This is a genomic window from Streptomyces sp. NPDC004051, assembly GCF_053604275.1.
Map to the genome: position 1 here is coordinate 1 of NZ_JBSGHG010000041.1, position 57671 is coordinate 57671.

General features: G+C 70.9%; 47 protein-coding genes and 1 pseudogene (1 of these 48 running past the window's edge). 21 read left to right on the forward strand and 27 right to left on the reverse strand.

What is annotated here, in order from left to right:
• Positions 1-270 precede the first annotated feature (270 nt).
• The 3 genes from ACWEQO_RS29560 to thyX form a co-directional block, all read right to left on the reverse strand.
• Positions 271-1956: a ribonuclease J gene (locus ACWEQO_RS29560; RefSeq protein WP_361459965.1), complete on the reverse strand. Its 1686-nt coding sequence runs from the start codon at positions 1954-1956 to the stop codon at positions 271-273.
• A 158-nt stretch (positions 1957-2114) separates the two neighbouring features.
• The gene (gene dapA / locus ACWEQO_RS29565) at positions 2115-3014 is read right to left on the reverse strand and encodes a 4-hydroxy-tetrahydrodipicolinate synthase (protein WP_361459964.1); all 900 of its coding nucleotides are present in this window, start codon (positions 3012-3014) and stop codon (positions 2115-2117) included.
• A 234-nt stretch (positions 3015-3248) separates the two neighbouring features.
• Positions 3249-4001 (reverse strand): FAD-dependent thymidylate synthase, encoded by a 753-nt coding sequence (gene thyX / locus ACWEQO_RS29570; RefSeq protein WP_361459963.1) that lies wholly within the window; start codon positions 3999-4001, stop codon positions 3249-3251.
• Positions 4002-4180: 179 nt separating this feature from the next.
• Between thyX and ACWEQO_RS29575 the strand changes: the two genes are divergently transcribed.
• Both ACWEQO_RS29575 and ACWEQO_RS29580 read left to right on the forward strand, forming a co-directional pair.
• On the forward strand, positions 4181-4420 hold the full coding sequence (locus ACWEQO_RS29575; protein ID WP_361459962.1) for a hypothetical protein: 240 nt from the start codon (positions 4181-4183) through the stop codon (positions 4418-4420).
• 162 nt (positions 4421-4582) lie between these two features.
• Complete coding sequence (locus ACWEQO_RS29580; protein WP_361459961.1) at positions 4583-5137, forward strand: PH domain-containing protein; 555 nt, start codon at positions 4583-4585, stop codon at positions 5135-5137.
• A 110-nt stretch (positions 5138-5247) separates the two neighbouring features.
• Here ACWEQO_RS29580 and ACWEQO_RS29585 read toward each other — a convergent pair whose 3' ends face one another.
• From ACWEQO_RS29585 to rpsO, 5 genes are all read right to left on the reverse strand, one after another.
• Positions 5248-5691, reverse strand: coding sequence for a tetratricopeptide repeat protein (locus ACWEQO_RS29585; RefSeq protein ID WP_361459960.1), 444 nt, complete (start codon positions 5689-5691; stop codon positions 5248-5250).
• Positions 5692-5705: 14 nt separating this feature from the next.
• Positions 5706-6458: a 4-hydroxy-tetrahydrodipicolinate reductase gene (dapB, locus tag ACWEQO_RS29590; protein WP_361459959.1), complete on the reverse strand. Its 753-nt coding sequence runs from the start codon at positions 6456-6458 to the stop codon at positions 5706-5708.
• Positions 6459-6539: 81 nt separating this feature from the next.
• Complete coding sequence (locus tag ACWEQO_RS29595) at positions 6540-7919, reverse strand: M16 family metallopeptidase (RefSeq protein WP_361459958.1); 1380 nt, start codon at positions 7917-7919, stop codon at positions 6540-6542.
• On the reverse strand, positions 7916-10129 hold the full coding sequence (locus ACWEQO_RS29600; protein ID WP_361459957.1) for a polyribonucleotide nucleotidyltransferase: 2214 nt from the start codon (positions 10127-10129) through the stop codon (positions 7916-7918). The genes ACWEQO_RS29595 and ACWEQO_RS29600 overlap by 4 nt, the downstream gene beginning before the upstream one ends.
• Before the next feature lie 383 nt (positions 10130-10512).
• The gene (gene rpsO, locus ACWEQO_RS29605; RefSeq protein WP_109377366.1) at positions 10513-10800 is read right to left on the reverse strand and encodes a 30S ribosomal protein S15; all 288 of its coding nucleotides are present in this window, start codon (positions 10798-10800) and stop codon (positions 10513-10515) included.
• A 294-nt stretch (positions 10801-11094) separates the two neighbouring features.
• Here rpsO and ACWEQO_RS29610 point away from each other — a divergent pair, with 294 nt between their 5' ends.
• Positions 11095-11376 (forward strand): DUF397 domain-containing protein, encoded by a 282-nt coding sequence (locus ACWEQO_RS29610; RefSeq protein WP_361459956.1) that lies wholly within the window; start codon positions 11095-11097, stop codon positions 11374-11376.
• A 57-nt stretch (positions 11377-11433) separates the two neighbouring features.
• On the opposite strand, the gene eccD is transcribed toward ACWEQO_RS29610, so the two are convergent.
• A complete protein-coding gene (gene eccD / locus ACWEQO_RS29615) occupies positions 11434-12939 on the reverse strand; it encodes a type VII secretion integral membrane protein EccD (RefSeq protein WP_452985894.1) in 1506 nt (501 codons plus the stop codon).
• 338 nt (positions 12940-13277) lie between these two features.
• Here eccD and eccCa point away from each other — a divergent pair, with 338 nt between their 5' ends.
• Positions 13278-17255 (forward strand): type VII secretion protein EccCa, encoded by a 3978-nt coding sequence (gene eccCa, locus ACWEQO_RS29620; RefSeq protein ID WP_452985870.1) that lies wholly within the window; start codon positions 13278-13280, stop codon positions 17253-17255.
• A gap of 28 nt (positions 17256-17283) precedes the next feature.
• Here the strand turns inward: eccCa and ACWEQO_RS29625 are convergent.
• Both ACWEQO_RS29625 and ACWEQO_RS29630 read right to left on the reverse strand, forming a co-directional pair.
• Positions 17284-17604 (reverse strand): annotated as a pseudogene (locus tag ACWEQO_RS29625) (ATP-binding protein); the annotation flags it as partial.
• A gap of 335 nt (positions 17605-17939) precedes the next feature.
• The gene (locus tag ACWEQO_RS29630; protein WP_452985871.1) at positions 17940-18359 is read right to left on the reverse strand and encodes a hypothetical protein; all 420 of its coding nucleotides are present in this window, start codon (positions 18357-18359) and stop codon (positions 17940-17942) included.
• Positions 18360-18810: 451 nt separating this feature from the next.
• Here ACWEQO_RS29630 and ACWEQO_RS29635 point away from each other — a divergent pair, with 451 nt between their 5' ends.
• The 6 genes from ACWEQO_RS29635 to ACWEQO_RS29660 all read left to right on the forward strand — a co-directional run bounded on the left by ACWEQO_RS29635 (position 18811) and on the right by ACWEQO_RS29660 (position 23987).
• Positions 18811-19653 carry a helix-turn-helix domain-containing protein gene (locus tag ACWEQO_RS29635; protein ID WP_361459951.1) on the forward strand — a complete coding sequence of 281 codons (843 nt, stop codon included), beginning with the start codon at positions 18811-18813 and terminating at the stop codon, positions 19651-19653.
• A complete protein-coding gene (locus ACWEQO_RS29640) occupies positions 19650-19856 on the forward strand; it encodes a DUF397 domain-containing protein (RefSeq protein WP_361459950.1) in 207 nt (68 codons plus the stop codon). Before ACWEQO_RS29635 ends, ACWEQO_RS29640 begins: the two co-directional genes overlap by 4 nt.
• Positions 19857-20202: 346 nt before the next feature.
• Positions 20203-20649, forward strand: coding sequence for a hypothetical protein (locus ACWEQO_RS29645; RefSeq protein ID WP_452985872.1), 447 nt, complete (start codon positions 20203-20205; stop codon positions 20647-20649).
• Positions 20649-22721 (forward strand): hypothetical protein, encoded by a 2073-nt coding sequence (locus tag ACWEQO_RS29650; protein ID WP_452985873.1) that lies wholly within the window; start codon positions 20649-20651, stop codon positions 22719-22721. Before ACWEQO_RS29645 ends, ACWEQO_RS29650 begins: the two co-directional genes overlap by 1 nt.
• Positions 22718-23296: a hypothetical protein gene (locus ACWEQO_RS29655; protein ID WP_361459947.1), complete on the forward strand. Its 579-nt coding sequence runs from the start codon at positions 22718-22720 to the stop codon at positions 23294-23296. The genes ACWEQO_RS29650 and ACWEQO_RS29655 overlap by 4 nt, the downstream gene beginning before the upstream one ends.
• Positions 23297-23366: 70 nt before the next feature.
• A complete protein-coding gene (locus ACWEQO_RS29660) occupies positions 23367-23987 on the forward strand; it encodes a hypothetical protein (RefSeq protein ID WP_452985874.1) in 621 nt (206 codons plus the stop codon).
• Between the two features lie 111 nt (positions 23988-24098).
• Here ACWEQO_RS29660 and ACWEQO_RS29665 read toward each other — a convergent pair whose 3' ends face one another.
• The 7 genes from ACWEQO_RS29665 to eccB all read right to left on the reverse strand — a co-directional run bounded on the left by ACWEQO_RS29665 (position 24099) and on the right by eccB (position 31480).
• Positions 24099-24401 (reverse strand): WXG100 family type VII secretion target, encoded by a 303-nt coding sequence (locus ACWEQO_RS29665; RefSeq protein WP_361459945.1) that lies wholly within the window; start codon positions 24399-24401, stop codon positions 24099-24101.
• A 48-nt stretch (positions 24402-24449) separates the two neighbouring features.
• Positions 24450-24791 (reverse strand): WXG100 family type VII secretion target, encoded by a 342-nt coding sequence (locus ACWEQO_RS29670; RefSeq protein WP_202281526.1) that lies wholly within the window; start codon positions 24789-24791, stop codon positions 24450-24452.
• A gap of 102 nt (positions 24792-24893) precedes the next feature.
• Positions 24894-26009: a S8 family serine peptidase gene (locus ACWEQO_RS29675; protein WP_452985875.1), complete on the reverse strand. Its 1116-nt coding sequence runs from the start codon at positions 26007-26009 to the stop codon at positions 24894-24896.
• Between the two features lie 201 nt (positions 26010-26210).
• Complete coding sequence (locus tag ACWEQO_RS29680; RefSeq protein WP_452985876.1) at positions 26211-27971, reverse strand: hypothetical protein; 1761 nt, start codon at positions 27969-27971, stop codon at positions 26211-26213.
• Entirely contained in the window at positions 27968-28396 is a 429-nt protein-coding gene (locus tag ACWEQO_RS29685; protein ID WP_452985877.1) for a hypothetical protein, read from the reverse strand. Before ACWEQO_RS29685 ends, ACWEQO_RS29680 begins: the two co-directional genes overlap by 4 nt.
• A 255-nt stretch (positions 28397-28651) precedes the next feature.
• Complete coding sequence (gene mycP / locus ACWEQO_RS29690) at positions 28652-29926, reverse strand: type VII secretion-associated serine protease mycosin (protein WP_452985878.1); 1275 nt, start codon at positions 29924-29926, stop codon at positions 28652-28654.
• A gap of 18 nt (positions 29927-29944) precedes the next feature.
• The gene (gene eccB / locus ACWEQO_RS29695; RefSeq protein ID WP_452985879.1) at positions 29945-31480 is read right to left on the reverse strand and encodes a type VII secretion protein EccB; all 1536 of its coding nucleotides are present in this window, start codon (positions 31478-31480) and stop codon (positions 29945-29947) included.
• Positions 31481-31717: 237 nt separating this feature from the next.
• Here eccB and eccE point away from each other — a divergent pair, with 237 nt between their 5' ends.
• The 8 genes from eccE (at position 31718) to ACWEQO_RS29735 (ending at position 43468) form a co-directional block, all read left to right on the forward strand.
• Complete coding sequence (gene eccE / locus ACWEQO_RS29700) at positions 31718-33034, forward strand: type VII secretion protein EccE (protein ID WP_452985880.1); 1317 nt, start codon at positions 31718-31720, stop codon at positions 33032-33034.
• 5 nt (positions 33035-33039) lie between these two features.
• Positions 33040-33861, forward strand: coding sequence for a hypothetical protein (locus ACWEQO_RS29705; RefSeq protein WP_452985881.1), 822 nt, complete (start codon positions 33040-33042; stop codon positions 33859-33861).
• A gap of 249 nt (positions 33862-34110) precedes the next feature.
• A complete protein-coding gene (locus tag ACWEQO_RS29710) occupies positions 34111-37026 on the forward strand; it encodes an SCO5717 family growth-regulating ATPase (protein ID WP_452985882.1) in 2916 nt (971 codons plus the stop codon).
• A gap of 295 nt (positions 37027-37321) precedes the next feature.
• Positions 37322-39247: an ABC transporter substrate-binding protein gene (locus tag ACWEQO_RS29715; protein WP_452985883.1), complete on the forward strand. Its 1926-nt coding sequence runs from the start codon at positions 37322-37324 to the stop codon at positions 39245-39247.
• Between the two features lie 18 nt (positions 39248-39265).
• Positions 39266-40339, forward strand: a complete 1074-nt coding sequence (locus ACWEQO_RS29720; protein ID WP_361459935.1) for an ABC transporter permease — start codon at positions 39266-39268, stop codon at positions 40337-40339.
• The gene (locus ACWEQO_RS29725) at positions 40336-41364 is read left to right on the forward strand and encodes an ABC transporter permease (RefSeq protein ID WP_452985884.1); all 1029 of its coding nucleotides are present in this window, start codon (positions 40336-40338) and stop codon (positions 41362-41364) included. The genes ACWEQO_RS29720 and ACWEQO_RS29725 overlap by 4 nt, the downstream gene beginning before the upstream one ends.
• Complete coding sequence (locus ACWEQO_RS29730) at positions 41361-42428, forward strand: ABC transporter ATP-binding protein (protein ID WP_452985885.1); 1068 nt, start codon at positions 41361-41363, stop codon at positions 42426-42428. Before ACWEQO_RS29725 ends, ACWEQO_RS29730 begins: the two co-directional genes overlap by 4 nt.
• On the forward strand, positions 42425-43468 hold the full coding sequence (locus tag ACWEQO_RS29735; RefSeq protein ID WP_452985886.1) for an ABC transporter ATP-binding protein: 1044 nt from the start codon (positions 42425-42427) through the stop codon (positions 43466-43468). The genes ACWEQO_RS29730 and ACWEQO_RS29735 overlap by 4 nt, the downstream gene beginning before the upstream one ends.
• Positions 43469-43489: 21 nt before the next feature.
• Here the strand turns inward: ACWEQO_RS29735 and ACWEQO_RS29740 are convergent, their stop codons facing one another.
• From ACWEQO_RS29740 to rimP, 9 genes are all read right to left on the reverse strand, one after another.
• Positions 43490-44443, reverse strand: a complete 954-nt coding sequence (locus ACWEQO_RS29740; RefSeq protein ID WP_361459931.1) for a bifunctional riboflavin kinase/FAD synthetase — start codon at positions 44441-44443, stop codon at positions 43490-43492.
• Positions 44444-44592: 149 nt separating this feature from the next.
• Positions 44593-48147: a serine protease gene (locus tag ACWEQO_RS29745; RefSeq protein WP_452985887.1), complete on the reverse strand. Its 3555-nt coding sequence runs from the start codon at positions 48145-48147 to the stop codon at positions 44593-44595.
• 349 nt (positions 48148-48496) lie between these two features.
• The gene (gene truB / locus ACWEQO_RS29750) at positions 48497-49402 is read right to left on the reverse strand and encodes a tRNA pseudouridine(55) synthase TruB (protein ID WP_361459929.1); all 906 of its coding nucleotides are present in this window, start codon (positions 49400-49402) and stop codon (positions 48497-48499) included.
• Entirely contained in the window at positions 49399-49845 is a 447-nt protein-coding gene (gene rbfA, locus ACWEQO_RS29755) for a 30S ribosome-binding factor RbfA (protein WP_361459928.1), read from the reverse strand. The genes truB and rbfA overlap by 4 nt, the downstream gene beginning before the upstream one ends.
• Positions 49846-49910: 65 nt before the next feature.
• Positions 49911-50204 (reverse strand): DUF503 domain-containing protein, encoded by a 294-nt coding sequence (locus tag ACWEQO_RS29760; protein ID WP_452985895.1) that lies wholly within the window; start codon positions 50202-50204, stop codon positions 49911-49913.
• A gap of 211 nt (positions 50205-50415) precedes the next feature.
• Positions 50416-53487, reverse strand: a complete 3072-nt coding sequence (gene infB, locus ACWEQO_RS29765) for a translation initiation factor IF-2 (RefSeq protein WP_452985888.1) — start codon at positions 53485-53487, stop codon at positions 50416-50418.
• Between the two features lie 150 nt (positions 53488-53637).
• Positions 53638-53931, reverse strand: coding sequence for a YlxR family protein (locus tag ACWEQO_RS29770; protein ID WP_452985889.1), 294 nt, complete (start codon positions 53929-53931; stop codon positions 53638-53640).
• Positions 53932-54033: 102 nt separating this feature from the next.
• Positions 54034-55020, reverse strand: a complete 987-nt coding sequence (nusA, locus tag ACWEQO_RS29775) for a transcription termination factor NusA (RefSeq protein WP_361459925.1) — start codon at positions 55018-55020, stop codon at positions 54034-54036.
• Between the two features lie 2 nt (positions 55021-55022).
• Positions 55023-55568, reverse strand: coding sequence for a ribosome maturation factor RimP (rimP, locus tag ACWEQO_RS29780; protein WP_361459924.1), 546 nt, complete (start codon positions 55566-55568; stop codon positions 55023-55025).
• A 230-nt stretch (positions 55569-55798) separates the two neighbouring features.
• Between rimP and ACWEQO_RS29785 the strand changes: the two genes are divergently transcribed.
• From ACWEQO_RS29785 to ACWEQO_RS29795, 3 genes are all read left to right on the forward strand, one after another.
• Complete coding sequence (locus ACWEQO_RS29785; protein WP_452985890.1) at positions 55799-56377, forward strand: hypothetical protein; 579 nt, start codon at positions 55799-55801, stop codon at positions 56375-56377.
• Between the two features lie 3 nt (positions 56378-56380).
• Positions 56381-56845 carry a ferritin-like domain-containing protein gene (locus tag ACWEQO_RS29790; RefSeq protein ID WP_361459922.1) on the forward strand — a complete coding sequence of 155 codons (465 nt, stop codon included), beginning with the start codon at positions 56381-56383 and terminating at the stop codon, positions 56843-56845.
• Between the two features lie 62 nt (positions 56846-56907).
• Positions 56908-57671: the 5' portion of an aminoglycoside phosphotransferase family protein gene (locus tag ACWEQO_RS29795; protein WP_452985891.1), read on the forward strand. Its footprint extends 148 nt past the window's final position; the window shows 764 of its 912 coding nt (coding positions 1-764); its start codon is at positions 56908-56910; its stop codon lies off the right edge, out of view.

The window sequence follows — 57671 nt, forward strand, 5'->3', positions numbered from 1 at the left end:
TTCCGACTCTATCAGATCTTTCCGATCCGATTTCCTCGGGGTTTTCGCTTTCCGGGGGAACGTTTGGTGCGTTTCCCTTTCCGGCGGACCCGACTTTATCAGAAGTTCTGAGTCGGATTTTCTCGCCCCTCCACAGGAACTGGTTCCGACGCTCGAAGCGATCGGGTTCCCGGTCGGGGTGAGCCGTAAACGTACTGGAGCGGGGCGGCTCGATGCAAATCGAGGCCGCCCCGCTCCCAGTTCACTCGTGCGTGCTGCCCTGCGGGTCCGTCAGACCTCCACGACCACGGGAAGGATCATCGGCCGACGCCGGTACGTGTCGGAGACCCATTTGCCCAGCGTGCGGCGGATCAGCTGCTGCATCTGGTGCGGCTCGACGACGCCGTCCTGGGCCGAGCGCTCCAGGACTTCCGTGATCTTCGGCAGTACGGCGCTGAAGGCGGAGTCCTCGATACCGGAACCGCGGGCCTGGACGTGCGGGCCGCCGGTGATCTTCCCGGTGGACGAGTCGATCACCACGAAGAGCGAGATGATGCCCTCGTCGCCGAGGATCTTGCGGTCCTTCAGTGCGGGCTCGCCGACATCGCCGACGGAGAGGCCGTCGACGTAGACGTACCCGGCCTGGACCTTGCCGGAGATCTTCGCCCTGCCGTCGACCAGGTCGACGACGACCCCGTCCTCCGCGATGACGATGCGGTCGTGCGGGACACCGGTCAGGGCGCCCAGTTCGGCGTTGGCCCGCAGGTGGCGCCATTCGCCGTGCACCGGCATCAGGTTCTTCGGGCGGCAGATGTTGTAGAAGTACAGCAGTTCGCCGGCGGAGGCGTGGCCCGAGACGTGCACCTTGGCGTTGCCCTTGTGGACGACGTTGGCGCCCCAGCGGGTCAGGCCGTTGATGACCCGGTACACCGCGTTCTCGTTGCCGGGGATGAGCGACGACGCGAGGATCACCGTGTCGCCCTGGACGATGCGGATCTGGTGGTCGCGGTTGGCCATCCGGGACAGGGCGGCCATGGGTTCGCCCTGCGAGCCCGTGCACACCAGGACCACTTCGCTGTCCGGCAGGTCGTCCAGCGTCTTGACGTCGACGACCAGGCCCGGCGGGACCTTCAGGTAGCCGAGATCGCGGGCGATGCCCATGTTGCGGACCATGGAGCGGCCGACGAAGGCCACCCGGCGGCCGTACTCGTGCGCCGCGTCCAGGATCTGCTGGATGCGGTGGATGTGGCTGGCGAAGCTGGCCACGATGATCCGCTTGCGGGCGCCGGCGAAGACCTGCCGGAGGACGTTGGAGATTTCACGCTCGGGCGGGACGAAGCCCGGGACCTCGGCGTTCGTCGAGTCGGAGAGGAGGAGGTCGATGCCCTCCTCGCTGAGCCGGGCGAAGGCGTGCAGGTCCGTGAGGCGGCTGTCCAGCGGAAGCTGGTCCATTTTGAAGTCGCCGGTGTGGACCACCATGCCGGCGGGGGTGCGGATGGCCACGGCGAGCGCGTCGGGGATCGAGTGGTTGACCGCGACGAACTCGCAGTCGAACGGGCCGATGCGCTCGCGGTGCCCCTCGGCGACCTCCAGGGTGTAGGGGCGGATGCGGTGCTCCTGGAGCTTCGCCTCGATGAGGGCGAGGGTCAGCTTGGAGCCGATCAGCGGGATGTCCGGCTTCTCGCGGAGAAGGAACGGGACACCGCCGATGTGGTCCTCGTGGCCATGGGTGAGGACGATGCCCTCGATGTCGTCGAGGCGGTCCCGGATGGACGTGAAGTCCGGCAGGATCAGGTCGATCCCGGGCTGCTCCTCCTCGGGGAACAGCACTCCGCAGTCGACGATGAGCAGGCGGCCGCCGTACTCGAAGACCGTCATGTTGCGGCCGATCTCGCCGAGACCGCCGAGCGGGGTGACGCGCAGCCCGCTCGCGGGAAGCGGCGGGGGCGGACCGAGTTCAGGGTGCGGATGACTCAAAAGACTCTCCTCACCACACGCGCCACGTACCGGTGGGGCACGTGGCGCGCGTGACGTTCGTGCAGAAGCAGTTGTCGTTGTGGTGCGCGGGCACCGGTGGCCCGCCGCTTATTCAGTTGTGGAGTCGGGTTGCGCGAGCGGTCGCGCGAAGTCTGTTGTCAGAGCTGTACCCCGCCGGCGGCAAGATCGATCTTGAGCTGCTCGACCTCTTCCGGCGTGCACTCGGCCATGGGGGCGCGCAGCGGCCCGGCGGGCAGGCCCTGGAGCGTGAGCGCCGCCTTGGTGGTCATCACGCCCTGGGTGCGGAACATCCCCGTGTAGACGGGGAGCAGCCTCTGGTGGATCTCGGTGGCCTTCTGGACGTCTCCCGAGATGTACGACTCCACCAGGGAGCGCAGCTCGGGGGTGACGAGGTGGCCGACGACCGAGACGAAGCCGACCGCGCCCACGGAGAGCAGCGGCAGGTTCAGCATGTCGTCGCCGGAGTACCAGGCGAGGCGGGAGCGCGCGATGGCCCAGCTGGCGCGGCCGAGGTCGCCCTTGGCGTCCTTGTTGGCGACGATCCGCGGGTGCTCGGCCAGGCGGACGAGCGTCTCGGTGTTGATCGGGACGCCGCTGCGGCCGGGGATGTCGTAGAGCATGACCGGCAGCTCGGCGGCGTCGGCGACGGCCGTGAAGTGCCGGTAGAGGCCCTCCTGCGGGGGCTTGTTGTAGTACGGGGTGACGACCAGCAGGCCGTGTGCGCCAACGCGCTCCGCGGTGCGGGCCAGTTCGATGCTGTGGCGGGTGTCGTTGGTGCCGACCCCGGCCACCACGTGGGCGCGGTCTCCGACCGCCTCCAGGACCGCCCGTACGAGGTCCGCTTTCTCCGCGTCGCTGGTGGTGGGGGACTCGCCGGTGGTGCCGTTGATGATCAGGCCGTCGTTGCCTGCGTCCACCAGGTGGGTGGCGAGCCGTTGTGCGCCGTCGAGGTCGAGTGCGCCGTCCGCCGTGAAGGGCGTGACCATGGCGGTGAGGACCCGCCCGAAGGGGGTCTGCGGAGTGGAGGTCGGAGCCATGGGTTACACGCTACTCGCTGCTTGAGCCGGGGTCTGCCCTCGGGGAGGCGACAGGACGGGACAAAGATGGAGCCCGGCACTGCCTGCTCGGGGGTTCAGGCAGTGCCGGGCCCGTTCGATCAGGCTAAGCGAAATACCGCAAACGCCGCAATACGGACAACTCGCAGGGCTGATCGTCCATGCGCGATCAGCCCTGCGGGCACCCCGCGGACCGCGCCGGCCCGTCCGCACGGGCTACGGCGCCACGCGTCCGTTGGCGTTGAAGGCGGCGTGGGTGAGCGGCATGAGCCGGGCCCACTCGGCCTCCATCTTCTCGCCGACCATCTCGATCTCCCGCTGCGGGAAGGACGGGACCTTCGCCATCTCGTGCTGGGTGCGCAGGCCGAGGAAGTGCATCAGCGAGCGGGCGTTGCAGGTGGCGTACATCGAGGAGTACAGGCCGACCGGGAGCACCGCGCGGGCGACCTCGCGGGCCACGCCCTCGGCCAGCAGCTTCTGGTAGGCCTCGTAGGCATGGCGGTAGGAGTCGCCCAGCACGTCCTGGACGGTCTCGTGCTGGCCCGGGGTGCCTTCGACGAAGACGTACTTGCCCGGGCGCCCTTCCTGGACCAGCTTGCGCGACGCGTCGGGGACGTAGAAGACGGGCTGCAACTCACGGTAGCGCCCGGATTCCTCGTTGTAGGACCAGCCGACCCTGTGGCGCATGAACTCGCGGAACACGAAGATCGGCGCACTGATGAGGAACGTCAGGGAGTTGTGCTCGAACGGGCTGCCGTGCCGGTCCCGCATCAGGTAGTTGATCAGGCCCTTGGAGCGCTCCGGGTCCTTCTGCAGTTCCCCGATGGACTGCTCGCCGAGGGTCGAGACGCGGGCGGCGAACAGCACGTCCGAGTCCGAGGCGCTGGACTTCACCAGTTCGACGGTGACGTCACTCCGCAGGGTGACGCCATCGCGTGTTGACGGCTGGAGGTCGTCGGCGGAGGTCAAGAGAGCACTTCCCGTCACATCGCATCTGCAGTTCGGCGCCCACTCTACGGGGCGCCCTCCACGGCGGGCAGGGGGACCGTGCCGCGACGATTTTCCCCATCTGGGCACTTTTTGAGCGTGTCGCTCGTTTGTGTCGGTGAGAGTGATTCGTTCGAGACTCGATGGGAGAAGCACCACTGATGTTCGGTCGACGGGAATCCGTGCCGTTCGCCTTCATTGCCACTGCCGACAGGTTCCGCAGCAATGTCACGCCCCCGCCGCGCGAGCGGGCTTCCGCCGGTGAGCTGGCCGGACGCTGGCTGCTGGGCCTCTGCATCGTCGCCGGTCTGGTGGGGGCCCTGGTGCTCGGAATGCCCGCGCTGTCCATCGACCAGTCGGCCACGGGGACCGAGCAGTCACAGGCGTCCGACGGACGCTGATCCCGGAACCCGGACCGGGCGACGCCCCGCGCCAAACCGGGCGCGGGGCGTCGTCCGGGGCGAGGGCTCCGGCTCCAACCGGGCCCCGAGGGTGGTGAGGGGTAAGACGGATCGGTAGCCTCACCGAGCACAGCCCATGCATGGATCAAGTGAGGACCAGCCGTGCCCCTGCCCTTCTTGACGGCCGATCGCGCTTTCGACACGGCGGACGACGTCGCACTGCCGCACGACGACCGTGACCGCTGGCGGCGCCCGTACCGTCCGGGGCCGTGGCGGGTGGGAACGGCGGCCGTACTGCTGCTGCTCGCCTCGTTCGTGCTGTTCGCGGCGGTGATCATCGCCGCGACGGCCTCGGTGTCGTCGGCCGGTGTGGTCTTCGCCCTCGCCCTGGTCGTCATCGTCTGCGCGCTGCGTCTGCTGCGCATGGGCACGTGGGTGAGCGCCCACGGGCTGCGGCAGGTGGGGCTCTTCAGCACCCGTACGACGCCGTGGGCCCAGGTGGCCGCGGTGCGCACGGTGCAGCAGCCGGTGCGCTGGCTGGGACTGCCGCGGACGGTGCAGGGGCAGGCGCTGCTGCTGACCCGGCGGGGGCGGTCCCCGGAGACCCTGCCGCCACTGCTGACCTCGCACAACGCGGACTTCCTGGGACGGGACCCGGCCTTCGACCGGGCTGCCGACTCGGTGGAGGTCTGGGCCGACGAGTACCGGCGGGACTGATCCCGCCCGTCGGCACCGGACTGCACGTCGTCACGGGCCGGGGCCCGGCCCGCAGATGCGGACCGGGCCCCGGCCCTTTTGCGACTCTCTGTGGCTCTTCTGCCCCGCTCTCAGGGGGCTGCCTTGCGCAGGGCGATCGCCCGTTGCATCGCCTTGCGGGCGCGCGCGGTGTCGCGGGCGTCGTGGTAGGCGACGGCGAGCCGGAACCAGCTGCGCCAGTCGTCGGGGGCGTCCTCCGTCTCGGCCCTGCGCCGGGCGAAGACCTCGTCGGCCGAGTCCCGGTCGATACGGCCGCTGGGCAGACGCTTCAGGTCGTCCACGGGCAGGCCGCCCTCGGCGTCGAGTTCGGCGGCGAGGCGGTTGGCGTCGCGGACGAACTCGGTGTTCTTCCACAGGAACCACACGCCGATGACCGGCAGGACGAGCACCGCCACGCCGAGGGTGACGGTGAGGGGCGTGCCGGCCTGGATGAGCAGCACGCCGCGGCTGCCGACCAGGACGAAGTAGACGACCAGGACGGCGGCCGTGACGGCGTAGGAGATCTTCGCGCGCATGGGTCGGCTCGTGCTCAGTTCAGGTCGAGGAAGTGTTCCAGGCCGAAGGTCAGGCCGGGAGTGGTCACCACGCGGCGGACGCCGAGCAGGATGCCCGGCATGAAGCTGCTGTGGTGCAGGGAGTCGTGCCGGACGGTGAGGGTCTCGCCCTCGCCGCCGAGCAGGACCTCCTGGTGGGCCAGCAGGCCGCGCAGCCGGACGGCGTGCACCGGCACCCCGTCCACGTCGGCGCCGCGGGCGCCGTCCAGGGCGGTGACCGTGGCGTCCGGGGCGGGGGCGCTGCCGGCTCGGCGGCGGGCCTCGGCGATGAGCTGGGCGGTGCGGGTGGCGGTGCCGCTGGGGGCGTCCACCTTGTCGGGGTGGTGCAGTTCGACGACCTCGACGGACTCGAAGTACGGGGCGGCGATCTGCGCGAACTTCATGGTCAGCACGGCACCGATGGAGAAGTTCGGTGCGATGAGCACGCCCGTCTCCGGGAACTGCTCGAGCCAGCCCGTCAGCTGTGCGAGGCGGTCGTCGGTCCAGCCGGTGGTGCCGACGACCGCGTGGATGCCGTGGCGTACGCAGAAGTCCAGGTTGCCCATGACCGAGGCCGGGGTGGTCAGTTCGACGGCGACCTGGGCGCCGGTCTCGGCGAGGGTCTCCAGCCGGTCGTCCCGGCTGAGTGCGGCCACCAGTTCCATGTCGTCGGCGGCCTCGACGGCCCGTACCGCTTCGGACCCGATCCGGCCCTTGGCGCCGAGGACCGCCACGCGCAGCTTGCTCATCTTCCTTGCTTCCTTACCGGAGGGGTCGGGGAGGACCGGGGGACCGTGAAGGGTCGGGAGCCGTCGGGCCCGGTGGGCCCGCTAGGCGACGGTGTCGTGCAGCCGGGAGGCCTGTCTGTCCTTGAGCGGGCCGATGACCGACAGCGAGGGCCGCTGCCCCAGGATGTCGCGGGCGACCGCGCGGACGTCGTCCGGCGTGACCGAGGCTATCCGGGCCAGCATGTCGTCGACCGACATCTGCTCGCCCCAGCACAGTTCGCTCTTGCCGATACGGTTCATCAGCGCGCCGGTGTCCTCCAGACCGAGGACGGTGGAGCCCTGGAGCTGACCGATGGCGTTGCGTATCTCGTCGTCGGACAGGCTGTGTTCGGCGACCTGGTCGAGTTCGTCGCGGCAGATCTTCAGCACGTCGTGCACCTGGGAGGGCCTGCACCCGGCGTACACGCCGAACAGGCCGCAGTCGGCGAAGCCGGAGGTGTACGAGTACACGCTGTAGGCCAGGCCGCGCTTCTCCCGGACCTCCTGGAACAGACGGGAGGACATGCCGCCGCCCAGGGCGGTGTTGAGCACCCCGAGGGCCCACCGGCGCTCGTCGGTGCGGGACAGGCCCGGCATGCCGAGGATGACGTGTGCCTGCTCGGTGCTGCGGTCGATCAGTTCGACCCGGCCGGCGGTGCGCAGCGCGCGCCGTCCGCCGCGCGGGGCGATCGGCTCGGCCTCGAGGTCCCTGACGGCGCCGGCCTCCTCGAAGGCCGCGCGGACCTGGCGTACGACCTGGTCGTGGTCGATGTTGCCGGCGCAGGCGACCACCAGGTGGGTGGGGTCGTAGTGCTTCTTGTAGAAGCGGCGGATGCGGTCGGCGGTGAGGGCGTTGACCGTGTCGACCGTGCCGAGGACCGGGCGGCCCAGCGGGTTGTCGCCGAACATGGTGTGCGCGAACAGGTCGTGCACGCAGTCGCCGGGGTCGTCCTCGGTCATCGCGATCTCCTCGAGGATCGCGCCGCGCTCGACGTCGACGTCCTCCTCGAGGATGCGCGAGCCGGTCAGCATGTCGCAGACCACGTCGATGGCGAGCGGCAGGTCGGTGTCGAGCACACGCGCGTAGTAGCACGTGTACTCCTTGGCCGTGAAGGCGTTCATCTCGCCGCCGACGGCGTCGATGGCGGAGGAGATGTCCAGGGCGGACCTGCGGTGCGTGCCCTTGAAGAGCAGGTGCTCCAGGTAGTGGGTGGCGCCGTTCAGGGCCGGGGTCTCGTCACGGGAGCCGACGTGCGCCCAGATGCCGAAGGTCGCCGAGCGGACCGAGGGCAGGGTCTCGGTGACGATGCGCAGGCCCCAGGGGAGGGTGGTCTTGCGGACGGTGCCGATGCCGTTCTCGCCCTGGATGAGGGTTTGGGTACGGGCGACGGCCCGCGCCTCCGGAGAGGTGCGGGCCGTCGCCTCGGAGCCGTGGGACGTCACTGGTCGGCGTCGGCCTTCTTCTCGTCGTCCTCGCCCTCGATCACGGGGATGAGGGAGAGCTTGCCGCGGGAGTCGATCTCGGCGATCTCGACCTGGACCTTGGCGCCCACGCCGAGCACGTCCTCGACGTTCTCCACGCGCTTGCCGCCGGCCAGCTTGCGGATCTGCGAGATGTGCAGCAGACCGTCCTTGCCGGGCAGCAGGGAGACGAACGCGCCGAAGGTGGTCGTCTTCACGACCGTGCCCAGGTAGCGCTCGCCGACCTCGGGCATCGTCGGGTTGGCGATGCCGTTGATCGTGGTGCGGGCGGCCTCGGCGGCGGGGCCGTCGGCGGCACCGATGTAGATGGTGCCGTCGTCCTCGATGGTGATCTCGGCGCCGGTGTCCTCCTGGATCTGGTTGATCATCTTGCCCTTGGGGCCGATGACCTCACCGATCTTGTCGACCGGGATCTTCACGGTGATGATCCGCGGCGCGTTCGGGGACATCTCGTCCGGCGTGTCGATCGCTTCCATCATCACGTCGAGGATGTGGAGGCGGGCGTCACGGGCCTGCTTGAGGGCGGCGGCCAGGACGGAGGCCGGGATGCCGTCCAGCTTGGTGTCGAGCTGGAGGGCGGTCACGAACTCCTTGGTGCCGGCGACCTTGAAGTCCATGTCGCCGAAGGCGTCCTCCGCACCGAGGATGTCGGTGAGGGCGACGTAGTGCGTCTCGCCGTTGATCTCCTGGGAGATCAGGCCCATGGCGATACCGGCGACGGGGGCCTTGAGCGGCACACCGGCGTTCAGCAGCGACATGGTGGAGGCGCAGACCGAGCCCATGGACGTCGAGCCGTTGGAGCCGAGGGCCTCGGACACCTGACGGATCGCGTACGGGAACTCCTCGCGCGTCGGCAGCACCGGCACGATGGCGCGCTCGGCGAGGGCGCCGTGGCCGATCTCGCGGCGCTTGGGGGAGCCCACGCGGCCGGTCTCACCGACGGAGTAGGGCGGGAAGTTGTAGTTGTGCATGTAGCGCTTGCGGGTCACCGGGGAGAGGGTGTCCAGCTGCTGCTCCATGCGGAGCATGTTGAGGGTGGTGACGCCCAGGATCTGGGTCTCGCCACGCTCGAACAGCGCGGAGCCGTGCACCCGCGGGATGGCCTCGACCTCGGCGGCCAGGGTGCGGATGTCGGTGACCCCGCGGCCGTCGATGCGCTTCTTCTCCTTGATGATGCGCTCACGGACCAGGGACTTGGTCAGCGAGCGGTACGCGGCGGAGATCTCCTTCTCGCGGCCCTCGAACTCCGGCAGGAGCTTCTCGGCGGCGAGCTGCTTGACGCGGTCCAGCTCGGCCTCGCGCTCCTGCTTGCCGGCGATGGTGAGCGCCTGGGCGAGCTCGGGGCGGACGGCGCCGGTCAGCGCCTCCAGGACGTCGTCCTGGTGGTCCAGGAAGATCGGGAACTCACCGGTCGGCTTGGCGGCCTTCGCGGCGAGGTCGGCCTGTGCCTTGCAGAGGACCTTGATGAAGGGCTTCGCGGCCTCCAGGCCGGCCGCGACGATCTCCTCGGTGGGGGCCTCGGCACCGCCCTCGACCAGCTTGACGGTCTGCTCGGTGGCCTCGGCCTCGACCATCATGATCGCGACGTCGCCGTCCTCCAGGGCGCGGCCCGCGACGACCATGTCGAAGACGGCGTCCTCGAGCTCGGTGTGCGTCGGGAACGCCACCCACTGGCCGCGGATCAGCGCGACGCGGACGCCGCCGATCGGACCGGAGAAGGGCAGACCGGCCAGCTGCGTGGACGCGGAGGCGGCGTTGATCGCCACGACGTCGTACAGGTGGTCGGGGTTGAGCGCCATGACCGTGGCGACGACCTGGATCTCGTTGCGCAGGCCCTTCTTGAAGGACGGGCGCAGCGGGCGGTCGATGAGGCGGCAGGTGAGGATCGCGTCCTCGGAGGGGCGGCCTTCCCGGCGGAAGAAGGAGCCGGGGATCTTGCCGGCCGCGTACATCCGCTCCTCGACGTCCACCGTGAGGGGGAAGAAGTCGAGCTGGTCCTTCGGGTTCTTGGAGGCGGTGGTGGCCGACAGCACCATGGTGTCGTCGTCCAGGTACGCCACGGCGGAACCGGCGGCCTGACGGGCGAGGCGGCCCGTCTCGAAGCGGATGGTGCGGGTGCCGAAGGAGCCGTTGTCGATGACGGCCTCGGCGTAGTGGGTCTCGTTCTCCACCAGTGTTCTCTCCGTTACTTGTCGTCTTTGGTCCCTCCTCGCCCGTGTGGCGGGAGGGACGTGGTGGAGAAGCACGCCTTCTGGTGCGGGCCGGTCTTCGATCGAAGCTCCCGGGCTGACTCTCCCGGGGGCCACTACCGAGGACCGGCGGCGGCGAGGTGCGCTTCTCCTCGTACGTCATGACGTCCTGGGACGTCGGGGGTGGTGCCCGGGACGACGGTCACCTGGTGCGGTACCGGTCGTCACGGCGGTTCGGTGTTCTCGGTTCTCTGGCTTTTGGCCCTTGCGTTGCGCTACCACACTACAAAGAGGGGGTGACACTCCGCACGTACAGCAAAGGGAGCGGTCCCCTTTTCGCAGGGAACCGCTCCCGTCACAGCGTCTTACCGGGCGCCCGCCGCACCGCGGCGGATGCCGAGGCGGTCGACCAGCGCACGGAAGCGCTGGATGTCCTTCTTGGCGAGGTACTGCAGCAGCCGGCGGCGCTGACCGACCAGGATGAGCAGACCACGACGGGAGTGGTGGTCGTGCTTGTGGGTCTTGAGGTGCTCCGTCAGGTCGGAGATCCGACGCGACAGGAGGGCGACCTGGACCTCGGGGGAGCCGGTGTCGCCTTCCTTGGTGCGGAATTCGGAGATGATCTGGTTCTTCGTGGCGGCGTCGAGCGACACGCTTACTCCTCATGGTCTGTGAACGGCCACCGAGCGCCCCCGGTCTTCGTCTCGGGGGATCTTCCATGACTCGGAAGGCGGGATCCGCCGGACGCGGCCCATGGAGCGGGACTCCGAGGCGCGCACGCGGCACACATACGTCCGTCGCTCAGCGTACCAGCCGGTGACGGGCCCCTTTACCACGGTCCGCGGAACCGCCCAGGTGGGACGTGGGGTGCCACTAGGGTGAGCGCTCGTACCGGTCATCGGGCCGGCCATCGGACCATCCATACGTCGGGAAGGGGTCGCTGCGACATGGCGGAGACGGCTGAGGAGATCAGGGCACGCAAGGAGCGGGAGAAGGACGAGCTCTACGCCCTCGACATCTCCGGCGTCGAATGGCACAGCGCGCCGGGCACCGAGGAGCACGAGGAGCGGGTCGAGATCGCCTACCTGCCCGAGGGCGCGGTGGCCATGCGGTCCTCCCTCGACCCGGACACCGTGCTCCGCTACACGGAGGCGGAGTGGCGGGCGTTCGTGCTGGGTGCGCGGGACGGGGAGTTCGACCTGGAGCCTGCGGGTCCCGAGTCGGAGTGACCGCCGTACGCGTCCGGGGGCGCGCATTCGCGTGTGCGCGCCCCCGGACGTCGTGCGTCAACCGGTCATCGACCGCACCGTCGTGTACACGTCGAAGACGGCGAGCGCCAGCGGCACCAATGTCAGCAGGACGAAGCCCTCGGCGATCTCCAGGAAGCGGCCCCAGAAGGGCGTGAGCCCGCTGCGGGAGGCCACCAGACCGATCGCGGTGACCAGCGCCGACACCGCCGCGATGGCCGCGATCAGCCAGATCGTACGGATGTCGAGACCGGTCCGGTCCCCCGTCAGCGCCTCGCGGACCAGGGTGTCCGGCGGATTGAGCGCCAGACCGAGGCCGAGCGCGACCAGGGAACCGAGTCCCGCGGCCAGCAGGGTGGCGACCTGCGCGGTGTAGCGGAACAGCTGTGCGCGCATGAGCAGGGCGATTCCGGTGGCCAGGGCGAGCAGCAGCGCCCAGAGGCCGCCGGAGAAGCTGAGCACGAGGGCGGAGCCGGCCGCGAGCAGCGAGCAGCCGCCGACCAGGCCGACCAGGAGTTCGTGGCCGCGGCGGGCCTGGGCCTCGATGCGTTCGGCGTCCACCGGCTCGTGGGGTTCGGGATCGGTGCCGTAGGCGCGCGAGGTGGTGTGCGGCGCCTCGAAGCCGATGGGCAGCCGGGCGAAGCGCATGGACAGGCCCGGCAGGAAGGCCAGGGCGCCGACGGCGACGGGAGCGCACAGAGCGGCGATCTCGGCCGGTGTCCAGTCCCTCAGGAGCGCCACGAAGGTGGCGGCCAGGGCGAGGCCCGAGGCGGCCACGAAGGCCACGAACGGGCCGTCGCCCTGCGGGGAGACCAGGGCGAGGATCACCGAGGCCACCAGCACGGCCGCGCAGGCGAGCAGGAACTGGAGCTTTCCGACGCCCTGCCCCTCGGAGAGCGACAGCAGGCCGGAGCCGGCCACCCCCATGTTGGGGAGCGCGCCGAGACCCAGCGCGACGGCGGCGGCCCGGTCGTCGTAGACGCGGGCGCGGACACAGCCCAGTACGACGAGGAGGACACCGGCGATGCCCGCGAGGATGCCGGGCAGGCCGTGCATGTCGTGCCGCGGATCGGCGTTCCAGGCGACGAACGCGAGCAGGGCGGGCAGCACGCCGCCGCCGACGAGGCCCGCGGCGCGGGTGAGGTCGCCGTGCCACAGGGACCGGTCCCGGGTGACCGCGGAGGCGACCGCTTCGGAGACGTCGTCGACGACGGCGGGGGGAAGCGACTCGGCGAAGGGACGCAGGGTGAGGAGTTCGCCGTCGAGGATGCGCTGGGCCGCGAAGGAACGGGAACTGTCGAGGACGGTGCCGTCCCGCCGGACCAGGTGGTAGCCGACCGGGGCGCCCTCGGTGGCCGTCTGCCGGGAGAGCCTGAGGATCTCGGGGTAGACGTCGGCCACCGGTACGTCGTCGGGCAGCGCCACGTCGATCCGGCTGTCGGGCGCGACGATGGTGACCCGGCAGAAGCCGAGCCCCGGCAACGCCCCGGACGGGGCTGCCCGGCCGGGTCCGCCCGTACGGGTGGCCGCCGTGGAGGCCGTCATGCTCACGTGCTGCTCCCCCTCAGTGCTGCTGTGTCTGCGGTGTGGTGGTCCTGCGCCTCGTTCCCGGCGTCCGCCGCAGGACGGGGCTGTACGGGGTGGTACACGGAGCTGTACGGGGCGGACGGGAAACCGTCGGGCGGACCCTGGAGTCGCCATACCGCGCACATCACCCGGAATACCCGTGCATCCGGCGGATTCACGTGTGCTCACGGGAACATCCGGCACCCTACCGCCCGCCGGTGTGTGATGGGATCAGTAGGATCGCGCGGCGGCCCTCGTCCGCCAGACACGGGGTGGCGGGCGGCAATCCGGCGGGCCGGCAAGGGGATTGGTGAGCAGTGAGCCAGATCGTCGTCAAACGTCCGCCCAGGGCGCTGCCGCCGGAGGTTCCCACGGGCGAGGTGGTCGTGCAGCCGCCGCCCGAGTTGCCTCGGGGGCATCAGGAAAGCGTGCTGATGCAGCTGTTGCCGACACTCGGCATGGGCGGCTCGGTCGTCTTCTTCTTCACCAGCGGACAGCCGTTCATGCGCATCATGGGCATGGTGATGATCGCGTCGACGATCGCCATGTCGATCGCGATGGTGGTCCGCTTCCGCCGCGGTTCCCAGGGCCAGATCGCCGATCTGCGCCGTGACTACCTGAGTTACCTGTCGCGGACCCGACGGACCACCTTGGAGACGGCGAAGGCGCAGCGTGACGCCCAGTACTACCTCCATCCCTCCCCGGAGCAGCTGTGGGCGCTGGTCGCCGAGGGCAGCCGGGTGTGGGAACGGCGGCCGGGCGACGAGGACTTCGCCCAGGTCCGCATCGGCCTCGGTCCGCAGTCCCTGTCCACCCCGCTGGTCGCCCCCGAGACGGCCCCGGTCGATCAGCTGGAGCCGCTGACGGCGGGCGCGATGCAGCGGTTCGTCGCGGTCCACAGCACCTTGGAAGACCTGCCGATGGCGGTCTCCCTGCGCGCCTTCTACCACGTCGTACTCGGTGGCGAACCGGATTCCGTACGGTCCTCCGCCCGCGCCCTGACCGGTTCGCTGGCCTCGTTGCACTCCCCCGAGGACCTGATCGTCGCGATCGCGACGGGCCGGGAGGCGGCGCGGCACTGGGAGTGGGCCAAGTGGCTGCCGCACGCGCAGCTGCCCGGTGTCGCGGACGGCGCCGGCTCCCGCCGCCTGATCAGCGGCGATCCCCAGGAGCTCGAGGACCTCCTGGCCGCACGGCTGAGCGGCCGTCCCCGCTTCCACCCGAACGCCGCCCCCCTGCCGGACACCCCGCACCTCGTCGTCGTCCTCGACGGCGTGTCCCTCCCGCCGGACTCCATGCTGGCGAACCCCGAGGGGCTGCAGGGCGTGACGGTCGTCGAGGTGGTCGAGGGCGAGCCGACCGGTGCCCACGGTGACCTCTCCGTCCTCGTACGGCCGCGTTCGCTGCGCCTGGAGTCGGCGCACGGCCTCGTCTACGAGGGAACGCCCGACGTCCTGTCGTACGAGTCCGCGGAGGCGCTGGCCCGGCAGTTGGCGCCGCTGCGCATGGTCTCGGGCGGGGACGACGACGAACCGCTGCTGGCGAACCTGGAGTTCACGGATCTGCTGAACCTGGGCGACGCCGCCTCCGTCGACACCCGGCGCACCTGGCGGCCGCGGTCCCAGGCGGAACGGCTGCGGGTGCCGATCGGCGTCGGCGAGGACGGCCGCCCGGTGATGCTCGACATCAAGGAGGCGGCCCAGGAGGGCATGGGCCCGCACGGCCTGTGCGTGGGTGCCACGGGTTCCGGCAAGTCGGAACTGCTGCGCACGCTGGTGCTGGGGCTCGCGGTCACCCACTCCTCCGAGACCCTGAACTTCGTCCTCGCGGACTTCAAGGGCGGCGCGACCTTCGCGGGCATGGCGCAGATGCCGCACGTGGCGGCCGTGATCACCAACCTGGCGGACGACCTCACGCTCGTCGACCGCATGGGCGACTCCATTCGCGGCGAACTCAACCGCCGCCAGGAGATGCTGCGCGACGCGGGCAACTACGCCAACATCCACGACTACGAGAAGGCGCGCGCGGCGGGCGCGCCGCTCCAGCCCATCCCCTCGCTGCTGCTGGTCATCGACGAGTTCAGCGAACTGCTGACGGCGAAGCCGGACTTCATCGACATGTTCGTGCAGATCGGCCGCATCGGCCGGTCGCTGGGCGTGCACCTGCTGCTGGCCTCGCAGCGGCTGGAGGAGGGCCGGCTGCGCGGCCTGGAGACGTACCTGTCGTACCGCATCGGCCTGCGCACCTTCTCCGCCGCGGAGTCGCGGGCGGCGCTGGGTGTGCCGGACGCGTACGAACTGCCGAACGTGCCGGGTTCCGGCTTCCTGAAGTTCGGCACCGACGAGATGGTCCGCTTCAAGGCGGCGTACGTCTCCGGTGTCTACCGTTCCGGCGCGCAGGGCGCCGGGTCCGCGGACGGCCCGTTGCCGGTGGACCGGCGGCCGGTGCTGTTCACGGCGGCCGAGGTCCCGGTGCGGTACGCGCCGGTGCCGCGGCAGCGCACGGACTCGACGGACGGCGCCGGCGAGGTGGACGACGCGCTGGCGGACACCGTGCTGGACGTCGTCGTCCGCCGGCTGGAGGCCCAGGGGCCGGCGGCCCACCAGGTGTGGCTCCCGCCGCTGGACAGCCCGCCGTCGCTGGACGCGCTGCTGCCCGGCCTCACCGCCGTGGAGGGCCGGGGTCTCACCCGGCCCGGCTACGAGGGTGCCGGACGGCTCGTGGTCCCCGTCGGCATCGTCGACAAGCCGTACGAGCAGCGCCGTGACCCGCTGTGGGTGGACTTCTCGGGCGCCGCGGGCCACATGCAGGTCCTGGGCGGTCCGCAGTCCGGCAAGTCGACGCTGCTGCGCTCACTGATCTGCTCCTTCGCGCTCACCCACACTCCCCACGAAGTGCAGTTCTACGGACTGGACTTCGGCGGTGGCGGCATGGCCGCGGTGGCCGGGCTGCCGCACGTCGGCGGTATCGCCTCGCGACTGGACCCGGAGAAGGTGCGGCGTACGGTGGCGGAGGTCTACGGCATCCTGGCCCGCCGCGAGGAGTACTTCCGGGCCTCGGGCATCTCCTCCATCGCCGAGTTCCGCACCCGGCGGGCCCGCGGCGACATCTCGGTCACCGACCAGCCGTGGGGCGACGTCTTCCTGGTCGTCGACGGCTGGGCCAGCTTCCGCACCGAGTACGAGGCGCTGGACCCGGTGATCCTCGACATCGCCGCCCGCGGCCTCGGCTACGGCGTCCATCTGGTCCTGTCGGCCTCCCGCTCGATGGAGGTGCGCTCCGCGCTCAAGGACAGCCTGCTGAACCGGCTGGAGCTGCGGCTCGGCGACACGATGGACTCCGAACTGGACCGCAAGGTGGCCGCGAACGTCCCCACCGGGGTGCCCGGCCGCGGTCTGTCCCCGCAGAAGCTGCACTTCATGGCGGCGGTGCCGCGCATCGACGGCCTGACCTCCGACACGGACCTGGCGGACGCCACCGCCGCGCTGTCGGCCGAGGTCTCCCGGCACTGGCAGGCCCCGGGCGCGCCCCAGGTCCGTCTCCTGCCGCGTGAGTTCCCGGTGGAACAGCTGCCCCCGGGCGACCGTTTCCCGGAGCGCGGCATCGCCTTCGCGCTCGACGAGGACAACCTGGAACCCGTCTTCGTCGACTTCGACCAGGACCCGTTCTTCCTCGTCTTCGGCGAGAGCGAGTCCGGCAAGTCGAACCTGCTCCGCCTGTTGATCAAGCAGTTGACGACGCGTTATCCCGGCGACGAGTGCAAGCTGTTCGTCGTGGACAACCGGCGCTCCCTGCTGGGCGTCACGCCGGACTCCCACCTCGCCGAGTACATCCCGATGTCCAACGCCATGGAACACCACATGGCGGCCCTGGCCGATCTGATGAAGCGCCGTACTCCCACCGCCGACGTGACCGCACGGCAGCTCCGGGAGCGCAGTTGGTGGCAGGGGCCGACGGTGTACGTGGTCATCGACGACTTCGACCTCGTCTCCACGTCGAGCGGCAACCCGCTCAGCGGTCTGACGGAACTGCTGCCGTTCGCCCGGGACGTGGGCGTGCGCTTCATCATCGCGCGCTCGACGGCCGGCGCGAGCCGCGCCTCGTACGAGGCCTTCATGCAGCGCATCAAGGAGCTGGGGGCCCAGGGCGTCGTGCTGGCGGGCGACCCGACCGAGGGCGACGTCCTGGGCGGCGTCCGGCCGCGGCCGATGCCCACGGGACGGGGTGTCTTCGTGTCCCGGCGTCGGGGAAGGCCGCTGGTGCAGACGGGACTGGTGGCGGAGGAGATCCTCTGAGGTTCACCGGCAGGGGAGCGGTGCAGGGGACGACGGCCCAGACGGTCTTGCCCGGGCCTCCCGACCGTTCGGTGACACCCCACTCCCCGGCCAGCGCCTCGACCAGAGCCAGCCCACGCCCACTGTCGAGGTCGAGCCGCTCGCCCTGTGGCATGACCGGACGTCGTTCCCCCCGCGCGTCACTCACCTCGACCCGTACGAGCCCGCCGCCGGGTTCGTACGTCAGCCGCAGCTCGGCGTCCCGGCCGGGGACCCGGCCGTGGGTGACGGCGTTCGCGGCCAGCTCCGCGACGACCAGCTCGACGGCGTCGTGGGCCGGGCTGCCGTAGGGCCACCCCCAGGCGTCCATCTGCTGGGAGGCTAGGCGCCGGGCGAGCCGGGCGCCGCGTGGGGTGGCGGAGAAGCGGAGGATGAAGGCCCTCTGCTCGGCAAAGGGGAGGGTGGAAGCTGCGGGTCGCTGCCGCTGGGGGAACTCGTCATGCCCCCAAAGATCTCGTGGCAGCAGCCCGTTCACCAGGCCCGACGCCCCCACGGCAGCGCTCTGTAAGGACGCCGGACGATGGCGTCGGACGTGTCGGGGCGGCTCGCGGAACCTGGTGGTGGACCTCGCGGTGGTCGCCCACGGTCAGGGCCCACACGATGAGCTGCCCATCCTCGACGGTGCGGTCTCGATGCCCCCGGGCGTCACCGCGCGCGGGCGGCCCGCGCCTCGCGCTCGTCGGCGATCCGGTCCAGTTCGCGCATCGCCTCGGCGTGGGCGCTCATCCGCCGGCTGACGCTGCCGCTGGTGAACAGGACCGCTCCGGCCACGGACACCGGCACGGACAGTCCCAGCACGGCCACGGCCTCCGGCCAGTCACGCTCGTTCTGACAGTGGTCGCCGCGGATCAGGCCCCTGTTGGCCGTGCCGCGCTCCGTCAGCAGCCGCGACTCGCATTCCACGGGGTACCGGTCATCGGGCTCGCGGTCCACCTCGTACGGGGTGAGGAGCAGCAGCGCGCACCAGGTCCACAGCAGCCCGGCCACGACCAGCAGACCGATGCCCCAGGCTCGGGTCCGGCCGGCCCGGTGACGGAAGTCGAGGTCGTACTCACTTGATCGCACGACGGGTAAACCTATCAACGGCTTCCACTGTCCTAGCCAGGACGTTCTCTCGGTTCCCCGGCATGGGGCTTGACCAGGACCTCGCCACCCTCGGCCTGTAGCAACCGCGAGTTGGTGGCTCGGACGGACCCACGGGATGCCGCATGGTCAGCAGCCCGTCGACCACTGCGGCAACCTTCTTCGCCTCCTTCCACAACCAGGGAAGGGCTTTGAGCTTGGCGTCGTTCGGCGCTTCAGGGCCCCGGTGAGCGGCTGCAATCGTCACGGGGGCCGGCTTACGTCGACAACGCCACACACAGCATCTGCACGTGAACACTTTGAGTGAATATGATTTTCACGTGGGACATTCACCCTCAGGGATCAATACGCGTCCTCCTGCCCTCGATCGGCACCCGCCCGCCCTACGCTGCGAAAACAGTACAGTTGGCCGGTCAAGAGGAGGTGCGGAGCGATGGACACGGGCGCGGACTCCGGAGCGGGCGGAGCGGAACCGGACTCGAGCACCGACTTCCTGCGCTGCTTCGGCCGCCAGATGAAGCTCCTACGCGAGGCCGTCGGCCTCACCCAGACCCAGCTGGGGAGCCAGGTCGGCTACGGCGAGGCTCAGATCGCGGCAGTGGAGCAGGGGCGGCGCATCCCGAAGCCCGAGCTGATCGACGCCGTGGACCGGGCGGTGGACGCGCGGGGTGTGCTGATGGCCATGAAGGAAGAGGTGGCGAAGGCTCGGTATCCAGGGTTCTTCCGGCGGTACGCGGAGCTGGAGGCCGAGGCCGTCGAGCTGCATGCCTACATCAACCACGCCGTCAAGGGTCTTCTGCAGACTGAGGAGTACGCGCGGGCGGTGTTCCAGATGTGGCGGCCACTCCTGGACGAAGAAGCGATCGAGCAGGGTGTGGCAGCACGCTTGGAACGACAGAAGCTGTTCGCCCGGCGTCCTGCCCCACTTCTGAGCTTCGTCTTTGAAGAGCAGGCACTCAGACGGCCCTTGGGCGGTCGCGAGGTCTGGCGCGGCCAGCTGGAACAGCTCCTGGTCTTCGGGCATCAGCGCAACGTCGAGATGCAGGTCATGCCCATGGAACGCGATGAACATGCCGGGTTGGCAGGGCCGTTCACGTTGATCCACTCAAAGAAACAGCGCAGGATGGCGTACATGGAAGTGCAGGACGTGAGCGCTCTGTACGCGGAACCGAAGAAGGTCAGCCCGCTCGAAGCGACGTACGGTGTTCTTCGGGCACAAGCATTGACTCCGAAGGAGTCGCTGACCTTCATCGAGAAGCTGTTGGGGGATCTATGAAGACAGGCAGCCCCGCGCCGGCCGCGACTGAACTGCGGTGGTTCAAGAGCAGCTACAGCGCGGGCAACGGCGGCGACTGCGTCGAGGTCGCGGACGCCGGTACGGCCGTGCTGGTCCGCGACTCCAAGCGGCCCGACGATGCGGTTCTCACTGTCGGTTCCGACCAGTGGACGGCGTTCGTACGGATGGCAGCGCGCGATTGACCTGAAGAGGAGGGGCGGTCGGAAGCCAGGGCTTGGCTTCCGACCGCCCCTCTTTCATGAGCGCAAGGCGGGCTGCCCTATCGCTCCTCGGCATACTTTCCTCACTCCTACCGGACCGATGCCGCGGCCTCAGTGAGGACATCGGCCCGGGGCGCGCCCACGGCCACGGTTTCCGAACGCCGGTCCTGTGGAGCACTGGTGTGCGACCAGGGGCAGTTCAGTCGTAGTGTTGCGTCCACCGGAGCGGGCTGATCCATTTGGTACGTCCTTGCGGTACAGATCACAGCACAACGCAAGCTGGCGAACACTGAAGGTGTGCCGGTCATCAACGGGGAGGGACTCCGGCATGGTCTGGGAGGAATGGGAACAGCTGAAGCGTGAGGTGGCGGAACGCTCGGCCACGGGCATGCAGTTGAATCAGCTTCCCGCTGACGGAGGCGGCGCCGCACCGGCCGGTGACCTAGTAGCGAATCAGCAGGACCTCGCCTCCATCGGCGACAAGGCGTTCGACCTCTGGGACTCCCTCGGCAACCACGGCCGTGATGCCTGGTCCAGCAGCCAGTCCGCAGCCACCGACCTCAAGAGCCAGGGGTTCAGCCTGGGCGGTGGCCTCCATCACGTCCAGGAGCGTTGGGAGGAACAACTGACATCGCTCCTCGACGCTTGCGCGCATATCTCCAACCACCTGGACTTCACCAAGAAGATCCATCGGGGAGACGAGCACTACATCTCGGGCATGCTGAGCAGCATCTCGACCCTCGATGAAGGATTCAGTGAGGAGGCGGGCCGCTGATGGACCTGGAGACGCTGCGGTTCGGTCGTTTCACGACGCTGGACACCGCCATCGCGGACTGGTCCGGGGTGGTCAGCCACCTGGAGAAGTTGGAGAAGGACGCACGCGAGGGCCTCAAGAGCGCGGCTGCCAAGGCCAACTGGGCTGGTGTGAACGCCGCGGTGTCGCGTGAGTTCATCGCCAAGACCGCAGGTGAGTTCGCCGACGCCCACACTGAGGCCACCAGCATCCACAACATCCTCAAGGACACCCGCGACGAACTCGCCGGCTACCGGGATCAGCTCAACGACGCGATCTCGGACGGGCTGAAGAAGAACCTGACGGTGATGGACACCGGCAACGGGTCCTTCACCGTCACCATGAACATTCACCCCGACCGGGCCGCCAAGGGCACTTCCGTGCCCGACCACAGTCAGCAGGATGTGAACCGCCTCAGGGACGAGGTCCAGCGCATCCTGAAAGCGGCCACCGAGAGCGACAACTCGGCCGACCAGGCGCTGCGGGCCCTGGTCGACCAAGTCGAGTACGGCTTCTCTGGTGCCTCCTACGAGGACCGGGACTCCGCCGCCCGGGCCCTGCGGGAAAAGGAAGCCGAAAGGCTTGCGAACCTCATCAAGGACAAGGGCGACTCGATGTCGCCCGCGGAGTTCGACCAGCTCACCCGCGCTCTGGCCACGCACCGCAACGACCCTTTCTTTCAGGAGAAGTTCGCCACGACGCTCGGCCCGCGGGGAACGCTGGACTTCTGGGCAGATCTGTCCGACCCCTCCGACGGCGGCGATCTGCAACGGTCACGCCACGACCAGCTGGGCGACCTGCAGAAGAACCTCGGCCTCGTGCTGGCCGGTGCCACCCGTTCCGATTCTCCCGCAATGCGCCAGTGGGAGGAGCAGATGGTCCAGCTCGGCGACGACCGTATCCAGACCCGCGGGACTCAGGTGTACGGCTTCCAGCTGATGAGCAACCTCATGCGTACCGGGGACTACGACGACACGTTCCTGAACAAGTACGGCAACGCGTTGGTGGAAACCGAGAAGAAGATGCGGCTGCCGGACCGTTACTGGAATGGTGGTTTGCCGCCGATGCCGAAGATGAACTTCATCGGAGAGGACTTCGGCCGGGACCCGATGACGGGCTTCATGACCGCGTTGTCCGACAGTCCCGATGCCGCCACGGACTTCTTCAACACCACCAAGCCGCAGGACAACGCCCAGTGGGTGCTCAAGGACCGACCGGTCTTCGATGACACACCCCTCGACGACGGCGACAGCAATCAGTCCCGCGAGGCGACCGGCAAGGCACTGCTGGCCGCAGCCACCGGAGTCAACCCCAACGACCCGAACGCCGTGCCTGTGGAGCACACCGCGGACAACCGCCGCGTCCTCGACCGGTCTCTGAAGTACCTCTCCGAGGCCGGCGACGAAATGCCGTCCGAGTTCCGCGACGACATGGCCACCATCCTGGGGAACTGGGGCGACGAAGTCCACCACACAGCCAGTTCCCTTGCGGATGACCCGGACGACCCTCGGCAGCTGGATCGTCAGCAGCTGCTGGAAGTGACCAAGCAGGTATCCCGCGACCAGAACGCCTACGGCATCCTCAACGAGGGTCTCAACCGTGAGATGATCCGCGATTTCTACCACGACCACCCCAGCGACCCGAAGGAGACCCTCCTGCGAGCCGGACACACCGTCGGCTTCCTGGAGGAGGCCCGCTACCAGGCACTCAAGACGGACGAGGACGACCCGTCCTGGGACGCCAAGTGGCTGTACCACGGCTTCGGTGGCGCGGCGAATTTCATCCCCGTGGCCGGTGACGCCGTTCAGCGCGGCATCGACGCGCTCGCCTACCAATGGCAGTTGGACGAGCAGGAGCGCATCAACGAGGAGACAGCCCAACAGAACAGCAAGACTTTCAAAGGCCGGGAGAACCAGCTGCAGCAACTGGCCGACGTATGGAGGGACGCCAATCCCGACCACCAAGGCAACACTCGCTACACCCTCACGACCGAGATCAACACAGCCGCGTTCGACGGGAACACCCGCGCCCGAGGGCTGGCAGGAGACCAGTGACCAAGTACACCTCCTCACCACAGGAGCGGCTGCACCGGCCGAGCGGACACGCGCTCGGCACCGCGGTCCTCACCGCTCTCCTCACTCTCACCTTGGCTGGCTGCTCGGGAACCGGTCGTGACTACTCGGTGCCCCGCGACCTGTGCGGGGTGACCGTGGACCCCGATCTGATCTCCCCGTTCCTGCCCGACGGCAAGAAACTCACCCAACGCTCCTACGACAACGGCGTCGTCAGCCCACGGTGCCGCGTATCCGTGGATAAGCATCTCATCGTGTACATTTCCGACGATGTGGTCCCGGCAGACGTCGACCCCATCCAGGTACAGGCCCGCGGACTTCTGCGGCTCGGCAATCCCTCCCCCGTGGATGTAGGCGATGCGGCGCGCATCGCAGATCGCGGAGCCACTGCTGTGGCCGACTGCACGCGAGAAGGCGAGCCGATGCGCTTCGTCACCACGATCGAACTCGAGAAGGAGATCCCCGAAGAGACCTCGAAGCGCAGGTCCGACCTGACACAACTCCTGCGCGCCTACCTCCCGAAAGCGATGGCAGCCGTGAACTGCAACGAAGCCTGAGAGCTCGTAACACTTGCGGCCCCAGACGACATTGAGAAAACGGAACATGGCACACGTACGACATCGGCCGGTGGCCGCAGCCGTTCTGACCGCTGCGGCCCTGCTGACCGGCTGCGACGGCGGGGCGCTGCCTCTGGGCCTGGCCGGCCTGACCGAGACCGCCGACGGCGTACCGGAGGACGGGGCGGACACCTGCCCGCTGCCCTACGACATAGCAAAGGCCGCAGGGACCGCGGGACTGGAGGGGAAGATCGGCCCCGGCTCAGTGCAGAAGGAGTATGAAACACCTGTCGCCACGGTCGCGGGTGGCAAGCGCGCCAAGGCCGGGGATCCATTGGCCGAGAATCCTGGTGTACTGGTGAGCTGCACTTTCCATATCGGTCAGGACGATGTGCAGGTGCATACCATCGCCACCAGCAAGCCACATGCGATTCCCTACCTGGCACCGGTGATCTCACCGCTGACCGGGGCGTCCGTCAATAACTCGATCAACTACGTCACCGAAGCGGCCGAAGCCAAGGCCCGAGAGATGACGGTCGCCGACAGCGGTAATGTCGCTGCTGTACGCCTGAAGCTCGACGGCGAGGGAGACGCCGCCCTCCTGGTCGGTGTCGGAGAGGCGGGGGCCGCTTCTCCGAGCCGGAAGCAGGTCACCGACCTCGCCAAGGCGCTCGCAGATGAGGTGCAGTAGTTCAGGCCTCTCTGAGAGGCAATGCCTGCCGTGTCATGACGTACGACAGGGTGGACACCTCCCGCGCGTGTCCACCCTGTTCGCTTTCTGCGTGCGCTGTGCGCGGTCGCCCTACATGAAGTAGCCGGCGCCCCTCAGGTCGCCGCCTCGGTAGTCACCGCCGGCGGCGCCGACGGTCTTGCCGATGCTGAGCAGCGCCTGGTGGATGCCGGAAGCGTGACGGTCCCACTCCTTGGTCTTCTTGGTGAATTCCTCGAACGCTTCACCACCCCAGCCCTCGGCTGCTTCCAGCACCGCCTTCTTGAGGGCCTCGAGGTCCTCCTCGAGCTTCTTGGCCTGGTCACCGAGTTCGGTGGCGAGCGCGTCCATGGTGCCGTAGGTGACGGCGAGTTCGCTGTAGTGGGGTGCGGGCATGTCTTCCTCGTTTCTTTGGGAGTCGGCAGTCGTCTTCGAGAACTCGCGTCAGTACTTGCTGAGTGCCGAGGTCTTTCCACCGAGGTCTTCTACCGAGATCTTGGCGACGTCGGCCTCGATCTGGTCCTCGAGCTTGCGCTTGTCGGCCTTGTTCAGCTGGATGCCCTCGAGGAAGTCGTCGAGCATGCGGCCGATCGAGGCCATGTGGCTGTTGATCTCCGTCTGCTTCTTGTCGAAGGCGATGGCGCCCTGGCCGGTCCAATGCTTCTCGATCATGTCGATCGTTGCCTGGAGTCGGGTGAGAGACTGCCTGATCGAGTCGTACCGGTCGACGACGTTCGTCTGGAGCTTCTCTACTTGGGCCTCGTAAAGCTTGCGGCCTTCAGCCATGTCGGCAGTCCCTTTCGTGAGAGCGGTGGTGCGGTGCGGTGTGGCACCGCGTGGTGGTGGGTGGTCGGTTGTGCCGGGGGCCGGTTGGTGTGTGCGCCTTTTCTATGCGCGTCGTCGTGAGCGGATCACGGCGAAGGCGCCGCCCCCGATCGCCAGGACCGCCGCTGCGGCTCCGAGGGCCACCCAGAGGGTGGTGTTGTCGGAAGTCCCCGTGTCGAAGGCGGCTGTTGAGTTCTGGTCATCGCCATCCGACGTTTCCGGTTCCTTCGAGGGCTCGGGCGACGGTGCGGGGGAGGTGGCCACCGGGTCACCCGATTCGTCCAGGACCCCGGTGGCGTTTTCCCTGGCGAGGGGGTCGGTGCCGGGCGGGCTGGGTTTGAAGTCTGCGTCCATCAGGACCCTGCGCGGACGGATCAGGCCGTAGCCGAGGTAAACGCTCGGGTCGTCCTTAGCCCAACTGCGGCCGGCGGTGTCAATGAGGCTGGCGAGGACCTGGTTGGCAGTCCAGTCGGGGTGGGCGGACCAGATAAGGGCGGCGGAGGCAGAGGTGAGAGCGGTGGCGGCGCTCGTTCCTCCCTGATCGCAGTACGAGCGGAAGGTTGCGTCGCACCAGCCGGGCATGTTGATCCCAGGAGCTGCCAAGTCGACGTAGTTTCCGTACTCCGAAAACTTCGCTACCTTTCCGGACTCGTCCGAGGCAGCAACACCGACTACATAGGGATAGGCGGCAGGATATCCAATGAGGCTCTTTCTTTCCGCATCGTTCCCCACGGAGGCGAACATCAATTTACCCTTGGACTGAGCATACTTTACGGCCGACTCAACTTCGGAGTTGTCACCCGGGCTTCCAAATGACATATTGATGATTTTGGCATCGCTGTCAGCAGCTGCTCTGATCGCTTCGGCCGGGCTCGGAGTCTTACTTATCTCCGCCTTGTCCTTCAGAACATCGGTGAACACGATCCGGTAAGGCACGATTCTGGCTCCGGGAGCAAGCCCCTTCAGGCCCCCACCCGCGCCGGTGCCGACGATCAGTTCCGCCATGGTTGTGCCATGGCCATCGTAATCATCAGTGGCCCCATAAGCGACAGTTCGTGGCACCTCGTCCGTGAGTACCTGCCCTTTCAGGGAAGGAGTTTCAGGGTTGACACCAGAATCGATGACCGCAACCTTGACCCCCTTTCCGGTGCTCACTTTCCATATCTCATCGGTTTTCATCGCCGACAGGTACCACTGTTGCGACTGGGCGTCTGCAGCTACTGCACCGGACGTCAGACCTGCCGAGAGGATGAGTACAGCCCCAAGTGCTGAGCAGACACAAGTGCTCCACCTCTTGTGCCGCTCCCGAGAGGTCGCGCTCCGCCTGACGCGTCGGCTGAACCTTGACACCATGCTTCTGTCTGTCCTTCTTCAGTCCGGTCAGTCGGTCGCCGACGGATCACTGCGCCGCTCATCGCGACGTGAACGGCCCGTGTCGGAGCCGCGGTTACCTGTGGCACCACGTTGCGTCCCGGAGGATGCCTCAGTGGTGCGTACTCCGTTCCTTGGGCCGGGAGCTCTCCCGTTGGGCGTTCTGACGACACCGTCAGGGCTGCGGACGGAACGGCGGGAAGCCTGCCCTGTGTTCGACGTCGTAGAAGGTACTCCGATCACCCCGTGCTGACCGGGTCTCTGCCCAGTCGTGCGCGAACCAGGTGCACTTTCACCACCGATGACCGTGCCGCGCGGCAACTTGGAGCCATTCCCGCCAGGCGCAGCGCCAGTGACTGGCCGCCCGCCGATAACACCACCGCTACGCCCGGGACTACTACGGTCGGACGGCGAGGCTCCCACAGCACCTACAGGACCACGGGGGACACCTCCGACGTGTCCGGGCATCGGTCCTCCAGGCTTCGGTACCCCGCCGACGATGCCACGTCCCACAGGAGCAGTTCCGGGACTCCCTGCTTGCCCCGGCAGCGCGATACGTCCCACTGGTCCCAGAGGGCCGGTCCCGCGGCTTCCCACCGGCCCCGGCGCAGCAGCACGTGGACTCTGGCCCAAGGGACCAGGTCCGGTACGACCTGCCGGAGTGTTGCCTGTTGTGCCCCCGGCTCGTCCCTGTGCCGACGAGGGAACCTTGGCCGCGGGCACGCCACTGGGTCCCCGGGTGCGTCCAACGGTCCCGCGAAGAGCGGGTGTAGCCGTGCTGGGGACGATGGGAGGAATCGATCCCTGCTGACCAACGGGTCCAGCCGTCGCTGGTGGTGTGGCCGTGGTCGGCTTCATGGCCTCCTGGGGCGGCAACGTACCAGCGCTGTTGATCTCCGTGCCGACTCGTTGGTCTGGACGTGCAACGGCATCGACTGTTTCCCTGGTGACGGGCGCTAGATCTCCAACTGGCTGCGACCGCGCGGCAGGTGAATTAACCGGCTGTCGGTCTACGACTGCCGAATCTTCGGCCCCCGGCAGCCCTGGCGTCACCCGCACTCGGGGAGGCTCCACTTTCTCACCGCCCCACGGCTCCGGGACCCCCGCATCCGGCATCTTCGGGAACACCGGTTCCTCCGCCTTCGCCATCGTTCCCGCTGACACCGTGTAGAACGACGCCAGCCGGTACATCTGGTTGATGGCTTCCTGGCGGTGGTCCTCTGCCTTCACCGCTGCCGTGTACTCGTCGTTGCTGTCGACCTGCTTGGCCTCGGGGATCTCCTCGACCCGCTTGGGGTCGGTGCGGTTGTCGCGCGGGGGCATGGACTTGCGGACGGAGGCGAGGCCGGAGCCGGCGGCCATGACCTGGGTGCCGACGACATCGGCGTAGTCGGCGATGCCCTTGGCGGTCCTGACGAGGCTGGTGGCCCACTTGGTGAAGGCGGTCTGGGACTCGCCCTTCCAGTCGATGTCGCCGAGGAGGTTGTCCTCGAGTTCGTCGGCGGCCTTCTGGATGGCGTCCCGGGCATCGATGAGGGCGGTGCCGGCGGACTCCAGGAGTTCCGGGTTGGCGGAGTCGACGATGTCGATCATCTGGTTGAGCTTGTAGTCCTCGAAGCTCGTGAAAGCGAAGTGGATGCCCCGGACCGAACCCAACGGGCTGACGGCGAGGCTGCTCATGCGCGTGACGGCATCGAGCATGTTGTTCTGCGCCAGCGCCTCCTGCCGCTCCTCTTGGTGGAGGACCGGCTTGTTCTCTTCGCCGCTCATGAGTACCCCGCATCGGTCTGGCCAGCACGGTTGTCACGCTGGCCGAGCATCTGTTCCGTCGTCTGGTTGACCTCGGTCCGGATCTCGTGGAACCGCCGGCGCTGTTCCTCTTCGAGGTTGTCGAAGGTGACGTCCACGCCGTGTACGGCGATCTGCATGGCCTCCAGTTGGAGTGCCAGCGACTTGGAGAGGGCGGTGATGCGTTCGTGGACGCGCTCGTACTCCAGGTGGAGCATCTTGCCCTCCGGGAAGGCGCCGCTGCCGAAGGCCGTCTCCGGCAGGCTGTGGGCCCGGACCTTCGACGAGCCGCCCGGCGATTCCTCGAAGGTGGAAAGCAGGTCGTCCACCCGCTTCTTGAACGTCGACAACGCCATCACACCGCGGCGCAGATCCGCTGCGCCCCCGCCCCCGTCTGCAGGAAGCACTCTGCTCTCCTCCCCGTTCTCCCCGTGCTGTGGCCGGGTCCGCGCACGTCACCCGACGGTTCGCGCCCTTGCGGCGATCACGGCCGCAACCACAACGGAATCACAACAGAACCACTCTAGTGACCCGCACCGACAGTCCCAACTGCCATATCCAGTCGTGGTACTGACACACTGCAGGCTTTCGCCCGTCGTTCACCGGACAATATGGCTCTCACTTCGGTCACGGGCACCCCGACCGTGACCGAGCGGTCTTTCTCACATTGCAGTGCGGTCCCTGCGAACGCCCGCCGTCCGAGGCCGTCTGCGGGCGTCCCGGATCGCCACCGCCGTTCCGCCCAGCCCTGCCACCAGGACCGCCGCGCCGACGGTGACGTAGGTCGCGAGGCGGGCGTTCCGTTCGTCGGCGGTCTCGCCGAGTGGGAACTTCGCCGCGGCAGGCGCCTCAGCCTTGGTCAAGCCCTCGTCGGGCCTGGGAGATTCGATCGGCCGGTCGTCCTCCGTCAGTGCGCGGACCGGGTCCACCACTCCCCAGCCGACCAGGCGGTCGTGGCCGGCGATGGTGCGTTCCGCGGTCTGTTCGATCTGGGCGACGATCTGGCGTGGGGTCCAGGTGGGGTGCTCGGCCTTGATGAGCGCCGCGATGCCCGCGACGTACGGCGCGGAGAAGCTGGTGCCGTTGTCGGCGCAGTGGCCTCCGCGGGGAACGGTGGAGATGATGTCGACGCCCGGTGCCGCCACGCCGACGAAGTCACCGGACTGGGAGAAGGCCGCGCGTTCGTTGTTGCGGTCGGAGGCGGCGACGGCGAGGACGCCCTCGTAGGAGGCGGGGTAGGTCTTCTTGGTGTTGCCGCCGAGTCCGCCGTTGCCCGCCGATGCGACGATGACGACCCCCCGGGCCAGGGCCTCCTCGACCGCCGCTTTCAGCTTCGGGTCCGGTTCGACGGCGCCCGCGGTGTCCTGGGAGATGTTGATGACGCCCGCACCGGCCTGGACGGCGTGGTCGATCGAGCGGGCGAGGCTGTCGGTGTCTCCGTTGCCCTCCGCGTCGTTCTGCTGGATCGGGATGATGGTCGCCTCGGGGGCCAGGCCCACGAAGCCGGTCCCCTCGGCGGGCCGGGCGGCGATGATGCCGGCGACCTTGGTGCCGTGGCCGACGGTGTCGGTGGTGCCGTTCTCGTTGCCCCGGTCGACGGGGTCGCCGTCCTTGTCCTTGAGGTTCTTGGGCAGGAAGTTGCGGCCGCTCTTCACGTCCACCGCGTTCTTCAGCTGTGGGTTCTTCACGTCGACGCCGGTGTCGATGACGGCGACCCGTACGCCCTTGCCCCTGGATTCGCTCCACAGCTCGTCGAGCCGGACGCGCTGGAGGGACCAAGGGCGGCCCGGATAGGCGGCGTTGGGGTATGCGCACTGGCCGGAGAAGGAGTCCTCCGCGGCAGCCGGGGGCGCGCCGGCCAGGGAGGCCGCCGTCAGCAGGGTCGCGGCGGCTGCCGTGAGGAGGGGGAGGAAGCGAAGGCGCTTGTTGCGTCGCATGATGGGTGGCGTCCTCCGCTACGAGCCCTGCGGCTGGCGTGCCGCGGCCGTGGACAGGCGGGGGCCCGTGGGGAGGAACGCGGACCAGGCGGCGGGAATCGGCGCGGGGTCCACGTCGGCGTAGCCCAGGCGTGTCTGGGCCTGCTGGGCCTCCTGCTCCAACTGCTTCTTCTCCTCGGCCGACATGCCGATCCCGGCGTCGTCGGTGGCGCTGTCCGCGTTGGACTGCAGGACGTAGCGGAGGCCGGTGTCGGTGACCAGGAAGACGGGGCCCGCCTTCGTCTCCGCGCCCTTGAACTGGCGGTAGAGCTGACCGGAGCCGGGCGTGACGTAGGCGCTGGAGGAGCCGGCGGGGAGGTCGGCCGGGAAGTCGGTGCCCGCCCAGGTGCTGAGGGTGGTGGCGCCCTTGTCGCCGACGCCGCGCAGGACGTTGCAGATCGTGTTGCGGCTGCCCTTGGCGTCCGACGTCGAGTTGACCGCCTCGGGGGTGCCGGTCGGCCAGTCGTGCTCCGTGCCGAAGGGCTCGCCCGGGACGATCGCCCCGGGGCTCATGTCCAGTGCCTGTCCGGCCTGCCCGACCTGTGCCAGGTCCTTGCTGAACAGCAGGAGTTGGGCGACGAAGGCGGACACCGGCGCGACCCGGCCGGGCAGCACGACGTAGTACTGCTCCTTGTTGTTGTCGAACGCCTTGAGCACCGTGCCGACCTTGTCGGCCGACTCGCCGAGCTTGCCGGGGGCGTTCGCGGGTGTGCCGGGCGTGCCCTCGACGTCCGGGAAGGTGATCGGGTCGCCCTGGTGGAGGGTCGCCAGCCACTCCCGGGACACCCGCTGGGGTTCGCGTCCGGAGCCGACGACCGTGCGCAGCAGCAGTTCCAGGTCGGCGCCGGTGTCCACCTCGTCGATCCGGTACGCCGTGCCGCCCGGGTCCACGACGAAGCGCTTGCCGTCGGGGCCTGCCACGTAGAGCAGTTCGCCGCCGGTCAGCTTCTGCTTGCCCTCGGTCAGTTCCTTCTCGCGGTCGGCGAGGACCAGCGCGGCCTTCTGGATGGACCGTCCGCCCGCGCTCGGACGCTCACAGACCGCCCACCGCTTGGCGGCGCCCGCCTCCTTCTCGGAGGGCAGGCGGTCGGGGGCGTAGGGGATGCCGATGGTGAGGCCGTGCGGGATCTTGCCGCTGTCCAGGAGCGATTCGCTCACGGTGACGACGTCGCCCTTTCCGGGGGCGAGGAGGAGCTTGGCGGACGCCATGTTGAGCACGGGGTGCAGCTGGGCCTCGTCGCCGGTCTTCAGGACGACGTACCGGGTGGTCGACTTGCTGGCGATGATCACCTTCTCGTTGGGGGTGTCCCAGCCCTTGGGCGCGGTGGGCTTGAACATGCCCCAGGCGCCGAACACGGCCATGACGATCACGCCGATGACGAGTCCGGGCACCACGCCCCGCAGGGGGCGCGGCGCGCCTTCCTCGGAGCCGTGCGGGAACGACTGGACGAAGGCCGCGAGCAAGCGGCGCTTCGCGAAGGTGTAGGCGTTGAGTTGATCCCGCCGAGATGCCATTGGTGAGTGTCTCTCCCCGTGTCCCGCCCGTGTGCGTCCGTGTCTGCCCCGGGCCCGCCCGTGTCTGCCCGGGCGGTGCCGGGGATCGCCGTCCCCTGCCCGCCGATGCCGGACGCGGCCCCTACTATGCCTGGTGTGAGGGGGGAGTTGGGGACCGGGTAGGGTGCCTGGGCCCTTCGGAGCCTGGTGCGGTACCGGAGTTCCAGCGAGTTGCGGGCGAATTGGGGGGATGGAGTGATGGTTGCCGGAACGCGGGCCTCGAGCCGTGACCGGACGGAGGCACGCGGCTCCGCCGGGCAGGGGTCGCGGGCGACGCGGCAGCCGTCCGCGCGAGGCGGTCTCCATCTCAGCCTGCGTGCGGGGCGGCCGGGTTCGTTCCGGCTGCAACGGATCGTCCTGCTGGAGCTCGCGGTCGCCGTCCTCCTCGTCGGATGGGCCCTCGGCACCCTGGCTCTGGTGCCCGCCGCCGTGATCTCCGTCGCGTTGGTCCTGCCGGCCTTCGTCCGTCGCCGGGGCCGTTCCCTGCCCGAGTGGGTCGCCACGGCGCGGGCCCTGCGCGTCCGGCGGAAGCGCGCCCCGGAGCTGGTGATAGCGCCCGGCACCGAGCCGGGACTCGCCCCGGCCCTGGAGTGCGATCCGAGCCTGCGCACGTACGCGTACGGCGGCCGGGAGCGGCGGCCCGTCGGCATCATCGGGGACGGGACCTTCGTCACCGCGGTGGTGCAGGTGGAGGGGGACGCCACTGCCCTGCGCGCCGAGCGGAGCCGGCGGCCGCTGCCACTGGCCCTGGTGCGGGACGCGCTCGAGGTGGACGGAATCCTCCTGGAGTCGGCGCAGATCGTGCTGCACACGCAGCCCGCGCCCGCGCTGCACCTGCCGCGTCAGTCCGTGGCCGTCAGCAATTACGCGCCGTTGCAGGAGCAGACCGGTGCTCCCGCGGTACGGATCACCTGGATCGCGTTGAAGGTCACCCCGGAGCTGTGTCCGGAGGCCGTGGCGGCCCGGGGCGGGGGCCTGGTCGGCGCGCAGAAGTGCGTCGTGCGGGTCGCCGACCACCTCGTCAGCCGGCTGACCGGCGCCGGGTTCCGCGCCACGGTGCTCGACGAGGAGGAGCTGACCTCGGCCATCGCCACGTCGGCCTGCGCCAACCCGCTGGTGACGGCCGAAGCCGGACGGGCGGACCGGCACGAGAGACGCACCGAGGAGTCCAGCCGGAGCTGGCGCTGCGACAACCGCAGGCACACCACGTACTGGATCCGCAAGTGGCCTCAACTGGGCGGCGACCACGGGAGTTCGCTGCCCCAGTTCGTCGCGCGGGTCACGGCGGTTCCCGCGCTCGCCACCACGGTCAGTCTCACCCTCGCGCGCGCGGACCGGCGGGAGATGTCGTTGCGGGGCCATCTGCGGATCACCGGGCGCAGCGCCGAGGAACTGACCGAAGCACGGCGTGCGCTGGAGAGCGCCGCGCGGGAGGCCGGCGCGGCGCTGACCCGGCTCGACCGGGAGCAACTGCCGGGCGTGCTCGCCACTCTGCCCCTCGGAGGTGTTCGGTGACCGCCATGACGACACGGACCACTGACGGGCCGGAGGGTCCGGGCGGGCCGGACGGGCCCGCTGCGCCGGGAGCCTCGGCCGCACCGAGCGGTGCACGGCCCTCGGCCGCCCGGCGGGCACGCGGCCTGCTGCACGCCGGTTTCGGCCTGCTCGGTCCACGCCACGGCCACCACACCCTGTCCGCGGAGGACATGGACGCGCTGTCGCTGCCCATCGGGGACGACGGCGTCGTCATCGGGGTGGACGCCGAGGGGCAGTCGGCGGTGCTGGGACTGAACCGGCCCACACCGTACGAGGTCGTGCTCATCGGCGGTCTGTGGACGGCCCAGGTGTTCGCGCTGCGGGCCGCGGCGACCGGTGCGCGGGTGGCCGTGGAGACCGGGCGGGCGCAGGCGTGGACGCAGATGGTCCACGCCATGGGCGGCGGTCAGAACGGGCTCGCGGTCTACGACGTGGGGCGGGTCCCCCCGCTGGGCGCCTCGGCCGGTACGCCGGTGCTGGTGGTGCGCGACTGCGGCATGCGTCCGCCGCGGGGACGCGTGGTCTCCGGGCCCTGGAGGTCGGTGCTGACGCTTCTGCCCTATCTCAGTCCCGTCGCGCCCCGGCTGATCCGGCAGGCGCGTCTCGTGGGCGTGCAGCGGGTGTCGCCGGACGAGGCCGGTGAGTTGGGCCGCTCGATGGGCTTGCCCCGGGATGACGTGGAGGCGCTGCCGACCCTCGCGGACGGCGTCACCCTCTGGTGCGCCGACCGTGATCGGCAGTACGTGATGACTCAACCGACGGACGCTGAGATCGGGTTGCTGGGTACGCCGCGGCGGATGGACTGAAGACACGGCCGCTGTGCAACCTGTTCACAGGACGGGCCTGCCGGTGTGTCGGTGATGGCGATTAGGCTGGGACCGGGCGCGATGCCAGAACCCGTGGACCGGACGTCGGTGCCCAGGGGGCCGGTGGGTCGGACGACCGTGATCGGACGAAGTCGCAGCGTCCCCCGAAACGCCCTCGGACAAGTCTGGATGACGAGAAATGGTCGCCTCAGCACGGCGTGAGGGTGTTCGACCACACCAGGAGGAACTGTGAGCAGCGATCGGGACGGGACGCGCGGGGGCTGGGCCACACCCGGCGATGACCAGCCCGACGCGGAGTCCGCCGTCGAGGCGACGGGCGAGTTCACCATCGACTACGCGCCGCCGGCCTGGTACACGCAGAACGCTTCGGAGGGGTCGAGGTCGGGGAACTCCTGGAAGGGGGCCGATTCTTCGCCCCCTTCTCCCCCTTCATCTCCTTCATCTCCTTCGTCTCCCTCATCTTCTTCGTCTGCTCCCGCGTCGGGGACGAGCGGAGCCGTTCCGCCGTTGCCCGGGGTGGCCCCGCCGCCGCACGCGGTGGGTGCCGAGAGGGCTTCGTCGATTCCGACGCCCGCTCCGGGAGCGCCTTTCACCCCGCCCGCTCCGCCGACCGGGGGGCCGGTCGCCGTGCCCAGGCTTCCGGCGGGGAGCGGGTTCGAGCCGCAGCAGCCTTCGGCGGGGGACGAGCGGGGCGAGGCGCCCGTGCCCGCTCCCCCGTCCGCGCCCGAGCCGGAGCCCGGCTCGGGTAACGGCGACCTCGAGAGCGGTGCCACCATCCGGTTCTCCCCCGCCGCCCTGAAGCGGGAGATCCCCGAGCCCGAGACCGCCCCCGAGGCGGAGGCGGAGGCGTCCCCGAAGCCGGACGCGCGGCCGGAGTCGGCCGAGGCTCCGAACGGGACCGATGACGTCGAGGCCGCCGAGGCCGCCGACGGTCTTGAGGACCAGGACATCGCCGTCGCCGACGCCTCCGAACCGTCCATGGAGGGTGGTCAGGACGACGCGGGCGATGCCGAGGGCTCCGAAGACGCTGTCCTCGAGGCCGAGGCCGAGGCGGACGCGCCGGAGGGCGGCGTGGCCGGTTCCGACGGTGCGGACGACGGCCCGGAAACCTCAGACAGCGCAGACAGCACAGACAGCGCGCCTCAGGATGCCGTCCCGGCACCCTCCGACCCTCCGGCCCCGGCCGCCTGGACTCCCCCGGCGCCGCCGGTGGCGCCGCCCCCGGCGTACCCCGCCGCCCCGGCACCGGCGAGTCAGTGGCCCGCACAGCCGCCGCAGGCCCCTACGGCGGCTCCGGCACAGCCCACGGGCGCGGAAGCGCCCGTGGGGCAGCCGCCGTTCCAGCCGCCGTTCCAGCCGCAGGCACCGCAGCCCGCGCCCGCCGCCTGGAACGCACCGGACGGGCCGACGCCACCGCAGCACCCGGCACCGGCCCCGCACGCTCCGCAGGCCGGATACGGTTTCCCCCAGTCAGGTGTTCCCGGTCCCGGCGCTCCCATCGGCTACGGGTTCCCGCCCGCCGGTCCCGCGCCGGCCGCCCCGACTCCCCCGGCCCAGCCGGGCGGTTACGGCTTCCCGCAGCAACCGCCCGCGCAGCAGGCGCCTCCGCAGCAGCCCGTACCGCCGCAGGCGCAGCCCCAGCAGGCTCAGCAACCGCAGGCCGCCCAGCAGGGTTTCCCCCTCCAGCAGCCCCAGCCCCAGCCCCCGCACGCCGGTCAGCCGCCGCAGCCGCCGCAGCCGCCCGTCGATCCCCGCATCGGGGCCGCCTGGCCGCAGCCGATCCAGCACGACCAGCGGCAGCAGACCAACCCCGGTGCCGCGCCGCTCGGTTACACCGCGGCCGTGGAGCTGTCCTCGGACCGGCTGCTCAACAGCAAGAAGCAGAAGGCGAAGAGCAGTCGGCCGGCTGCGGGCGGGTCGCGTTTCAAACTGGGCGGGAAGAAGGAGGAGGCCGAGCGCCAGCGGAAGTTGGAGCTGATCCGTACGCCGGTGCTGTCCTGCTACCGGATCGCCGTGATCAGTCTCAAGGGCGGTGTCGGCAAGACGACCACGACCACCGCGCTCGGCGCCACCCTCGCCAGCGAGCGGCAGGACAAGATCCTCGCGATCGACGCCAACCCCGACGCCGGCACGCTCGGCCGCCGGGTGCGGCGGGAGACCGGGGCCACCATCCGTGACCTGGTGCAGGCGATCCCCCACCTCAACTCGTACATGGACATCCGGCGGTTCACCTCCCAGGCCCCCTCCGGCCTGGAGATCATCGCCAACGACGTCGACCCCGCCGTCTCGACGACCTTCAACGACGAGGACTACCGGCGGGCCATCGACGTGCTGGGCAAGCAGTACCCGATCATCCTCACCGACTCCGGTACGGGTCTGCTCTACAGCGCCATGCGCGGGGTGCTGGACCTGGCCGATCAGCTCATCATCATCTCGACGCCGTCCGTGGACGGTGCGAGCAGCGCCAGCACGACGCTGGACTGGCTGTCGGCCCACGGGTACGCGGATCTCGTCTCGCGGTCGCTCACGGTCATCTCGGGTGTGCGCGAGACCGGCAAGATGATCAAGGTCGACGACATCGTGTCGCACTTCCAGACCCGCTGCCGGGGCGTGATCGTCGTGCCGTTCGACGAGCATCTGGCCGCCGGTGCGGAGGTCGATCTCGACATGATGCGGCCGAAGGTGCGGGAGGCGTACTTCAACCTCGCGTCGCTGGTCGCCGAGGACTTCGTCCGGCACCAGCAGTCGCACGGCCTGTGGACCTCCGACGGAAACCCGCCGCCGGTCGCCGCCCCGCCCCTGCCGGGGCAGTACGTCCCGGGACAGTACGCCCCGGGTCAGCACATGCCGGGCCGGCCGTACCCCGGGCAGCCGGGCCCGTACCCCCAGCAGCCGCAGCCCGGCCAGCCGTACGCCCCCTCCGGTCAACCCGGTCAGCCCCACCCGCAGCAGGGCCGGCCCCACCCCCAGCCCCCCGCACCGCCCGGCCCGGCGTACCCGCAGGCCGCTCCCGGCCAGCCGTACCCCCAGCCCGGCTACGGCTATCCGTACCCGGGCCCGCCCGGCCACCCGGACCAGCACGGCGGGGGGCAGGCACCGCCTCCGCAGGCGCCTCCCCCGCAGGCACCGCCTCCACAGCAGTAGGGAATTTCACCCGATCGGCCCCTTTCGAGGGGCCGATCCCGTTTCCGGCCCGCACCCTTCACACACGGATGCGGGTTCTCCCGCATCCGGGGTGCGGCACAGCGCCAGGCGCTGGCCAGGAGCGTTTCAGTGGTCTCGACCAATGGGCGCACAGTGCTCGCCGATTCGTTGTTTCCGCAGGCCACATGGGGTGCGCGCGCCGTTGACGCCCGCCGGATACCGCTGATAGACACTCACCACTCACCTGATCAGCCCGTCCTACCCGTGCGAGTGATGACGCGAGGTCAGCGACCCTATGGACACGAACGATCAGTACAGAGGTCAGCACGAGACCGGACGCCCGGTCACCGGAGCACGGACCGGACCACGGACCGGACCGTGGACCGGGAGCGGCGTTCCGCGTCGGGTCCGGCTCGCCACGGCGGCCGGTGCGGCCGCGCTCGCCCTCACCGCCGGGCTCGCGACCCCGCTCGCCCCGGCGCCGCGGCAGGCACAGGCGGCCGACGGCGGGAAGCAGACGCTGACCGTCGCGGTGGCGCAGAGCGTCGACTCGCTCAGCCCGTTCCTCGCGGTGCGGCTGCTCAGTACGAGCATTCACCGGCTCACCTACGAGTACCTGACCAACTACGACCCCGAGGACAACCGGGTCGTCCCGGGCCTGGCCACCGAGTGGAAGTCGTCCCCGGACAAGTTGACCTGGACGTACACCATCCGCTCCGACTCGAAGTGGTCGGACGGGCGGCAGGCGACCGCCGAGGACGCGGCGTGGACGTTCAACACGATGATGACCGACGAGGGCGCGGCCACGGCCAACGGCAGTTTCGTCGCCAACTTCGAGGAGGTCACCGCGCCGAGCCCGACCGAGCTGGTCGTCCGGCTGAAGAAGCCGCAGGCCACCATGACGGCGCTGGACGTGCCGATCGTGCCCCGGCACGTGTGGGAGAAGGTCGACGACTTCTCGAAGTTCAACAACGACAAGGACTTCCCGATCGTCGGCAACGGGCCGTTCGTCCTCACCGGCTACAAGCCCGACAGCTATGTGCGGCTGGTGCCCAACAAGGACTTCTGGCGCGGGGCGCCGAAGTTCGACGAGCTGCTCTTCCGGTACTACAAGGACCAGGACGCGGCGGTGTCCGCGCTGCGCAAGGGCGAGGTGTCGTTCGTCGCCGGGTCGCCGTCCCTGACGCCGGCGCAGGCGGACTCACTCCGGAACGAGGAGAACATCAAGGTCAACGACGCGCCCGGCCGCCGCTTCTACGCCCTCGCCACCAATCCGGGCGCGAAGGCGAAGAACGGCGAGAAGATGGGGGACGGGCACCCTTCGCTGCTGGACCGGCGGGTCCGCAACGCGCTGTTCCGGGCGGTGGACCGGAAGACCATCGTCGACAAGGTGTTCCGGGGCCACGCGAAGGTGGGCGCGGGCTACATCCCGCCGCGGTACGGGCAGTACTTCTGGGAGCCGTCGGCCGACCAGGAGCTGACGTACGACCCGGCGGAGGCGGCCCGGCTGCTCGATCAGGCGGGCTACGAGAAGAACGGTGACGGCAAGCGGGTCGGCAAGGACGGCAAGCCGCTGAAGTACCGGGTCCTGTGCCACGCCACCGACCCGAACGACAAGGCCGTCGGCAAGTACCTCGAGGAGTGGTGGGGCGACCTCGGCATCGGGATCACGCTCAGCTGTCTGGACAACGTGACCGATCCCTGGCTCGCCGGCGAATACGACCTGGCCTTCGACGGCTGGTCGGTCAACCCCGACCCCGACTTCGTCCTGTCGATCCACACCTGCGGGGCGCTTCCGGCGACCCCGAAGGACACCGGCGCGACCGACAACTTCATCTGCGACAAGAAGTACGACGAGCTGTACGCGCGGCAGTTGGCCGAGTACGACCCCGCCGAACGGGCGAACATCGTCCAGCAGATGGAGTCACGGCTGTACGACCTCGGGTACATGAACGTCATGGCGTATCCGAACGCGGTCGAGGCGTACCGCACCGACCAGATCGAGTCGATCACCACGATGCCGAAGAAGGCCGGCAACCTCTACGGCCAGGACGGCTACTGGAGTTGGTGGTCCGCGGTGCCGGCGAACTCCGGTGAGGCATCCGAAAGCGGGTCGTCGACGGGGGTGGTCGTCGGGATCGCCGCGGGTGCCGTGGTCCTCGTCGGGCTGGGGGTGTTCGTGGCGATGCGGCGGCGGGCCACCGCCGAGGACCGCGAGTAGGGCGGGCGACGGGTACCCATGACCGCCGACGCGACATCCGCTCCGGTCGAGGGCACACAGGCCGCCGGTCCGGCGAAGGACGGACCGGCGGCCCGGGAGCCGCGCGCCCGCACCACCACCGCGTATCTGCGGTACGTGGCGGGAAAGGTGGCCGGCGCGGCCGTGTCCCTGCTGGCCGTCCTCGTCACCAGTTTCTTCCTCTTCCGGCTGATCCCGGGCGACCCGGTGAAGTTCATGACCGGCGGCCGCCAGGTCTCGGCCGATCAATTGTCCTCCTACCGACGTGAGTTCGGGCTGGACCTGCCGTTGTGGCAGCAGTTCACCGACTACTGCGGCAAGGCGCTCACCGGGGATCTGGGAACGTCGTACCAGTTCAACGCACCGGTGATCGACAAGATCACCGAGGCGTTGCCGAACACGCTGCTGCTCACCGGTACCGCCTTCGTCCTCTACACGGCGCTCGGCATCGTGCTCGGCACCCGGTCGGCGTGGCGGCACGGACGGCTCGGGGACCGGGTCCACACGGGGCTGGCTCTGACGCTGTACTCCATCCCGTCCTTCTGGCTCGGGCTGCTGCTGATCATCACGCTGTCGGTGGGCGTCGGCCCGGTTCCGGGCCTGTTCCCCACCGGCGGCATGGAGTCGGGCGGCGCGGAGGGCTTCGCCCGGGTCCTGGACGTGGCGCACCATCTGGTGCTGCCGGTGCTGACGCTGGTCGCGGTGGAGTACGGGCAGACGCTGCTGGTGACCCGGTCGGCGCTGCTGGACGAGATGGGCAGCGACTATCTGACCACCGCGCGTGCCAAGGGGCTGCGCGACGACCTCGTACGGCGCAGGCACGCGGTGCCCAACGCGCTGCTGCCGACGGTGACGCTGATCTTCATCAACCTCGGCCGGACGGTGGCCGGGGTGATCCTGGTGGAGACGGTGTTCTCCTGGCCGGGGCTCGGCGGACTGTTCTACCAGGCGCTGAGCGTGCCCGATCTGCCGCTGGTGCAGGGGCTGTTCTTCGTGTTCGCCGCCGCGGTGATCGTGATGAACACGCTGGCCGATCTGATCTATCCGCTGCTCGACCCCCGGGTGGGCCGATGACGACCGACAACGGCACGACAGGGAAACCGGCCGCCCGAAGCACCACGGCCGACGACGGGACGCCCCCGGCCCCGGCCCCGGGCACACTTGCGGCCGCCACGGCCACGGCCTCGGCGGGCGGCGGACCGGCGGCCACGGGCCCGCGCGCGCTCGCGTGGCGGCGACGCCGGGACTCGGCCGTACGTTTCTGGCGGCAGTACCGCACCCACCGGGCCGGTGTCCTCGGTCTGGCGGCGCTCCTGCTCTTCGCCCTGCTCGCGCTGGCCGCTCCCCTGCTGGTCGGCTCCGACGTGGACAACGTGACGGACGCTCCGGGCAGCCCGATGGAGAGCCCGAGCAGGGAGTTCCCCTTCGGCACGGACCAGTTCGGGCGGAACCTGCTCGGTCTGGTCATCTGGGGGGCGCGGGTGTCCCTGCTGGTGGGGCTGCTCGCCGCCGTGCTGTCGGTGGCGATCGGCACCCTGATCGGCGTGACGGCGGGGCATTTCCGGGGCTGGTACGCGACGGTGATGATGCGCGTCACCGACTGGTTCCTGGTGATGCCCACCCTGGTGCTGGCGATCGCGCTGGCCACCGTGATGTCCCGTTCGCTGGTCACCGTCGTGGTGGCGATCGGGGTGACGACCTGGCCGACGACGGCCAGGCTGGTGCGCGCGCAGACCCTGGCGGTGGAGACCCGGCCGTACATCGAACGCGCGCGGGCGCTGGGCGGTGGGCACTGGCATGTGATGTCGCGCCATGTGCTGCCCAATGTGATGCCGCTGGTGCTGGCCCAGACGACCCTGATCATCTCCGCGGCGATCCTCGCCGAGGCGACCCTGGCGTTCCTGGGGCTCGGTGATCCGACGGTGGTGTCGTGGGGCGGGTTGCTGCAGGACGCGCGGGAGGCGGGCGCGGTCAGCGCCGGCCGCTGGTGGTACCTGGTGCCGCCGGGCATCGCCATCGCCGTGGTGGCGCTGGCCTTCACACTCTGCGGGCGGGCCGTGGAGTCCGTCCTCAACCCCAGGCTGGGGGTGTCCCGTTGAGCCTGCTCGACGTCAGGGATCTGACGGTGACGTACGCGGGCGGGGCCGCCGCGGTGCGCGGGGTGGACCTGCGTCTGGAGGCCGGCCAGAAGCTGGGCGTCGCCGGGGAGTCGGGCTGCGGCAAGTCCACGCTCGCGCTCGCGCTGCTGCGGCTGCTGCCGGCCGGGACGCGGACCGGTGGGGAGGTCCTGCTGGACGGCGAGGACGTCCTGGCCATGAAGTGGGGCCGGGTGCGGGCGGTCCGCTGGGCCGGGGCCTCGATCGTGTTCCAGGGCGCGATGCACTCCCTCAACCCCGTCCACCGCATCGGCGACCAGATCGCCGAGCCGGTCCTGCTGCACCGCAGGGCGACCCCGGCCGGGGCGCGGAGGAAGGCCGGTGAGCTGCTGGAGCACGTCGGTCTCCCGGCCGCCCGCGCGACGGACTACCCGCACGAGCTGTCCGGTGGGCAGCGCCAGCGCGTCATGATCGCGATGGCACTGGCCTGCGATCCGCGGCTGATCATCGCGGACGAACCGACCACCGCGCTCGACGTGATGATCCAGGCGCAGATCCTGCGGCTCATCGAGCGGCTGGTCGCGGACCAGGACGTGGGCCTGATCATGATCAGCCATGATCTGGCGGTTCTCGCCGACACCTGCGACCGGCTCGCGGTGATGTACGCGGGCCGGGTGGTGGAGGAGGGCCCGGCCGGGCAGGTCCACGAGGCCGCCCGGCACCCCTACGCCCGTGCCCTGTCGGCGGCGTTCCCCCGGATCGGCGACCCGGGGTCACGCTTCGCGCCACGGGGGCTGGCGGGCGATCCGCCGGACCCGTTCGCGCTGCCGGCCGGGTGCACCTTCCATCCGCGCTGCCCGGTGGCCCTGGAGTCCTGTGCGGTCGAGGACCAGGTGCTGCGGCCGGCGGGGCCTCGGCGGCGGGCGGCCTGCGTACGGGTCGCGGAGGACGCCTCCGAGGACACACGGGCGCACGAACCCGAGGGACACGAGACCGAAGGACACGAAGCCGGCCCGCAGGAACCCGGATCGCGGTCCCTGGAGGAAGTGAGGCGTACCACCCCATGACGGCCTCCCCCGCTGCTGTCCCCGGCTCCCCCGACTTCACCGGCACACCGCCCCTGCTGAGCGCCCGGGGTGTCCACGTCGTCTTCCCCGGCCGGAACGGCGCCCCGCCCGCCCGCGCGGTGGACGGCGTCGATCTCGACATCCGGCCCGGTGAGATCGTCGCCCTGGTGGGTGAGTCCGGCTGCGGCAAGACGACACTGGCCCGGGCCCTGCTGGGCCTGGTCGAGCCGACCGCGGGGCGCGTCGCCTTCGACGGGCGGCCGCTGGACCGTTCCGGCCGCTCCCTCAAGGCGTACCGCAAGCGGGCCCAGCTGGTTCTGCAGGACCCGAGCGGTTCGCTCAACCCCCGGCACACGGTGTACGACGCGGTGGCCGAGGGGCTGCGCGTCCACGGTCACCGGGGCGACGAGCGGGCGGCGGTCGCGGGCGCCCTGTCCCGGGCCGGGCTGCGGCCCCCGGAGCGCTTCTTCCTGCGGTACCCGCACGAGTTGTCCGGCGGGCAGCGTCAGCGGGTGGTGATCGCGGGTGCGCTGGTCCTGGAGCCCGAACTCCTCGTCGCCGACGAGCCGGTGGCCTCGCTGGACGCCTCCGTACGCGGCGAGATCCTGGCGCTGCTGCTCCGGCTCCGTGCCGAACTGGGCCTGTCCGCCCTGGTGGTCACGCACGACCTGGGGCTGGCCTGGAACATCGCCGACCGGGTCGCGGTGATGTACCTCGGCCGGATCGTGGAGACCGGGGCGGTGGAGCGGGTGCTGACCGCGCCCCGGCACCCCTACACCCGGGCCCTGTTGTCGGTACTCCCGGAGGCGCCGGGCGACCCGGTGGTCCTCAGCGGCGAGCCCCCGGACCCGGCCCGGATCCCCGGGGGCTGCCGGTTCCACGCACGCTGCCAGATCCTGCTCGGCGGCGAGGCGGACCGGGCGGGCGTGGCGGACGCGTGCCGGACCCAGGACCTGGAGATCCTCGACGGCGGAGACGGCGGAGACGGCGGGACGGGCGGCCAGGTGGCCTGCCACTGGGCCCGCGCGGGCGGAGCCTGACCGAGGGCCGCGCCGCCCGGGCTACGCCTGCTCGGCGGCGGCCACCAGGTCCGTGCAGCGCCTGACGTCCGCGGCCATCTGCTCCATCAGGTCCTCCAGGGTGTCGAACCTGGCCTGGCCGCGGACGAAGGCGAGGAAGTCGACGGCGACGTGCAGACCGTAGAGGTCCAGGCCGACGCGGCCGATGGCGTAGGCCTCGACCGTGCGCTCGGTGCCGTCGAACTGCGGGTTGGTGCCGACGGAGATCGCGGCCGGCATGGCCTCGCCCTGGGCGTGCAGCCAGCCCGCGTAGACGCCGTCGGCGGGGATCGCGGTGTGCGGGAGCGTCTCGACGTTGGCCGTGGGGAAGCCGAGTTCGCGACCGCGCTGGGCACCGCGGACGACCACGCCCTCCACCCGGTGCGGGCGGCCCAGGATCTCGGCGGCGCCCTCGACGTCGCCCTCGGCGATCAGGCGGCGGGTGAGCGTGGAGGAGAACGGTTCGCCGCCGCCCGCCTCGCCGGTGACGTGCAGGTCGACGACCTCGACCTCGAAGTCGTAGACCTTGCCCTGCTCGGCGAGGAACTCCACGGTGCCCGCGGCCCGGTGGCCGAAGCGGAAGTTGGGGCCCTCGACGACCGCTTTGGCGTGCAGCCTGTCGACCAGGACCTTCCCCACGAACTCGGCCGGTGACAGCTTCGAGAACTCCGTGGTGAACGGGAGGATCAGGACCGCGTCCACTCCCAGCTCGGCCACGAGCTCGGCGCGGCGGTGGTGCGGGGAGAGCAGCGGCGGGTGGCTGCCGGGGCGGACCACCTCGCTGGGGTGCGGGTCGAAGGTGACGAGCACGGCGGGGAGGCCCAGCTCCCGGGCCCGGTCCACGGCATGCCGGATGATCAATTGGTGTCCGCGATGGACTCCGTCGTAGGAGCCGATGGTGACGACGCTGCGCCCCCAGTCCTGGGGGATGTCCTCCAAGCCACGCCAGCGCTGCACTGTGCCTGCTCCTTGTCGAAACCTTGTCGAGCCCGCGAGTCCGTGGACTTCTTCTGCGCAGGTCTAAGGGTGCCATGCCGACCGCCCTCGGCCCGCATCGGCATGGGTGCTGTGACCGGGATCCGCCGGCCGGCACGGTCGGCCGCGGGTCAGGCGGGGACGCCTGCGCCCGCCAGGTTCTCGATCGTCCGGCGGGTGCCGGGGCCCACCACGGCGGCCCACTCCTGGGGCGCGTCCGCCAGCCAGTGGGCCAGGGCGGCGGCGAAACCCGGCACCCGCCGCCCCAGGTCGACCAGGCCGCTGTCGAAGTGGGCGGCGCCGTCGGGGGTGCGGGCGAGGAGCAGGCCGGTGCGGTGGACGAGCTCGCGCGCGGTGGTGCCGGAGCAGCGGGCCGCGGCGTCCAGCACCGCGGCCAGGACGGCGGGGTCGGGTGCGCGGGTCAGCAGCGGATCCAGCAGTTCGCGGCGCAGGGGCCGGGAGGCGGGGGTGCCGGGCTCGGCGAGGACACCGGCGAGGGCTGCCCGCAACGGCTGCGGGCCGCCCTCCAGCAGGCCGGTGAGCAACGGCAGGAGCACGTCGTGGCCGGCACGGCCGGCCGGTTCCCGGGCCAGGCGCCGGTCCGTGTACGCGGCCAGCTCGCCCGCGAGGTCCGGCCGCTGTTCCACCGCCGTCCGCAGCAGCGCGGCGACGCGGGGGGCCAGGGCGGGCGTGGTGGCGTCGACGAGGGTGTGCAGCGTCTCGCACGCGTCCGGGTGGGCGAGCCTCGCGCGGAAGGCCTCGAGGACGGGCTCCGGGTGGGTGGCGAGGGCGCCGGTCAGCGCGCTCGGCGGGAGGTGCGGGTCGCCGGCCGCGAAGTGTTCCAGGGCCCGCGGGAGGTGGCGGTCCCTGCTGCCCGGGTCCTGGACCAGGAGGGCGAGCGCTCCCCCGTGCAGGGGCCGGTCGGCGGTGCGCACCAGCAGGGCGAGGGCCGCGTACCGCAGCAGGGTGCGGTCGGCCGCGTCACGGGCGTGCGGTGCGGCTCGCAGCCCGTACGCCACGGCCGCCGCCCGGCGTGCGGGCCGCTCGTCGCGCGCCCACCGGTCGACGGCCCTGCACACCGCCGAGGGGTCCTCCTCGGCCAGCGCGGTGAGCAGTTGCCCGGCCCGCGGGTGCGCGCTGTCGGCGAGCACCTCGGTGAGGGTGTCCGGGGCGCGGTGCCGGTGGGTGTGCAGCAGTGCCTGCGCCGCCGTGGCGACGGTCGCGTGCGGGGTGGCGGGCAGCGGCCGCTCGTCCTCGAACCACCGCACGAGGTGCGGGAGCACGGCGACGGGGTCGGCGGTGAACAGGCGGGCGGCGGCATCCAGGAAGCGGGGGCCGGTCTCGCCCGGGGGGCCGTCGGCGTGGACGAGCCGGCGCAGCAGCTCGAAGCCGGTCTCCAGGGGCAGCGGGAGAGCCGTCCAGAAGGCCGGTCCCAGCTCCCTCGGCGTCCTCCGCCGCTGCCGGCGCCAGGCCACGACCCGGTCGGCCAGCAGCCGGAGCACCCCGGCGTAGGGCGTCGCGTCGGGCACGCGTGCGAGGGTCTCGGTGAGCAGCCGGGCGGCCCACCAGGAGCCGGGGTCGGCGTCGAGGGCGTGCACCAGGTCCGCCAGCCGGGAGGCGAGCGGCCCGGGGCCGTGGTGCCGGGCGAGCAGCAGCATGGCCTGGACGACGGGGCCGATCCGGTGGTGCGGGACGGGGAGACGGTCGGTGCCGGGGCGGGTGTCGTGACCGTGCACGTGGTCGTGCTCGTGGTCGTGGGGGCGGTGGTCGTGGGGGCGGTGGTCGTGGACCAGGGCGCGCAGGGCCGCGTCCAGGTCGAGGTGGGTGCCGTGGAGCCAGTCGGCGAGCTCCTCGTGGGCGAAGCGGTAGCCGGTCCCGGCCGGTACGAGGATGCCCTCGGCGAGCACGGCGGGGGCCCAGCCGGTGACCCCGCCGAGCCGGGCCGGGGCGGGCCCCCACGGGAACACCGCCTCGAACGCCTCCCGGTCCAGTTCGCCCTGCCCGGGGCCGAGACCGCGCCGGGCGGCCTCGTGCACCTGCCCGGAGACCCTGGCGGCCAGCCGGCGTACGGCGGTGCCGCGCAGCCCGCTCCCGGCGGCGAGGCGCACGGCCACCCGCAGGCACATCAGGTCCAGGTGGGCGGAGAGGACGTCGTGGCGGTCGGCGCGGGCGTCCGGGGCCTGGGGGGCGTCGACGAGGGCGGCCCGGACCTCCGCGAGCAGCCGGAGGGTCAGCGGGTGCCGGGAGTCGGCCGGGGAGCCCTCCGGGATGCCGTAGCGGGCACGCGCCCGGATGGCCTCCTCGGCGGTCAGGTCACCGAGGCGCACGCACGCGGGGAGGCCGTCGTCGGCGGCGGCTCCGTCCTGGTGCCCGCCGTGCCCGCCGTGCCCGCCCTGGTGCCCGCCTCCGTCTGCACCTCGGTGCAGCAGGTCCGCGGGGAGGAGCGCGCCCGCGCTCTCCCAGTACTCCGCGCGGCACCCCACCACCAGCCGCGCGCCCGTCCGCCGCAGCCAGCGCGCCGTTCCCTCGGTCCACCGGGCGAGGCGGTCGGCCAGGGCGGGCGGCATCTCCTCCGGGCCGTCGAGCAGGACCAGCAGGGGGCGGCCCGCGGTGCCGGCCAGCGCGGCGAGGCGCCCCGGGCCGGTGTCGCCGAGGCCTTCGGGGCCGCCCGGGAACGGGGTGCGGGAGGCGGCCACGATGCGGGCGGCCCGGTCGAGTGCGCGGTGGGCCGCGTTGGCGACGGAGAGGTCCTCGCCCCGCAGATCGGCGCCGCGCAGCCACAGCGTGGGCAGTCCGGCGCGGTGGCGGCGGGCGGCGAGCGCCGCGAGTTCCGTCGTACGGCCGCTGCCGGGCGGTCCGACGAGGCCGAGCACCGCGGCCCGGCCGTGCTCGAACGCGGCGAACTCCGCGGTCGTGGCCGCCCGCTCCACCGGCGCCACGCCACCGGGGGCGAGGGCGCCCGACGGACCGTCCTGGGCGACCGAGGTGGCGGTGAGTTCCAGGACGCCGGCGACGTTGAGGTCGGCGCCGTACGCCGGGACCGTCGCCGCGTTCTCGGCGAGCAGTTCGGCGAGCGGGCCCGGGACGGGGCGGAGCGGCACGGCGAAGCCGACGTCGCGCCCGCCGGAGCTGAGGGCCGTGCCGAGGACGCCGAGCACGGCGCCGGTGGCGGCGTCGAGCACCGGGCCGCCGGCCGCTCCGCCGCCGGGGCGCAGGGCGTCGCGGCCGGTGGTGCCGATGGCGAGCTCCAGCGCCTCGCCGAGGGGATGGCTGTGGTCGGTGGCCGTGTACGTCACGGGGGTCGTGCCCAGGACGCGTGCCTCGCGCCAGCATCCGGCGGCGATCCGCACGTAGGTGCCGCTCTCGACGTGGCTCCGCGTGGCGACGGGCAGGGGAGCGGTGCCGAGCCCCTCGCCTCGGACGAGGGCGAGGCCGAGTCCGGGCAGCGGGGTGACGGCGTCGGCGCCCACCACGCGGTGGCGGTCGCCGGGGGCGTGCAGGACCAGGCGGGGCAGGCCGTCGACGGCCTCGTGACTGGTGATCAGGGTGCCGCGGTGGTCGGCGGGGAAACCGAGACCGCGCGGACGGCCGGCGAGGTCGTGGATGCGGACGAGGGCGTCGCCGGGCGAGTGCTCCCCCGCCGTCCGGACGGGCTCCCGCCCCACCGGACCGTTGCGCGACGTCATCGTCGAGCCTCCCCGCCGTGCCTTGTGCCGTGCCCTCGCCCTGCCGTGCCGTCGAGGCCCTCGGGAAGCTCTGGAATCCCGAGCACCTCGAGAGCCTCGAGACCCTCGAAAAAAATTCGAGGACCTCGACAGTAAGGCCGGAATGATCAGCGGGGCGGCTCACTCGGCGAACGCGCCCCCTTCCGCTCCCCCGGTTCACTCCGAGCGCCCGCACTTACGGGTGAATCAACGTGTCCGGATGGACAGACCCTTGGGTGGGGGAACCGAGGGGGACCGTGGAGCGGTGGCATGTCCATCCCCGTGACGCCGCTCCACGGCGGGACCGCGCCGTCGGCCGTCCGTCCCGGCGTCAGCCGAAGACGGCCAGGCTCTTGGCCTTGCCCCTGTGCTGCTCGACGAGGGCGAGGAAGCGGCCCTCGGGGCCGAAGACGGCCACCGGACCGGCTCCCGCGTACTCCTCGGGCATCTCCAGGCGCACACCGTTGGTGAGCAGCCGGGCGCGTCGGGCGTCGACGTCCCAGCGCGGGAAGGCCAGGGCCGCGGCCTCGGCGATCGGCAGCACGGTCAGCTCCCGCTGGTGCTGTTCGAGGGTGCGGGCCGCGTCCAGCTTGTACGGACCGACCCGGGTACGGCGCAGCACCGTGAGGTGGCCGCCCACGCCCAGACCGGCGCCCAGGTCACGGGCGAGCGCACGGATGTACGTACCGGAGGAGCAGACGACGGAGACCACCAGGTCGAGCACCGGGGTGCCGTCCTCGGCGACGGCCGGCCGGACGTCGTGCACGGCGAACGAGGAGACGGTGACCGGCCTGGCGGGGATGTCGAACTCCTCGCCCTCCCGGGCCCGTTTGTAGGAGCGCACGCCGTCGATCTTGATGGCGCTGACCTTGGACGGCACCTGCATGATGGCGCCGGTCAGCTTGGCCACTCCGGCGTCGATGCCCTCGCGGGTGACCCCGGAGGCGTCGGTGGACGAGGTGATCTCGCCCTCGGCGTCGTCCGTGAGGGTGTTCTGCCCGAGCCGGACGGTGCCCAGGTACTCCTTCTCGGTCAGCGCGAGGTGGCCGAGGAGTTTGGTGGCCTTCTCGACGCCGAGGACGAGGACGCCCGTGGCCATCGGGTCGAGGGTGCCGGCGTGGCCGACGCGCCGGGTGCGGGCGATGCCGCGCATCTTGGCGACCACGTCGTGCGAGGTGAAGCCCGACGGCTTGTCGACGATGACAAGGCCGTCGGGCGTGGTGTGCTTCTGGGTCATTCGGCGGTGTCGTCCGTCTCGTCCTCGGGCTTGCGGTACGGGTCGGCCCCGCCCGCGTAGGTGGCGCCCGCGGACGCCTCGCGCACCTTGGCGTCGGACTGGCGCGCCTTGTCGAGGAGGTCCTCGATGTTGCGCGCGGTGTCCGGGAGCGCGTCCATGACGAACGCCAGGGTCGGCGTGAACTTCACGCCCGCCGCCCGGCCCACCTCGGAGCGCAGGATGCCCTTGGCGCTCTCCAGGCCGGCCGCCGCGGCCGCGCGCTCCGCCTCGTCCCCGTACACCGTGTAGAAGACGGTTGCCTCCCGCAGGTCACCCGTGACCCGGGTGTCCGTGATGGTGACGTGGGTGCCGAGCCGCGGGTCCTTGATCCCGCGCTGCAGCTTCTGGGCCACCACCTCTCGGATGAGGTCCGCCAGCCTTTTCGCCCGCGCGTTGTCGGCCACTGGTCCGTCTCCCGTTCTTTCCTGTCTGAGTGGTCGGAACTCCGGGTTCCCGGAGCCCGGATCCGTCAGTCGTCCTCGCCGTGGAAGCGCCGTCTGACGGACAGCAGCTCCACCTCGGGGCGCCCGGCGACCAGCCGTTCGCACCGGTCCAGTACGTCGGTCAGGTGTGCCGCGTCGCCGGACACCGCCGCCAGGCCGATGGCGGCCCTGCGGTAGAGGTCCATGTGATCCACCTCGGCCGCGCTCACCGCGTACTTCCGCTGGAGCTCGGCGACGATCGGGCGGACGACGGAGCGCTTCTCCTTCAGCGAGCGAACGTCGCCGAGGAGGAGGTCGAAGGACAACGTCCCCACATACATGTACAACCGGTTCACCCGCCGGTACGGGATCGGCGTCCCCGCCGTCCGTGGTGGGCGGGAACATCAGAACCGTACAACGAAGGGGTGAGTCCGATCGACGGATATTGCGCTCCGTGGCCTCCGGCCCCTGGGCCTCCGGGCCCCCGGAGGCACGGGCCGGCCGGCGGACCCTGTTTCCAGGGGCCCGCCGGCCGGTGTGCACCGTGGGGTGTTACACCCGCGGCTTCTCGCGCATCTCGTACGTCGCGATGACGTCGTCGACCTTGATGTCGTTGAAGTTTCCGAGGTTGATACCGCCCTCGAAGCCTTCGCGGATCTCGGTGACGTCGTCCTTGAAGCGACGCAGACCGTCGATGTTGAGGTTCTCCGCGATGACCTTGCCGTCGCGGAGGAGGCGCGCCTTGGTGTTGCGCTTGACCTCGCCGGAGCGGATGAGAACACCCGCGATGTTGCCCAGCTTGGACGAGCGGAAGACCTCGCGGATCTCCGCCGTGCCGAGCTCGACCTCTTCGTACTCCGGCTTGAGCATGCCCTTGAGGGCCGCCTCGATCTCCTCGATCGCCTGGTAGATGACCGAGTAGTACCGGACGTCCACGCCTTCGCGCTCGGCCATCTGCTGTGCCCGCCCGGCGGCGCGCACGTTGAAGCCGATCACGATGGCGTCGGAGCCCATCGCCAGGTCGATGTCGGACTCCGTGACCGCACCGACGCCGCGGTGCAGGACGCGGATGTCGACCTCTTCGCCGACGTCCAGCTGGAGCAGCGAGGACTCGAGGGCCTCGACCGATCCGGACGCGTCACCCTTGATGATCAGGTTCAGCTGCTGGATCTCACCGGCCTTGAGCACCTTGTCCAGGTCCTCCAGCGACACGCGACGCGTGCGCTTGGCGAACGCGGCGTTGCGCTCACGGGCGGCGCGCTTCTCGGCGATCTGACGGGCCGTACGGTCCTCGTCGACGACGATGAAGTTGTCGCCCGCACCCGGGACGTTGGTCAGGCCCAGGACCTGGACCGGCGTCGACGGGCCGGCCTCGGCGACGTTGTTGCCGTTGTCGTCGAGCATGGCGCGCACGCGGCCGTAGGCGTCGCCCACCACCATCGTGTCGCCGACCCGCAGGGTGCCTCGCTGGACGAGCACGGTCGCCACGGCACCGCGGCCGCGGTCGAGCCGGGACTCGATCGAGATGCCCTGCGCGTCCTGGGCCGGGTTGGCCCGGAGGTCGAGCGAGGCGTCGGCGGTGAGGACGACGGCCTCCAGGAGGCTGTCGATGTGCAGACCCTGCTTGGCGGAGATGTCGACGAACATGGTGTCGCCGCCGTACTCCTCGGCCACCAGGCCGTACTCGGTCAGCTGACCGCGCACCTTGGTCGGGTCCGCGCCCTCGACGTCGATCTTGTTGACCGCGACGACGATCGGGACGTCGGCCGCCTTGGCGTGGTTGAGCGCCTCGACCGTCTGCGGCATGACGCCGTCGTTGGCCGCGACGACCAGGATCGCGATGTCGGTCGACTTCGCACCACGGGCACGCATGGCGGTGAACGCCTCGTGACCCGGGGTGTCGATGAAGGTGATCCGGCGATCCTCTTCGTTGACCTCGGTCGTGACCTGGTAGGCACCGATGTGCTGGGTGATGCCGCCGGCCTCGCCCGAGGCGACGTTGGTCTTGCGGATGGCGTCGAGCAGGCGGGTCTTGCCGTGGTCGACGTGACCCATGACGGTGACCACCGGCGGACGGACGACCAGGTCCTCCTCGGAGCCCTCGTCCTCGCCGAACTCCAGGTCGAAGGACTCGAGCAGCTCGCGGTCCTCCTCCTCCGGGCTGACGATCTGAACCGTGTAGTTCATCTCGTCGGCGAGGAGCTGGAGCGTCTCGTCGGAGACGGACTGGGTCGCGGTGACCATCTCGCCGAGGTTCATCATGACCGCGACGAGCGACGCCGGGTTGGCGTTGATCTTCTCCGCGAAGTCGGTGAGCGACGCACCGCGCGACAGGCGAATGCTCTCGCCGTTGCCGCGAGGCAGCATCACGCCGCCGACCGACGGGGCCTGCATGGCCTCGTACTCCTGGCGCCTCTGCCGCTTCGACTTGCGGCCACGACGGGCCGGACCGCCGGGACGGCCGAAGGCTCCCTGCGTGCCACCGCGGCCACCGGGACCGCCGGGACGGCCGCCGAAGCCGGGACGGCCACCGCCGCCGGCGAAGCCGCCACCGCCACCGGGACGACCGGCGAAGCCGCCGCCGCCACCGGGACGAGCGCCGCCACCGCCGCCGCCGGGACGACCGGCGAAGCCGCCGCCGCCACCGGGACGAGCGCCGCCGGGACGACCGGCACCGGCCGGACCGCGGCCGCCGGGGCCGCCGCCGGGACGGGGGCCGGCAGCCGGACGCTGCGGCATCATGCCGGGGTTCGGACGCGGGCCGCCGGGACCGCCGCCGGGACGGGGACCGCCCTGCGGACGCGGCATCGAGCCCGGGGTGGGACGCTGCCCGCCCGGAGCCTGCGGACGCGGACCGCCGCCGCCCTGGCCACCGGGGGCCTGGGGACGGGGACCGGCGCCGGGGGCACCGGGACCGCCGGGACGCGCGCCCTGCGGGCGGGGCGCCTGCGGGCGGGCCATACCGGTGGAGCCGCCGGAGGTGAAGGGGTTGTTACCCGGACGCGGACCGGCCGGGCGTCCACCCGGACGCTGACCGCCGCCGCCGGGGCGCTGACCCTGAGCCGCCGGACGTCCGCCCTGGCCGCCCTGGCCACTCTGGCCGCCCTGACCCTGGCCGCCGGGGCGGGCACCGGGCTTGGGGGCGCCGGGACGCGCGCCGGACTTCGGCCCGGACGGAGCCGGGGAGGAAGCCTGCGCGGCCGGCGGGGCCTGGAACTCCGGAGCCGCCGGTGCCGGACGCGGCGCGGGCCGCGGGCCCGGCGTCGGACGCGGACCGGGTGCACCTGCCGAGGGCACTGCGGGCGCTGCGGGCGCCGCGGGCGCCGCGGGCTGCTGGGCCGCGGCGGGCTTGGGCGCCGGCTTCGGAGCAGCCGGACGTGCCGCCTGCGCCGGAGAGGGCGCGCCGGGCTTGGGGGCCGCCTTCCGGGGGGCGCCGGGCTTCGCGGCGGACTTGCCGTTGCCCCCGCCCTGCTGGAAGGCGTCGGTCAGCTTGCGTACTACGGGCGCTTCGATCGTCGAAGACGCCGAACGGACGAATTCACCGAGTTCCTGGAGCTTGGCCATGACGACCTTGCTCTCCACACCGAACTCCTTGGCGAGTTCGTAGACCCGGACCTTAGCCACTTCGCTCCTTTGAGGTCCGGGTTGCGTCCGGACCGTCGCTAGTTCATGGGCGTACTCATCGCGTACTCATCGAGTGCTCATCGCAATCTCGACCTGCTTTCGACTCGCGAGGTACCAGACCGCACGGGGGGTTCCGCACGGCATGTCTTCTTACGGATTGCTCTCACAACCCTGTGCCTGCCCGACGTAGTGGCGCAACGCCTTTACATCGAGCGGTCCCGGGACGCGGAGCGCCCTCGGAAACGCCTTCCGGCGCACCGCCTGGTCAAGACAGACCGGGACGGGGTGCACATAAGCACCCCGACCGGGCAGCGTACCGCGTGGATCCGGGACGCACGCGTCCTCGATCGCCACGATCCGCAGCAGCTCTCTCTTGACCGCTCGCTCCCGGCAGCCCACGCAGGTTCGCTCGGGGCATGCGCGGATAGGTGTCCGGCCAGACACTCCTCAGTCTACCTCCCCGGACCGACCTCACCCCTTTGGGGCAAGAATCGAACAGATGCCGCCGACGAGACTGTCGTGATCTCAGCGGACGGCGGCTCGGATCTATTCCCCGGGCTGTTCCGTGTCCGGCCGGATGTCGATCCGCCAGCCGGTCAGGCGGGCGGCCAGACGGGCGTTCTGCCCCTCCTTGCCGATCGCCAGCGACAGCTGGTAGTCCGGCACCGTCACCCGGGCGGACCGGGCGGCCAGGTCCACGACCTCGACCTTGGAGACACGGGCCGGCGACAGCGCGTTCGCCACCATCTCGGCCGGGTCGTCCGACCAGTCGACGATGTCGATCTTCTCGCCGTTCAGTTCGCCCATGACGTTGCGCACACGGCCGCCCATGGGGCCGATGCAGGCGCCCTTGGCGTTCAGCCCGGACCGGGTGGAGCGGACGGCGATCTTCGTGCGGTGGCCGGCCTCGCGGGCGATGGCGGAGATCTCCACCGAACCGTCGGCGATCTCCGGCACCTCCAGCGCGAAGAGCTTCTTCACCAGGCCGGGGTGCGTACGCGACAGGGTGACCGACGGGCCTCGCACGCCCTTCGCCACCCGTACGACGTAACTGCGCAGCCGCAGACCGTGCGGGTAGGTCTCGCCCGGCACCTGCTCCTGCACCGGCAGGATGGCCTCCAGCTTGCCGATGTCGACCAGGACGTTCTTCGGGTCGCGGCCCTGCTGGACCACGCCGGTGACGATGTCGCCCTCGCGGCCGGCGTACTCGCCGAGCGTCACGTCGTCCTCGGCGTCGCGCAGGCGCTGCAGGATGACCTGCTTGGCCGTGGTGGCCGCGATGCGGCCGAAGTCGGACGGGGTGTCGTCGAATGCGCGGGGCTCCTGGCCCTCTTCGAGGTCCTCGGGGTCCTCCTTCGCCCACACCGTCACATGCCCGGATGCCCGGTCGAGCTCCACGCGCGCGTGGCGGCGGCTTCCCTCGGTGCGGTGGTAGGCGATGAGGAGGGCCGATTCGATCGCCTCGACCAGCAGGTCGAGGGAGATCTCCTTCTCCCGTACCAAGAGCCGAAGGGCACTCATGTCGATGTCCACGGTTACGCCTCCTCTTCCGTCTCGTCGTTCTTGTCGTTCGCGCCGGTCGTCCCGGTCGCGCTGTTCGTGTCGTCCTTGCGGTTGAACTCGACCTGGACGCGTGCCCTGCCGATGTCCCCGAAGGCGAGTCTGCGCGCGGTGGCCTTGCGGCCCTTGACTCCGGGCACCTCGAGGTCGAGGCCCTCGTCGTCGACCCGCAGGATCCTGGCGACCAGTTCGTCGCCCGCGGTCAGCCGGAAGCCCACCAGCCGGCCCGTGGCACGCACGTAGTGGCGGTGCTCGGTGAGAAGACGCTCCGCGCCCGGGGTGCCGACCTCGAGGGTGTACTCCCCGCTGCCCATCGCGTCGGTCTCGTCGAGTTTCGCCGAGAGCACGCGGCTCACATCGGCGATCCGGTCCAGGTCCGCTCCGGTGTCGGAGTCGACGACGACGCGCAGCACACGCTTGCGGCCGACCGCGTCCACGGCGATCTCCTCGAGATCGAGGCCCTGCGAGCTGACGAGCGGTTCCAGAAGTTCTCGAAGCCTCTCGCTCTGGGTGCTGCTCATCCGGGTGACTCCTCGGCCGCGTGTGCTGTTGTGGGACGGTGCGCGTGTCTGGTCAAAGGGTATCCGGTCGCGGGGGGTGATGCCGTCCACCCGTTCCCGGAGGGTGCCGCTGACCACCGTCGGGGGGATGCCCGGGTACCGTGATCACGGGCCTGTGGCCCTCCTTCCGTTCCTTCCGCTCTTCCCGTCTTCCCGTCGCCACGTCCGTACGAGCCCCGAGGACCTCTGCCGTGCCGTTCCCCCATGCTCCACGCGCCCGCTCGGGGCCGCGCAGGAGGAGCCTGTTCGCCGTCGTCCCGGCGGCCCTGCTCGTGACGGGCTGTTCCGCCGGGCCCGAGAAGTCCGACACCGCCGCGGGCGGTCGCCCCTCTCCGGCCGAGCGGGTCCGCGCGCGGGCGGCGGACGACAGCAGGCGGCTGGCCGAGCGGTACGACGCCGTGATCGCCGCGCACGCCGGGCTCGCGCCACGGCTGCGTCCGCTGCGCGAGGCGGTCGTACGGCACGCGAAGGCCTTCGAGACCACGGTGACGTCCACGGCGTCCCAGGAGGCCGCGGGGCCGCAGGCGTCGCCGGGGGCGCCGGGGGCGCCGTCCCCCTCCGGGACTCAGGGGTCCGCCTCGCCGACGGCCTCCGGGCCCGCGGCGGAGAAGGCGGCCCTCGCCGGGCTCGCCGCCGCGGAGCGGGAGCTCGCCGACCGGCGTCTGGAGGAACTGCTGGACGCGCCGGCCGAACTGTCCCGGCTGCTGGCCTCGGTGGCGGCGGCCGGGGCGGCGCACGTGTATCTGCTGACGAAGCCGACGAAGGGGTGACGGGTGAGCGAGGCGAAGGACCGGGAACTGCGGGCGCTCCAGGCGGTCCTGGCCGCGGAGCACGCGGCGGTGTACGGCTACGGGGTCGTCGGCGGGCGGATCGCCAAGGAGCGCCGCACGGACGCGCGCGCGGCCCACGACGCGCACCGCGCACGCCGGGACGCGCTGATGCGCGAGGTGAGGGACACGGGCGGCGAGCCGGTCGCGGCCGCCGCGGGCTACGCGCTGCCGTTCCCGGTGCCGGACACCGCCGCGGCGGTACGGCTCGCGGCGGAGCTGGAGAACAGGGTGGCCGGGGTGTACTCGGACCTGGTGCGCGCGAGTCGCGGTGAACGGCGCCGGGCGGCGGCCGAGGCGCTGCGGGAGGCCGCGGTGCGGGCGGTGCGCTGGAGCGGGGAGAGCGTAGCCTTCCCTGGGCTCGCCGAGCGGGCCGACCCGGCCTCGGGGACTCCGACGCCGGCGGCGTGACGGGGCCACGGGCCGAAAGCGGCGGCAGGCATCGCCGACAGCACGAAGGGAACTACGCGCGCATGGTCTTCGAACCGCCGCAGCGCCTGGTGAGGGCGCTCGGTGAGACGGCTCCCGACGGTGCCCGGTGGCTGGAGGTGCTGCCCGGGGCGGCACGCGAGGCCGTCGCGATGCGCGAGCTGACCGTGGAACGGGTGCAGGTGCCCGGGGGGCGCAGCAGCCTGGTGCTGCTGGTGCGGACGCCCGACGGCGGCCCCGCGGTGCTGAAGCTGGCTCCGGCGAGGGCCCGGCCGGAGAGCGAGTGGGCCGCGCTGACCCACTGGAACGGTCTGGGCGCGGTCCGGTTGCTGGAGCCTTCCCCGCCCGCCGACGGCGCGCTGCTGCTGGAGCGGCTGCATCCGGACGTCTCGGTGCGGTCGCTGCCGGAGGCGAAGGCGCTGCTGGAGGCGGCCGGGACGCTGCGGCGGCTGTGGGTCGAGCCGCCCTCGGGCGAGGCCGCCCATCCCTTCGAGACGGTGGCGGAGCGGACCGGCCGGCAGGCCGAGGCCATGCGGACGTCCGCCGCGGACGACCCGGAGGTGGGACCGCTGGTGTCGGCGGCGCTGGCGGTGCGCGAGGAGCTGCTGGCCGGACCGCCCGAGCACCGGCTGCTGCACGGCACGTTCCGGCAGAGCAAGGTGCTCGCCGGTGAGCGGATGCCGTGGCTGGCGGTGGGCCCGGACCCGCTGGTCGGGGAGTGCGCCTTCGACCTGGCCCGGCTGGTCCGCGACCGGGTGGAGGACCTCGTCGCCCAGAGCTCCGGCGCGGCGACGACCCGCCGCCGGGT

Excerpts from the sequence above, each read along its gene's own strand:
- dapA (WP_361459964.1), bottom strand. The coding sequence starts at position 3,014 with ATGGCTCCGACCTCCACTCCGCAGACCCCCTTCGGGCGGGTCCTCACC.
- ACWEQO_RS29575 (WP_361459962.1), top strand. The coding sequence starts at position 4,181 with ATGTTCGGTCGACGGGAATCCGTGCCGTTCGCCTTCATTGCCACTGCC.
- ACWEQO_RS29585 (WP_361459960.1), bottom strand. The coding sequence starts at position 5,691 with ATGCGCGCGAAGATCTCCTACGCCGTCACGGCCGCCGTCCTGGTCGTC.
- dapB (WP_361459959.1), bottom strand. The coding sequence starts at position 6,458 with ATGAGCAAGCTGCGCGTGGCGGTCCTCGGCGCCAAGGGCCGGATCGGG.
- ACWEQO_RS29610 (WP_361459956.1), top strand. The coding sequence starts at position 11,095 with ATGGCGGAGACGGCTGAGGAGATCAGGGCACGCAAGGAGCGGGAGAAG.
- eccD (WP_452985894.1), bottom strand. The coding sequence starts at position 12,939 with ATGACGGCCTCCACGGCGGCCACCCGTACGGGCGGACCCGGCCGGGCA.
- ACWEQO_RS29635 (WP_361459951.1), top strand. The coding sequence starts at position 18,811 with ATGGACACGGGCGCGGACTCCGGAGCGGGCGGAGCGGAACCGGACTCG.
- ACWEQO_RS29640 (WP_361459950.1), top strand. The coding sequence starts at position 19,650 with ATGAAGACAGGCAGCCCCGCGCCGGCCGCGACTGAACTGCGGTGGTTC.
- ACWEQO_RS29645 (WP_452985872.1), top strand. The coding sequence starts at position 20,203 with ATGGTCTGGGAGGAATGGGAACAGCTGAAGCGTGAGGTGGCGGAACGC.
- ACWEQO_RS29650 (WP_452985873.1), top strand. The coding sequence starts at position 20,649 with ATGGACCTGGAGACGCTGCGGTTCGGTCGTTTCACGACGCTGGACACC.
- ACWEQO_RS29665 (WP_361459945.1), bottom strand. The coding sequence starts at position 24,401 with ATGCCCGCACCCCACTACAGCGAACTCGCCGTCACCTACGGCACCATG.
- ACWEQO_RS29670 (WP_202281526.1), bottom strand. The coding sequence starts at position 24,791 with ATGGCTGAAGGCCGCAAGCTTTACGAGGCCCAAGTAGAGAAGCTCCAG.
- ACWEQO_RS29675 (WP_452985875.1), bottom strand. The coding sequence starts at position 26,009 with ATGAAAACCGATGAGATATGGAAAGTGAGCACCGGAAAGGGGGTCAAG.
- ACWEQO_RS29680 (WP_452985876.1), bottom strand. The coding sequence starts at position 27,971 with ATGAGCGGCGAAGAGAACAAGCCGGTCCTCCACCAAGAGGAGCGGCAG.
- mycP (WP_452985878.1), bottom strand. The coding sequence starts at position 29,926 with ATGCGACGCAACAAGCGCCTTCGCTTCCTCCCCCTCCTCACGGCAGCC.
- eccB (WP_452985879.1), bottom strand. The coding sequence starts at position 31,480 with ATGGCATCTCGGCGGGATCAACTCAACGCCTACACCTTCGCGAAGCGC.
- eccE (WP_452985880.1), top strand. The coding sequence starts at position 31,718 with ATGGTTGCCGGAACGCGGGCCTCGAGCCGTGACCGGACGGAGGCACGC.
- ACWEQO_RS29705 (WP_452985881.1), top strand. The coding sequence starts at position 33,040 with ATGACGACACGGACCACTGACGGGCCGGAGGGTCCGGGCGGGCCGGAC.
- ACWEQO_RS29715 (WP_452985883.1), top strand. The coding sequence starts at position 37,322 with ATGGACACGAACGATCAGTACAGAGGTCAGCACGAGACCGGACGCCCG.
- ACWEQO_RS29720 (WP_361459935.1), top strand. The coding sequence starts at position 39,266 with ATGACCGCCGACGCGACATCCGCTCCGGTCGAGGGCACACAGGCCGCC.
- ACWEQO_RS29725 (WP_452985884.1), top strand. The coding sequence starts at position 40,336 with ATGACGACCGACAACGGCACGACAGGGAAACCGGCCGCCCGAAGCACC.
- ACWEQO_RS29735 (WP_452985886.1), top strand. The coding sequence starts at position 42,425 with ATGACGGCCTCCCCCGCTGCTGTCCCCGGCTCCCCCGACTTCACCGGC.
- ACWEQO_RS29745 (WP_452985887.1), bottom strand. The coding sequence starts at position 48,147 with ATGACGTCGCGCAACGGTCCGGTGGGGCGGGAGCCCGTCCGGACGGCG.
- truB (WP_361459929.1), bottom strand. The coding sequence starts at position 49,402 with ATGACCCAGAAGCACACCACGCCCGACGGCCTTGTCATCGTCGACAAG.
- ACWEQO_RS29760 (WP_452985895.1), bottom strand. The coding sequence starts at position 50,204 with ATGTATGTGGGGACGTTGTCCTTCGACCTCCTCCTCGGCGACGTTCGC.
- rimP (WP_361459924.1), bottom strand. The coding sequence starts at position 55,568 with ATGAGCAGCACCCAGAGCGAGAGGCTTCGAGAACTTCTGGAACCGCTC.